A 41,249-nucleotide genomic window follows, 5' to 3' on the forward strand; every position below is an offset into this window, starting at 1 on the left:
GCCCCACCCGGAAGAATCACTCATCGCCACCCCTCCCCACTCGGTGGCTATCGGGATGCTCCAGGCCCGGATTCCAACGGAAGCTCCGTGACGGTGAGGTCGAGGTCACGAATCATCGCCACGCTCAGCTGGCGGATCTGGAACTCGGTCACCTTCGCCTTGTGGAGCGAGGCCAGCCCGGAGAACCCCGACAAATCGCTCCCGCGCAGGTCGGTGCCGGACATCTTGGTGCTCTCGATCTCCGCACCGAAGGCGCAGTCGTCGAACACCGCGCCCCGAAGGTCGCTCTGGACGATCCCCGTCTCCTTGAAGGAGCAATCGACGAACGCCACGTCACCGGTGACCTTGACTTGCTCCCAGCTCGCGTAGTCGAACTGGCACCCCTCGAAGAGCACGTCGGTCATCGTGACGTACGACAACGACACCCCCATCAGGCGCGACGCGGTGAACCGGCAACGGCTGAAGGTGACACCGGTCAGGCGGTGCGAGGTCAGGTCCACGGACGAGAAGTGGACGTTGACGATCCTCTCCTCCTCCGGTTCGGAGGGATAGGGCCAGACCCGCACGGCAGGCTCGTCGTCGCTGGGCAGGAGCACCTTCGCTCCCCGGATTTGGGTGGTCTCCACGAACTTCCCTACTTCTTCGAGCCGTCACATGAGTGATGATTCTGCTCGCAGCGCCATGTTCGGCGCCCGAATGGGCGCTGCGAGCAAGAACATCGGGGGAGAGGGCTCAGGAGACCCAGTCCTTGACCTTCTCGATGAGCTTCGCGGGGTCGTCGCCCACCGGGGTGACGTTGAGGCGGGTGACCCCGGCGGCGCGGAAGGCCTCCACGCGCTCGCGCACGTACGACTCGGGGCCGACCAGGTTGGTCAGCTCCACGAACTCGTCGGGCACCGCCGCCGCGGCCTCGTCCTTCTTCCCGGCCAGGTACAGGTCCTGGATCTTCTCGGCGGCCTCCTCATAGCCGTAGCGCTGGGCCACCGTGTTGTAGAAGTTCTTGCCCTTGGCGCCCATGCCGCCCACGTACAGGGCGATCATCGGGCGGGTGAACTCCAGGAGCTTCTTGACGTCCTCGCCCTCGCCGATGGCGAGCAGGCCACCGGCGGAGATGTCGAGCTCGCCGAGGGAGACGTCACGCTCGGCCCTGCCCTGGGCCAGTGCCTCGCCCCACACCTTGTCGGCCTTCTCCGGGATGAACAGGTGAGGCAGCCACCCATCGGCGATCTCGGCGGTCATCGCGACGTTCTTCACCCCGAGGGAGGCCACGTGGATCGGGATGTGCGAGCGCACCGGGTGGTTGATGATCTTGAGTGGCTTGCCCAGGCCGGTGCCCTGTTCGGGCGGCAGGGGCAGGGTGAACACGTCACCGTCGTGGGTGAGACGCTCCTCGCGCGCCCAGACCTTGCGGCAGATCTCGATGGTCTCGCGGGTGCGGGTCAGCGGCTTGGAGTAGGGGATTCCGTGGAAGCCCTCGATGACCTGCGGTCCGCTGGCGCCCAGGCCGATGATGGCGCGGCCGTCGGAGAGGTAGTCGAGTCCGGCGCCGGTCATCGCGACGAGGGTGGGGGTGCGACTGTACATGGGCAGGATGGCCGAGCCGATCTCCACGCGTTCGGTGCGGGCGGCCAGATAGCCCATGAGGGTAGGGCTGTCGTAACCGTAGGCCTCGGCGACCCACACGGTGTCCAGTCCGGCCTTCTCCAGTTCGACGACCTGGTCGACGGCGGCCTTGGGCTCGCCCGCGTACTGGAGCGGCATCGAGATGCGCATCTGCTGTCCTCCCGGTGGGGCCGGACCCCGGCCCATGACGATCCTGGTGTCGGCGTCACTGTACTGCCGAACGGGATTCGGATGGTGACCCGCCTCACGTATGGGTGCGTGCCCCGATCATGCCCGAGCCCGCCCGTGCCACGCCGTCTCCGGTCCGTCCTGCTACCCGCCTTCGGCAGGTCCGCCCAAGGTCTGTCCGCCCAGGTCCCGTCCGTACACGAAGGGGCGCGGCCCCCGGAGGAACCGGAGACCGTGCCAGAACGTCCCTCTCCCTGATCGGGCGGCGTAGACCCTACTCGGGCTCGTCGCCGGTGACCAGGGGCAGCGACTCGTCGGCCGCCCACGCCGTCATCGAACCGTCGTAGACGGCCACGTCCTGGCGACCGGCCAGGGCCAGAGCGTGGGCCACCCCGGTGGCCGCGATCCCGCCGCCGCAGTAGGTGACGGGTGTGACGCCGGGGTCGAGCAGTCCCTTGGAGGCGAACAGGGTCCGCAGCTCGTCCGTCGACTTGAGCGTTCCGGTGGCGGGGTCGGTGACCTCGTTGACCGGAAGGTTGATGCTGCCGGGGATGTGCCCGGCACGGGCGTAGCTCTTCTTCTCGCCGCTGTAGGTCTCGGGATCCAGGACGTTGACCAGGACGGTGTTCGGGTCGCCCAACGCCGCCCGGACCTCCTCGGTGGAACGCAGCAGTTCGGGGCGTCGGCGCGCCTCGAAGGTCCGTGCGGTGGGGGCCGGTGACGCGGCGTCGGTGACCGGGTGACCGGCCGCCTTCCAGGCGTTCAGCCCGCCGTCCAAGACCTCCACGTCGTCGAATCCCTCCAGCCGCAGGTGCCACCACAGGCGCGTGGCCCAGAAACCGTTGGACTGGTCGTAGACCACCACCCGCGCGCCCGGGCCGATCCCCAGGGCGCCCGCGCTCGCGGCGAACCGCTCCGAGGACGGGACGGTCCACGGCGCGGGGGCGTCGGGGTCGGCGAAGTCGGTCAGCAGGTCCGCGAAGTGGGCGCCGGGGATGTGCTCGGCGTCGAAGGTGGCTCGTCCCGACTCCACGGTGTAGGGGCCCTGCCCGGGCATGCTCAGGTGCGTGGTGGCGTCCAGGAGGACGAGGTCCTCGTCGTTCAGGTGTTCCGCCAGCCAGGCCACGCCGACGGTCGGCGCGCTGTTCGATGCCATGTCCGCAATTCCCCCTCGGTTCGAAACGCTTCGCAGATCATCGATCATCAACCTCGTGCGACGCACCCTTGTTCCGTTCCCGCACACGAGAACGCCGGCCGGGAGGGAACCCGGCCGGCGTTCTCCAAGCGCGATCGTCAGTTCTTGTAGGTGTGTTCCTCGGCCGGGAAGGCGCCGTTGACGACCTCGTCGGCGTAGGAGGTCGCGGCCTCGCGCAGCGTCTCGCCCAGGTTCGCGTAGGTCTTGACGAACTTGGCCACCCTCGGGCTCAGCCCGGCCATGTCCTGCCAGACCAGTACCTGCGCGTCGGTGCCCGCACCCGCGCCGATGCCGACGGTGGGGATGGACAGCTGCTCGGTGACCTGCGCGGCCAGGTCCGAGGGGACCGCCTCCAGGACGAGGGCGAACGCGCCGGCGCGTTCCATTTCCTTGGCGTCCTTGAGCAGGGCGGCGGCGGCCTCACCCCTACCCTGCACCCGGTAGCCGCCCAGGGTGTTGACCGACTGCGGGGTCAGGCCCACGTGGGCCATCACCGGGACGCCGGCGGACACCAGCATCTCCACCTGCGGGGCGACGGAGTGGCCGCCCTCCAGCTTCACGGCCTGGGCGTTGCCCTCCTTCATGAAGCGCGAGGCGGTCTCCAACGCCTGCTGGGGAGAGCCCTGGTAGGAGCCGAAGGGGAGGTCGGCCACGATCAGCGAACGCTTGGTGGAACGGGCCACCGCCGCGGTCAACGGGATGAGCTCGTCCACCGTCACCGGGACGGTGGACTCGTAGCCGTAGACGACGTTGGCGGCGGAGTCACCGACGAGGAGGACGGGGATGCCGGCCTCGTCGAAGATCCGGGAGGTGAGGGCGTCGTAGGCGGTCAGCATCGGCCAGCGCTCACCGCGCTCCTTGGCGCGGGCCAGGTCGCGGATGGTGACGCGTCGGTTGGTGACCCCGCCGTACAGGGCGTTCCCGGCGGAGGGGGTCTGGGCTGTGGTGCTCATGGTGTTCTTCCTCCGTTGTCTCGAAGCACCGCTGTGGGTGTCCCCGGACGTGTGGACGAGAAGGGTTGTCGCGCGCAACCGGTGCGCGGGTGTTCCCCGGAGGGAACGGCGTGCTCGTGCGGGATGTTCCCCATCGCCGCGTCCCCGTGCCCCCCGCCGGAACGGTGGGGTGAGAGCGGGCGTGCGAGGTCCGCACGGGAGCATCATCCCACGCCGAACCCGTCGATTTCGACCCGGGGCGGGGGGCGGATTCACACAGTCGAACAAATGGTTTCTCGCCTGTGGGTCCGTGGAACCGGGGTGCCCATCGGGTCACCGGGTGGGGCCTTCGGTGAATTCTTGTGACCCCTTTTCCGGTCATCGACCCGGTTCCCCAAGGCCTCACCGGGTGAGAGGCGGCTCACCCCCTCCGACTAGCATGACGGAGCGCCCGGCCGGCGGGCGTCGCGATGGAGAGGTGCCCCCTTGGACCAGCGGACGGCGTACCGGCGCAGGTGGGGTGGGCTCGCCGTGCTCATCATCTGCCTGTTGGTGGTCGTGGCCGACAACACGATCCTCAACGTGGCCCTGCGGACCCTGTCGGACCCGGTGGACGGGGTGGGCGCGAGCCAGGCGCAGTTGGCGTGGGCGATCAACTCCTACACGCTGGTGTTCGCCGGGCTGTTGTTCCCCTTCGGGGTCCTCGGCGACCGGTGGGGACGCAGACGGTTGCTGGCCTGGGGGCTGGCCGTGTTCGGTATGGCCTCGGCGTTGTCGGCGTACTCGCAAAGCCCCGAACAACTGATCGCCTCGCGCGCGGTGATGGGGCTCGGCGCCTCCATGGTGATGCCGCAGACCCTCTCGGTGATCACCAACGTGTTCCCCTCCCGGGAGCGTGGTCGGGCGATCGGGATCTGGGCCGGGGCGGTGGGTCTGGCGATGGCGATCGGGCCGTCGGCGGGCGGGCTGCTGTTGGAGAACTTCTGGTGGGGCTCGATCTTCCTGGTGAACGTGCCGTTCGTGCTGATCGGACTGGCCCTGATGTTCGTGTTGATCCCCGAGTCCCGGGACGAGAACGCCGGTCGCCCGGACGTGGTGGGCGTGCTGCTGTCCATCCCCGGCCTGGTGCTGCTGATCTACGGGATCATCACCGCGGGGGAGCGGGCCTCGCTGGCGGACTGGGACGTCTACGGGGCCCTGCTGCTCGGGGTCGCGGTGATCGTGCTGTTCCTGGTACACGAGTCGCGGGTGCCCAACCCGTCGCTGGACGTGCGGTTCTTCCGCGACCCGCGGTTCAGCGTGTCCATCGCCACGATCATGTTGCTGTTCTTCAGCATGGCCGGGATCATCTTCTTCCTCAGTTTCTACTGGCAGAGCGTGCGTGAGTTCTCCCCGTTCATCGCGGGGCTGCTGGTGTTGCCCGCCGCCATCGGGCAGATGGTGTTCGCGCCGCTCAGCCCCACCCTGGTCCGGTGGGTGGGTGCGCGCACCCTGGCCGCCATCGGTATCGCGACCGTGTGCTGCAGTTTCCTGTTCTACACGCGGATCGAACAGGACACCCCGCTGCCGCTCATCATCACGTTCTTCTTCCTCCAGGCGTCGGCGATGGCCGTGGTACTCACCCCGGCCACGGACGCGATCATGTCGTCGGTGCCGCCGGGCAAGGCCGGTGCGGCGTCGGCGGTGCAGAACACGGTGCGCCAGGTCGCCACGGCCATGGGCGTGGCCGTCCTGGGCGCGGTGATCTCGTTCCACTACCGGGCGGCGATGGCGCCCATCCTGCGGCGGGTGGCGGACGAGACCGACACCGACCCCGAGCGGGTCCGGGCGGCGGGAGAGTCGATCGAGGGCACCATGGCGTTCGCTCGGAGCCTGGGGGAGCCGGGCACGGTGTTGGTCACGCCCGCGAAGGAGGCCTTCCTGGAAGGGCTGCACCTGGCCGCTACGGTCTCGCTGGGCTTGGGGGCGGTGGGCCTGGTGGTGGTGTTGGTGTGGATGCCGCGCGGTGCTCCCGCCCCGCCTCGGGACGATGACGTGAAACCGGAGTCGGCGAAGGAGGGGCGTCCTCGGAGCGACCATGACAGCGGTGGGTGAGCTCGGCCCGAGCACGGGCACCGCACACGACCTACCATGGGCGACATGCGTCTGACCGCCTTCACCGACGTCTCCCTGCGCCTGGTCATGCGGCTCGCCGTCGCCCGGGAGGGTGAACTCCTGACCACACGTGACGTCGCGGGCATGTTGCACGTGCCCTACACGCACATGGCCAAGGCCGTGGCGCGCATGTCGGAGATGGGCCTGGTCGAGGCCCGACGCGGGCGCGGTGGCGGGTTGCGGCTCACCGATGCCGGCCGGCGCTCCTCGGTGGGCGCGATCGTCCGTGAACTGGAGGATCCGGGCGATCTGGCCGGTTGCGAGGACGATCCACCCTGCCCGCTGCGCGCCGCCTGTCGGCTGCGCGTGGCGTTGTGGCAGGCACGTGAGGCCTTCTACGTCTCCCTGGACGGAGTGTCCGTGGAGTCCCTGGTGAGCTCGCCCACACGACAGGCGCTCACTTTGCTGCGTGAGGACGGTTCAACGGTCTGAAAGCCGCTCTGACCTGGCTTTATTCTTAACCTGACCCCGGTGATGGGTGTCTGATTCACGCGTTTAATATGCATTTCAGATACCAATTATCGATGCTGGGACTCGGTCCCGGCTCAGGAGGAAGCGTGCTCTCCACCGAGTCCGCGGCCACGGTCCGCGCCACGATCCCCGCCGTCGCCGGAGCCCTCGACGACATCACCGCCCGGTTCTACGACACGATGCTCGGCGAACGCCCGGAGCTCCTCGACGGGCTGTTCAACCGCGGCAACCAGGCCAGCGGCGAACAGCGCAAGGCCCTGGCCGGGTCGATCGCCGCCTTCGCCACGATGCTGCTGGAGAACCCGGACGAGCGCCCCGACGCCCTCCTGTCCCGCATCGCGCACAAGCACGTCTCCCTCGGCATCACCGAGGACCAGTACGTGATCGTGCACAAGTACCTCTTCGGCGCCATCGCGCACGTCCTCGATGACGCGGCCACCCCCGAGGTCGTCGCCGCCTGGGACGAGGTGTACTGGCTCATGGCCGGCGCCCTCATCGCCATGGAGGCGGGGCTGTACCAACGGTCCGGCGGCCGCGACGTGTGGCGCCCCTGGACGGTGACCGAGCGCCGAGAGCAGACCGCCGACGCGGTCACCCTCACCCTGGAGCCCGGTGATGGCGGCCCCGCCCCCGACTTCCGCCCCGGCCAGTACGTCAGCGTGCGGGCCCAGATGCCCGACGGCGTCCACCAGGCCCGCCAGTACTCCGTCTCCGGTTGGGACGGCAGCCGCAGACTGATCACCGTCAAGCGCCTGCGCGCGGGGGAGTGGAACCCCGCCGGTGAGGTCTCCACCCTCCTGCACGGCACCGCGACCCCCGGCGACACCCTCATGGTCTCCACCCCGGCCGGTGACGTCACCCTCTCCGACGGCGACCACCCCCTGGTCCTGGTGTCGGCCGGCATCGGCTGCACCCCGATGGCGGCCATGCTCCGCCACCTGGACGAACACGGCAGCGACCGTCGGGTGATCGTCCTGCACGCCGACCGCACACCCGCCGACCACGCCCACCGCGAGGAGCTCAACGAGCTGATCGAGCGGCTGCCCGGCGCCACCGCCCACGTCTGGTACGAACAGGACCACACCGAGGCGGGCGAGCCGACGGACGTCACCGTGCGCCCCGGCACCGTGGACCTGGGCCCGATCGAGATCCCCGAGGGGGCCGAGGCCTATCTCTGCGGCCCGCTGCCGTTCATGCGCGGGGTCCGCACCGGGCTGCTGGACGGTGGACTGCCCGCGCGTCGGGTGCACTACGAGGTGTTCGGACCCGACCTCTGGCTCGGCCAGAACTGACCGGTGCGGTGGGCGCGTGTCCCCGGACGCGCGCCTTCGCCACCTCCGCCGGTAGCCGAAACGCCCGGCCCCGGGCGAAATCGGGTGCAGGGGGAGGGCCCGAGCGGACATACTCGACACCATGCGGTCACACGATTCCCCCACCGTGTTCGTCGGACGCCACGCCCAACTGCGCACTTTGGCCGAGAGCGGGCGCCGCACCCGAAGGGAGGGTGTCCGCACCGTCCTGGTCCACGGCGAGGCCGGGGTCGGCAAGACCCGCCTGTTGGAGGAACACCTGCGGGGCCTGCCGGGGGATCGCGTCGCCGTCGGCGGCTGCCTGGAGGCCGGCGCCGACGGTGTCCCCTTCGCCCCCTTCACCACCCTGCTGCGCGAACTCCTGCGTTCGGGCGGCCCCACCACCGACCCGGCCGTCGACCTCGGCCGGTTGCTCCCCGAACTGGGCGGGGCGGGCGGTCGCACGGACGAGGGCCGGGCCCGTCTGTTCGAGTCGGTCCTGACGTTCCTGGAGGAACGTGCCCGGCCCGAGGGACTCACCCTGGTCCTGGAGGACCTGCACTGGGCCGACGCCTCCACCCGTGACCTGCTGGTCTTCCTCCTGCGCAACCTCGGACCCGCCCCGTCCACCTGCTGGTGAGCGTGCGCACCGACGACCTGCACCGCACCCATCCACTGCGCCGGCTGCTGCCCGAGCTACAGCGCTTGTCCGGGGTCCGCCGCCTGGACGTGGAACCTCTCTCGCGTGATGAGGTCGACGCGCAGGCCACCGCGCTGCGCGGAGCAGGCCTCGACCCCGCCGACCTGGACCTGCTCTGGGAACGCAGCGGCGGCAACCCCCTGTTCGTCGAGTCCCTGCTGAACGGCCACGACCCGGCCGGGGCGGCGCTTCCCGACGGTCCCCGCGACCTGCTCCTGGCCTCGATCGAGTCCCTCCCCGAACCCACCCGCCGCGTCCTCGGCCTGGTCGCCACCGCCGGGAGTCGGGTCGCGCACACCCTGTTGGCCGCCGTGGCCCGTCGCGCCGGGACCACCGAAGAGGAGCTGGAGGAGGCGCTGCGCCCGGCCATCGACGCCAAGGTCCTGCGCACCACCGAGGACGGCTACGTGTTCCGGCACGCCCTGCTCGCCGAGGCCGTCCACGCCGACCTGCTGCCCGGTGAGCGCGTGCGCGCCCACCGTCGCTACGCCGAGGCGCTCCGGCGCGGCGTGCCCCGCGTGTCCGAACGCGAACGGGCGGTCCAGCTCGCCCACCACGCCCACGCCGCGCACGATCAGCCCCTGGCCCTGGAGACGGCGTGGAGCGCCGCCGACCAGGTCGCCGCCGTCGACGCCTATCCCGAACAGCTGGCCCTGCTCGAACGGGTCCTGGAACTGTGGGAGCAGGTTCCCGACGCCGGTGAGCGCACCGGGCTGCAACGCGTGGACGTCCTGGTCCGCGCCGCCCAGGTGTGCCTGGTCGCCGGATCGGTCCGTCGCGCCATCGACTACGCCGACGACGGTCTGACCGAACTCGGGGTCGGCGGTCTGTACGGGAAGAGCGCCGAGGAGGATCCGCCCGCCGAGGCCGAACGGATCGGGCTGCTGCGGCACGCACGCGCCCTCGCCCTCAAGGAGATGGGGCTGGACGGGGCACTGGAGGAACTGACGGACGCCTCCATACTGTTGCCCGACGGTAACCCCGAGAGCGCCGCGATCCTCGCCGCCATCTCCGCCACCCTCATGGTGCGCGGCCATCACCAGCACGCCGAGTTCGGTGCCCGCCGTACCCTTCCCATCGCCCGCGAGCTGGGCGATCGGCGCAGTGAGGCCGACGCGCTCATCACCCTGGGTTCCCTGTTGGAGGACAAGGAGAGCGGCAGCGGGCTGAACGTACTGGGCAACGGCATCCGCATCGCCCGCGAAGCAGGTGGCATCCAGGCCGAGATCCGAGGACTCACCAACCTCGGCGGGGTCCTCAAGAACCACGGTCGGCTGGAGGCGAGCGCCGAGGTGGCCCTGGAAGGGCTGCGCCGCTGTCGGGAGCTGGGTCTGACCCGTACCAAGGGCGGCGTCTTCACCTACGGGCTGGCCGTCACCCGTTTCAACCAGGGCCGGTTCGACGAAGCCGAAGACCTCCTGGACGGGATCGACGACACCTCGATCACCCGGGCCCGCGCCCTGGTCCTGCGCATGCACCTGGACCTGTACCGCTGGCGACCGGACGCCGTGCGCGCCGCCACCGACCACTTCCGCCGGCTGTTGCCCGAACCCGACAGCTCCCCGTTGGAACACCTGCCGGTGCACATGGTCCTGCAACAGATCGCCCTGCACGAGGGGCGTCTGGAGGACGCCGGGCGGATCTCCCTGACCATGCTCACCAAGGCCCTCGGCGAGCGCGGAGTCCTCTCCAACACCCAGGGCCTGTACCGCTCCATCCTGCCCTGGCACGCCGCCGTCGCCGCCCTGCTCAGAGACGAACCCGAAGAGGAACCCAAGCGGCTGGCCCTGCGGATCGAGGAGGCCCTGGACACCCTCCCGCCCGACGTGATCCACTCCGACGCTCCGGCCGCCGACCTGGCCGCGCGCGCCTGGCGCAGCCACGACGCCGTCGCTTCCCTTCGCCTGTTCGAACGGGCCCTGAGCGAACTCGCCCCCACCGGGCTGGTCGTCTCCACCGCCGAGTGCCACCTGGGCGCCGTCCGCGCCGCCCTGCGGGCCGAGGACCGGGCCGCAGCGATCCGGCACCTGGACGCCCTGCACACCCTCGCGGTCGAACACGGAATGGTCCTGTTCGAGCGTGAAGCGCTGCGTCTGCGCGCCCGCCACGCCCTGCCCGGACCGGGTGAACGTCCCGCGACCGGGGCGGCACCCGAACCCGCCGCCCTCACCGGGGGTCCCACCCCGGCCCGGGCGACCACCCCGATGGGGCTGACCCGGCGGGAACTGGAGGTCCTGGTCGAGGTGGCCAAGGGTTCCAGTAACCGGGAGATCGGCCGGGCGCTGTTCATCTCCGCCAAGACCGTGAGCGTGCACGTCACCAACCTGATGACCAAACTGGGGGTGCGCAACCGCACCGCCGCCGCAACCAAGGGCCGGGAACTGGGCCTGGTCTGAGGGACACCGAAGCGACCTCGCGCCGGGCATACTGGCCCCTATGTCCCCCTCAGCGCATTCGGTCCTCGTGGGCCGCGAGCCCCATCTCGATCGCCTCCTCACCGACGCCCGCCGGGCGCTGGAGGGGGAGTCCCGGGCCACCCTGCTGTGCGGGGACGCCGGTATCGGCAAGTCCCGGCTGCTGGCCGAGTACCTGGAACACACCCCCATGGGGCGGACCGCGCTCGGGGCGTGCCTGGAGTTGGGCACCGAGGGCATCGCCTACGCGCCATTCACCGCGCTACTGCGCCACCTGCTGCGCGCGGAGGACGGCGCCCCCGAGGCCGGGTCGCAGCTCACGCGTCTGCTGCCGGGGCTGGGCCAGGACATCGGCCAGGACACCGGTGACAACGGCCGGGCCCGTCTGTTCGAGGCGGTGCTGACCTTCCTGGAGGAACGCGCCCACCCCGAGGGGCTCGCTCTGGTGGTGGAGGACCTGCACTGGTCGGACGCCTCCACCCGTGATCTGCTGGTCTTCCTGCTGCGCAACCTGCGCACGGCGCCGGTGCACCTGGTGGTGTCGGTGCGCACCGACGACCTGCACCGCACCCACCCACTTCGGCCGCTCCTGCCGGAACTGGAACGGCTGCCCCGGGTGACCCGGATGGACCTGGACCCCCTCACCCGGCAGGAGGTGGCTCAGCAGGCCGCCACTCTGGCCGGGACCGCCCTCACCGAGACCGACCTGGACCTGCTGCACGAACGCAGCGGCGGCAATCCGCTGTTCGTCGAGTCCTTCGTCGGCACGGCCGACGGCGGCGGGGTCCCCGAGGGGCCGCGCGACCTCCTGATGCGCCGGGTGGAACCCCTGCCGGGCACCGCCCACAAGGTCCTGGGACTGGCGTCGGTCGCCGGGGACCGGGTCGACCACGCGCTGCTCGCCGAGGTGGCCGAACGTTCCGGGGTCGACGAGGACGCTCTGGACGAGGCGCTGCGCCACGCGGTGGACGCCCAGGTCCTACGGGTCACCGAGACCGGTTACGTGTTCCGGCACGCCCTGCTCGCCGAGGCGGTCAAGGCGGACCTGTTGCCCGGCCAGCGGGTACGCGCCCACCGCCGCTACGCGGAGGTGCTCGACACCGATGTCCCAGGGTTGCCCCGGGCGGAGACGGTCGCCCAACTCGCGCACCACGCCTACGCCGCCCACGACCACCCGCGCGCCCTGGTCGCGGCGTGGGAGGCGGCACAGCGAGCCTTGGCCGCCACTGCCCACCCCGAACACCTCGAACTCCTCGAACGGGTGCTGGAGCTGTGGGAACTGGTGCCCGACGCCGCCGATCGACTCGACCTAGACCGCAGCGCCCTGCTGCTGCGGGTGTGCCTGGCCGCACAGGTCGCCGGTGACCTGCGCCGCTCGGTCGACCACGCCACGGACGGGTTGGCCGACCTTGACTCCACAGCCGAGCCCGAAGCGGTCGCTCGGTTGCTGGTGGCCCGTGCCCGCGCCTACAAGAACCTGGGCCGTACCGTCGCGCTGGACGACATGCGGGCCGCCGCCGAACTGCTGCCCGAGGCGCACTTCGAGCAGGCGGCGATCGGTGCCGCGACCGCCTCGGTCTTGATGCTCCAGGGGTTCCACGACGAGGCGGAAAGGGTCGCCGGGGAGACCGTCGCCCTAGCGCGGAGGGTCGGAGATCGCGGTAGTGAGGCCGATGCCCTGGTCACCCGAGGGGCGCTGCTGGACGTCACCGGTTCCGACCAGGCCCTTGAACTGTTGCGCGAGGGCATCCGGATCGCCCGGGAACTGGGCGAGGTCCAGGTCGAGTTGCGCGGATTCATCAACCTCTCCAACAACCTGGCGATGCGGCTGGAGTACGAGGAGGCGCTGGACACCACACGGCGCTTCGCGGACCGTTGCGCCGAGCTGGGGATCCTGCGCAGTCAGGGTGGCGACTACGGCAACGCCGCGGCCAACTACCTGAACTGCTTGGGTCGGATGGAGCAGGCCCGTCGGGTGCTGGAGACCCATCCCGCTGGAGAGGATCTCACCGCCGCGCGTCGACACGGGGTCAGGGCCCAGTTCCACCTGATACAGGGGGATTGGGACGCCGCGGAGAGGGTCTTGGGTGAGTTCACCCGCGTCCTGCCCCGGGATCGTAGTTCGGCGATGGAGTACCTGACCTACTACTTCGGACGACTGTGGCTGCTGAAGGAGGGGCCGGGCGATCGACTGGCCGAAGCCGCCCGCCTGGCATTCGAGGGGGAAGACGACATCGGGCTGATCGATCAGGTCCGGTTCAGCCACCAAGGTCTGCCGTCCTTGTCGGAGCTGGTGGCCCGGCTACGGCGCCGTGACGAGCCCGGTGACGCCGAACTCGCCGAGGAACTCGCCGTGCTGCTTCGTGGGACGCTGGAGCGCGCGGACTGGCCGACCTCACCGGCGGGCGCGCTCAACCGGCAGATGGCGCTCGGATGGCTCGCCGAGAACCCGACCGAGGCACTCGCGCACTGGGAGCGTGCGCTGCCGCTCGCCGAGAGGGCGAGCGTGATGTCCCGGATCGACGCCTGGACCGGAGCCTTCTGGACACTGCTCGCCCTGGGAGAGCGTGAGCGGGCCACGGGGCTGCTGGGCCGCCTTGAGAAGCTGAGTGCCCAGCTGGCTCCGGCCGTGAGTTGTGGGGACGTGGAGGGGATGGGCGCGGCCCTCGCCGACGCCGCACCGACCCCCGTCGCGCTCCCCGCAAGGCTGACCCCGCGCGAGGCCGAGGTCCTGACCCAGGTCGCCAAGGGGTTGTCCAACCGGGAGGTGGGCGAGGCGCTGTTCATTTCCGCCAAGACGGTGAGCGTGCACGTCACCAACCTCATGGCCAAGTTGGGGGTGAACAACCGCACGGCCGCCGCCGCCAAGGCCCGAGAACTCGGTCTCGACTGACCTCGACCGGCCCCGGTGGGCCGCCCGTCGCGTCCTACAGGGTGGGCAGGTACCGCTGGAGTTCGTACGGGGTCACCTGGCGGCGGTAGGAGTTCCACTCCGAGGTCTTGTTGCGCAGGAAGAAGTCGAACACGTGCTCGCCCAACGCCTCGGCGACCAGTTCGCTGTTCTCCATCAACCGCAGCGCCTCGTCCAGGCTCTGCGGCAGCGGACGGATGCCCACCGCCCGACGCTCGGCGTCGGTCAGCGCCCACACGTCGTCCTCGGCGCCCGGGGGCAGCTCGTACCCCTCCTCGATGCCCTTGAGCCCGGCGGCCAGGATCACCGCGTAGGCCAGGTAGGGGTTGGTGGAGCTGTCCAGGGAACGGATCTCGATCCGGCTGGAGTTGGACTTGCCCGGCTTGTACATCGGCACCCGCACCAGCGCCGACCGGTTGTTGTGCCCCCAGCAGATGTAGGCGGGCGCCTCGCCGCCCATGCCGGCCGACGCGGCCGGGTCGTCCCACAGCCGCTTGTAGGAGTTCACCCACTGGTTGGTGACGGCGGTGATCTCGTCGGCGTGCCGCAGCAGCCCCGCTATGAACCCGCGCCCCACCTTCGACAGCTGGTACTCGGCCCCCGGCTCGTAGAAGGCGTTACGGTCGCCCTCGAACAGCGACAGATGGGTGTGCATGCCCGACCCGGGGTACTGGGTGAAGGGCTTGGGCATGAACGTGGCGTACACGCCCTGCTCCATCGCCACCTCCTTCATCACGAGCCGGAAGGTCATGATGTTGTCGGCGGTGGTCAGCGCGTCCGCGTAGCGCAGGTCGATCTCCTGTTGGCCGGGCCCGCCCTCATGGTGGCTGTACTCCACGGAGATGCCCATGGCCTCCAACATGTTGATGGCGTTACGGCGAAAGTCGTGCGCGCTGTTGTGCGGGGTGTGGTCGAAGTAGCCGCCCGAGTCGTTCGGCTCGGGGAACTCCCCGTGCTCGGGGAACTTCTTCAGCAGGTAGAACTCGATCTCGGGGTGCGTGTAGAACGTGAACCCGAGGTCGGAGGCCTTGCTGAGCTGACGCTTGAGCACGTGCCGTGGGTCGGCGGGGGAGGGCGAACCGTCGGGCATGAGGATGTCGCAGTACATGCGCGCGGTGCCGTGCGGTTCGTTGCGCCAAGGCAGGACCTGGAAGGTGGTGGGGTCGGGTTGGGCGAGCATGTCGGCCTCGTAGACCCGGGCGAAGCCCTCGATGGCAGAACCGTCGAACCCGATGCCCTCGGAGAAGGCCGCCTCCAGTTCGGCGGGCGCCACCGCCACGGACTTGAGGTACCCGAGCACGTCGGTGAACCACAGCCTCACGAACCGGATGTCGCGCTCCTCCAACGTGCGGAGCACGAATTCCTGCTGTCGATTCACGATCAACCTTCCTCGAAGCCGGTCGGTCCCCGCCCCGGTCCGTCGATCACGGAGCCGAGCCGGACACCATGTCCCGGCACCCAGTGTGCCGTGCGGATATTTCGGGGGTATTTCCGCTCGCTCTCGGCGGTACCCGGACGGTCGTCCGCACACGCATTATGACCGCTCACGGCGGGGGTTCGGGCCACCCCCGGCCACGAACATGCGGTCCGTCACCCGGCCGGCGATGGACCCGCTCGCGGTCACTTCGCGTCGGAACGTCGGCGGAACCGGGTGTAGTCGGCACCGTTGTCGAAGACGGTGCCCTCCACCCGCTCGAAGACGGCCGGGTCGAAGGCGCCGCCCTCGAAGAACGACTTGCCCGCCCCGGCCACGACTGGGTAGCGCTTGATCACGAGCTCGTCGATCTCCGGTAGCAGGAGTCCGGCGATGGAGGGCCCGCCGACCGTGCAGATTCCCAGGTCGCCGTTCTCCTTCTTGAGTTCTCGCACGTGCCGGAGCGGGTCGGTGGCCACCACGGTCACGTTCGGGTCGACGTCGGCCGCCAGGGTGCGGGAGTAGACGTACTCGCGCATGTGCCCGTAGGGGCTGGTCACCCCCTGATCCAGGGCGATCTGGTAGGAACCCCGGCCCTGGAGCATGGTGTCGAAGTGCTTGTTGGGCACGTCCAGTCCGAGATGGTTCCGTGCCACGGTGGGGAGCAGTTCCGGGTACTCGCGGGCGTGGAACTCGCCGTTCTCGTCGAGCTCCCCACCGCTGCCGTCGTCGTCGCCACCGGGGAAGAAGTCGAAGGAACCGTCGGGCGCGCAGACGTAGCCGTCCAGCGAGACCGCGACGAAGTAGGTGAGCTTTCGCATGTGTCTCCTCGTGGGGGTACTCCCGTGGCCCCATGACCACTATGCTTGAAGTACTTCAAGTAAAGTACTTCGTGTGTAGTGGTTTGCCAAGGGGTTTTTCCGAAAACCTCGGAACAAGGGAGAAAACCGTGGTCAGGAACCCGGAACGGCGCGCCGCGCTACTGGACGCCGCCATCGAGACACTCGCCGAAGAGGGCGCGCGCGGGCTCACCTTCCGCGCCGTCGACACCCGGGCGGGCGTGCCCACCGGCACCGCCTCCAACTACTTCACCGACCGCGGCGACCTGCTCGCCCAGGCCGGCACCCGTACCTACGAGCGCTTCATGCCCGAACAGGACGAGTGGGACAACGTGCTGACCGGCGCACGCGACCGGGCCAAACTCGCCGAGGTCATGCGCGCCACAGTCAGGCGCCTGGCCGCCGACCCCCACGTCTACCTGGCCACCCTGGAACTCCAACTGGAGGCCACCCGCCGCCCGGAACTGCGCGCGGACATGACCGCTCGCGTGCGCGCCGACCTGGAGGCCAATTTCGTCTTCCACGAGGAGGCCGCGATGCCCGGCGGTCGCGACACCGTCCTCGTGCTCTACCTGGCCCTGAACCGGCTGGTCACCGAGTACCTCACCCTGCCCGGGGTGCTCGCCCCCGAGGGCGACCTGGACCGGCTGGTCACCCTGGTGGTCGATGGCCTCGCCCTCGACGACGGGAACTAGGCCAGGCCCAGGTCGCGGGCGCGGGCGCCGGCGGTGGCCCGGTTGGGCACGGCCAACTTGGTGAGGATGTTGGACACGTGCACGCTGGCGGTCTTGGGCGAGATGAACAGCCGCTCGGCGATCCGGGCGTTGGTGGCGCCCGCGGCGAGCAGTCGCAGCACCTCGCTCTCACGGGCGGTCAGTCCCGCCGGTGCCGCCGGTGGGGCCGACCGACCGGTCACCCCGGTGCCGAGTCTGCGCGCCAGCCCCTCCGCGGCGCGGGACAGCGGCACGGCCCCGCACTCGATCGCGGTCTCGTACGCCTGCCGGACCCGGCGCACCGCCAGGTCGCGGTCGCCCGCGGCCACCACTTCGGCCTCACGCAGCCGGGCCCGGGCCAGGTGCAGCGGCATCGGGACCGCCTCCCACGCCACCACGGCGCTCTTCCACAGGTCGGTGGTGTCCTCTTCCCCGACCTGCGCCGTCAGCGCGGCGACGGACGCCGCGTAGGCGGGCATAGCGAGGCCGGTGATCCGGGTTCGATCCGCCACCTCGCGTACCCGGGCGACCAACTCCGGGGCCGATCCCAGGCGGGCCGTCTCGGCCATCCGTTCCAGCAACGGCCAGGTGTACCCGTGGAACCGTTCCAGGATCACCTGATCCAGGGTTCGCAGGGACAGTTCCAGGGCCTCCTCCAGTTCCCCTTCGGTCAGCGCGGTCTCCAAGGAACCCAGGACCCGCAGTTGCAGGATGTCCATCCGGTGCGCGTCCAGCATGCTCCGGTCACCCAGGGGGCCGGTCGATCGCCGGGCCACCTCCAGGTCGCCCTGCGCGGCCGCGATCCGGGCCAGCACCGATTGGATGAAGTGCAGCTTGATCTTGGTGGAGGTGGCCACCGTGCGCTCGGCCAAAGCGCGAGCCTGCGACAGTCGGCCGGTCTCGAACAGGATCTCGGTCCGGTTCTGGTGGTTGAAGCCCCGGTGCACAGAGGCCCAGCCGAGCCGTTCGTGCCGGGTCAGCGAACGTTCCAGGACCTGCATGCCCTCCTGGTGCCGGCCCAGCTCCCGCAGGTGATGGCCGAGACTTCCTGCGCCGCGCGCTTCGATCATCGGGTTGGACAGTTCGGCTCCCCGCCGAGTGCCCAGTTCCATGAGTGGGCGGCCCCGTTCGACGTCACCGTCCTCCATGTACAGACAGCCCAGGATGATCCGCGCGTCCGCCTCACCGCACAAGTCTGCGGGGTTCCCCTGGTCGGAGACCTCGATGGCGAGTTCGGCGAGTTCGCGTGGGCCGCGCCCGGCCCGGCGCAGATCGTTCAACAGCCGTTGCTCGGCGGTGCCCGCACGGTCCAGGCGCAAGAGGTTGCTCTCCCGTGCCAGGTCGGCGAGGAGTTGCGAGTACCCCGGCATGTGCGGCGGGTGCAGTTCGAGCGCCCGCACCAGATCGGGCAGGCCGCCGTCGCGCATCTTGTACGCGCGGGCTTGACCACGTCTGCGCAACAGGATGGCGCGGATCATGCGGGCCTCGTCGTCGGTGGGATCCTCGGGTAGGTCGGCCAGGGCCTCCTCCGCCAGTTCCAGCGCCCGCCGGTGCCGGCCCGTGTCCAGAGCCGCGCCGGCCGCCTTGACGAACACCTGGGCCCGGGTGTGGCCCTGGGCACGTTCGGCGGCGTCGGGCACCTGCGCCCACAGGTCCAACACCCGTTCCAGCATGGCCAGTTCCTCGTTGAAGGCGAGTGTCTCACCGGCGCGGATCGCCGCCCACCAAGCGGCCTGTAGAGCCCTGGGCAGGTCGTGCGCGGCCTGGTAGTGGTGGGCCTCCTCCGCGGCGCGTCGGTCGGCGGGGACGGTGTGGGGGTACTCGTCGATGAGCTGGGCGAAGCGCAGGTGCAGCCGGGCGTGCGGTCCGGGCAGGATCTCCCCGTGCACGGCGTCGCGCAGCAGGGCGTGCCGGAAGCGGTATCCGGTCTGCCCGGCCCGCAGCACGTTGGCGTCCACCAGGGTGCGCAGGGCGGCCTCCAACTCACGTTCGGGCAGCCCCGCCGCGTGGTACAGCATCTCGTGTTCGACGGTGACGCTCACCGCTCCCACCGCCGCCGCGCGTAGTACGGCCCACGTGGTGTCGTCGAACCGGTTCAGCGGCTCCAACAGCAGGTCGCGGAAGTGGTCGGGCAGGTCGGGATCCTCGTCACCGGGGCAGGTCTCGGCGGTGGCCAGGGCCTCCACGAACAAGGGCACCCCCTCACTGCGTCGATACAGCGAGTCCAGCTGGGTGGGGGTCAGGTCCTCGCCCCGGATCGCCCGGGTCTGGGCGGCCACCTCCTCGCGGGAGAGCGGCTCCAACTGGATTCGGCCCACCCCGGGCAGGCGTTCCAGCTCGGGCAGCAGTCGTCGCAGTGGGTGCGCGCGGTGTAGGTCGTCGCTACGGAAGGTGGCGACGACCTGGATCCCGGGCCGATCCAGGTTGCGGATCAAGAAGACCAGCAGGTCACGCGTGGCGCCGTCGGCCCAGTGCAGGTCCTCCAACACCACGGTGGCGCCCTCGTCCCCGGCCAACAGGGTGAACAGGCGTAGTAGCTGTTCGAAGAGGATGCCCCGGTTCTCCCGACGCTCCTCGGGGACGGGGCCCAGCTCCGGCAGGAGTCGGGCGAACTCTCCCAGTCCACCGGGGGCGGCCTCCTCGAACGGGGCCCGGCCGCACTCGCGCAGTGTCTGGCGGAGCACCGCGGTGAAGGGGGCGTAGGAGAGTCCGTCGACACCCAGTTGCAGGCAGGCGCCGGTGAACACCGTTCCCGCCGGCCGGGTGGCGGTGAACTCGTTCACCAGGCGGGTCTTGCCCACCCCGGCGTCCCCGCCGACCAGCAGCATCTCCGGTGTTCCGGAACGTACCCGATCGGCCTGGTCGGTGAGAATCCGGAGCTGGTCACGGCGACCGACGAAGACGGGACTGGTATCGGAAGGCAGGGGCATACCGCTCATTATGCTCTGTGCCCGGAACATTTCTCCGCCCATTATTCGCCGCGGACCCGACGCTCCTCGCGGCGTCGGGCGCGTTTCTCGGCCCGCAGCCGGCGAAGCTCTCGCATCCGCTCGGCCTGCTGGAGGCGCTCGTCCCGCATGGCGTGGGCGTTGGCGGTGCGCAGGTCGTCGTAGGTCATGTCTCCCCCTGGTGTCGTGCGGTGCCGGACGTGTTCGGCACGTCTACGACGATGTCGCTAAGACACCCGCCACCACATGGGGAGAACTCCCGCTTTCCACCGTGGGGACACGGCTCCGGCGCCCCCGCGGCTAAGACGTGCGAGACGCCGCTCGAGCCCTTCCCTCGGTGGTCTCAGGCCAGGCCCAGGTCGCGGGCGCGGGCGCCGGCGGTGGCCCGGTTGGGCACATCCAACTTGGTGAGGATGTTGGACACGTGCACGCTGGCGGTCTTGGGCGAGATGAACAGCGACTCGGCGATCCGGGCGTTGGTGGCGCCCTCGGCGAGCAGCCGCAGCACCTCCGTCTCCCGCGCCGTCAACCCCGCCGAACCGGGCATCGGCACGGCGGGGGAGAGACCGAGGCGTCGGGCCAACCCGTCGGCGGCCCGTTCCAACGCCACCGCCCCGCACGCGCGGGCACTCTCCCGTACCCGCCGGACGGGATCGGTGGCCGCGGCGCGATCACCGGCCACGGCGAGGGACTCGGCCCGCCGCAACCGGGCCCACCCCTGGTGCAGCGGCATCGGGACGGCCTCCCACGCCGACACCGCCCGCCCCCATTCCTCGACGGCCGCCGCCGGTCCCCGCGCGGCCTCGACCAGTCGGGCCCGACAATCGGCCCTCGACGCCCTCTGGACCGGGCCGTGCACCGGCATCCGCTCCACCGCGCGTGTGGTCCTCTCGACCGCTTCGAGTCCGCGTTCGCGCCGGGCCGTCTCGACCACGAGGGACAGCAGCGCCCAGCCGAACCCGGGGGAGTCGGGGAACTCCAGCCGGCGCAGCGCCTCGTCGGCCTCGGTGCGGGCGGCCGACAGGTCGCCCTCGGCCAGGTACACGTCCAGGTGTGCGGCGACCACCAACTGGGCCTGGTCCAGGCGTTCCACACTCAGCACCGACACCCGACCCAGACGCTCCAGGCTCTCCCGGGCCCTGGCCAGGTCCTCGTGTCCGAGCGCCTCGCGGGCCGCGGCGGTCTCGTCCAGCGCGACCAGGACCCGGGCCAGCAGGCTCGTCAGGAAGACCCGGTGCATCGGGGTGGACGCGCGAGGGGCCGCCCCCTCGATCACCTCCCTGGCCCGCTGTAGACGGCCGGTGTCGTAGAACACCTCCGCCCGGTTCTGCAAGGTGAAGCCGTTGTGCAGGCTCGCCGAACCCCGCTCGTGCTGGTACCGCAGGGAACGTTCCAGCAACTCCATCGCCTCGTCGGTGCGCCCCTGCTCGCGCAGGTAGTGGGCGAGGTTCCCGCTGGCGCGCGCCTCCATCGCCGGGTCGCCGATCTCACGACCCAACCTCAGGGACCGCTCCAACAGGGGTCTGCCCTGCTCGCCCAGACCGCGACTCATGTACACCGAGCCGAGCGAGACCAGTGCCGCCGCCTCCGCCGAGCGGTCCCCGTCCCCCCGGGCCACCTCCAGGGCGCGCTCGGACAACGACACCGCCGACAACCCCGGCCCGAGGGTCTCCCGTGGGCGGAACATGCTCTCGCGCGCCACGATCGAGAGGGTGCGTCCGTACCCGGGCATGTGCGGCGGATGGAGTCGCAGAGCTTCGGCCAGGTCCGCTTCCGCTCCCTCGGCCACGCACTGGGTCCGGGCCTGCCCACGACAGCGCAGCAGCAGCGAACGCAGGGCCAGGTCATCCTCGTCGGGGCCCTCGGGTACGTCGGGCAGCGCCGCGTCGCACAGTTCCCAAGCGCGTTCGGGTCGTCCGCTCTGCAACGCGGCCAGCGCGGCGTCGGCGCGCACCCGGGCCAGGGGACGGCCACCGACCGCCTCGCGTGCCTGGGGCACTCGGTCCCACAGGACGAGCACCCGCTCCAGCACGGCCAACTGCTCGCCGAAGGCCAGGACCTCCCCGGCGCGCACCGCCGCGTTCCAGGCCGCGGCCAGGGCCAAGGGTAGTTCGTTCGCGGCCTGGTAGTGGTGGGCCTGCTCGGCGGCGCGGCGTTCGCCGGGCACCGCGTCGCTGTGTTCGTCCAGGTCCCGAGCGAAGCGCAGGTGCAGTCTCGAACGCGCGCCCGGCAGCAGCGAATCGTGTACCGCCTCGCGCAGCAGGGCGTGCCGGAAGCGATAGCCGTCCCCGCTGATCCGTAGGAGTCGGGCGTCCACGAGCCCTTGGAGGGCCTCCTCCAGGCTCTCCTCGGACAGGTCGGTCACCCGCAGCAGTGGTTCATGGCCCACCTCCCCGGAGAGCGCGCCGACCGAGGCGGCGCGCAGCACCCGGGCCCAGGGGGCGGGCAGCCGGCGCACGGGCGCCAGCAGCAGGTCGCGGAAGTGTTCGGGGACCGGGGAGGACGCCTCGTCATCACCGGCCAGCGCCTCCACGTACAGGGGGATGCCGTCGCTGCGCCGGTACAACTCGTCCAGTCTCCGAGCGTCCAGGACGTCGCCGGTGAGGGCGTGCGCTTGGTGTGCGACCTCTTGCCGGGTGAGCGGGGCCAGGTCCAGGCGGGTCACCTCGGGCAGGCGTTCCAGCTCGGGCAGTAGCAGGCGCAGCGGGTGCGCGCCGTCCAGTTCGACGAACCGGTGGGTGGCGACGATCTGGACCCCGGGCCGGTCCAGCGCCCGGACCAGGAAGACCAGCAGGTCACGGGTGGCGCCGTCGGCCCAGTGCAGGTCCTCCAGGACCAGGGTCAGGCCTGCCTCCCCGGTCGGCCCCGAAGGCTCGGCCAGTGATCGGATCAGCGTCAGCACCTGGTCGAAGAGCACGCCACGGGACTCGGGACGCTCGGTGGGGATCGTCCCCAGCTCGGGCAGGATCCGGGCGAGCTCGCCCACCCCACCGTCGGTGGCGAGCTCGAAGACACCGCGGCCCCGTTCTCGCAACACCTGACGCAGCAGCGTGGTGAACGGGGCGTAGGCCAGACCGTCCACGCCCAGTTCCAGACAGCCGCCCGCGAACACGGTCCCGGCCGGCAGGGTGGCCGCGAACTCGGTGACCAGGCGGGTCTTGCCCACACCGGCGTCGCCGCCGATCATCACCGTCGCCGAGGCCCGGGTTCGGCAGTGGCCGGTGTGCGCGGACAGGGCGCGGAGTTCCTCCGCGCGGCCGGCGAGTCGTGTGGTGGTCGCGGGCAGCAGGGGCATGTCGGTCATTATGTCCCCACCACGAAGGTGGGTCAGGTGCCGGTGGAACGACGGGATCGGCGTTCGGCCCGGCGGGCCGAACGGATGCGGCGCCGCTCCCACAGGACCTCTCGGACCTGAAGGTGCTCCAACACCACCTTCGGTCCGGGGCGGTCGACGTAGCTCCGCAGGGTCTCGAACTGGAACATGGGGCTCCCCTTCTCTCTTTGGCGGTCGACTCTCGGCCGCCGTGGGTCACACGTTCGATCTGAGAGGGCGGCCCGCGCATCGGGAGAGATTCGTACCTTGTGCGTCCTCCGCCCGGTGGACGCGGAGGTCACGGAACCAAGGGGCCGTTCCCGGATCTAAGAGGGCACTTCGGGTGGTGAGGCGGTGGTGTGCGGCGACGAGGGTGTGTCACGAACCGTAATCCAACTAGTACTCGTAGTTGTCTTGAGGTGTCACACAGCGCGAAACAGTGAGACCGGGAGACATGGGATGGATCTGGCCGTTTTCGAGGGTGTTCGTGGATGTGGTCGAACGAGAGGGTCCGGGCGGGCGGTGGTCGGCGCGGTCACCGGGGTCGCCGCCGCGGCGCTGTTGACCGCCCCGGCCTCCGCCGATGGTGAGGAAGGGGTCGGGGTCGACGCGGCGCTCGTCGAGCTGGCCCTGTCCGGGGCGCCCGAGCCGCCGCCGGCGGGGGAGGAGTTCGTCTACCGGGCGACGGTCGCCAACGACGGCGGTGGGGAGGTGGAAGGAGGTCTGCTCGCCCAGCACGTGCCCGAACCCCTGGAGGTGGTCGAGGTCGGTCAGGGTGGGGTGTTGGAGGAGGGCGTCGCCAACTGGCGGGTCGATGTCCCGGAGGGTGGAGAGTCCGAGTTCACCGTGCGGGTTCGAGTGCCGGAGGAAACATCGGAGGAGGCGCGCGTGGTGAGCACGGCGTGCCTGCTGCTGGAGCGGGACGACGAACCCTCGGCCTGCGCCAGTGACACGCTCTTGGTCGCCGAACCCACGGTGCTGTCCAAGGTGGGGGCGGCCATCGACCGTGAGGCGGTGGTGCGCGCGGTGGGGGTGGGGGTCCTGATGCTGATGGTCTGGCTGCTGTGGCGCCAGTGGCGCCGATGGGGAACCCCGCAGTACGGCTGAGCGTTGGCCCCACCGGGTCGGTGGTCCGATCGTTACGTCAGGGTGTCATGAAAGTGGGGGTGAGAACTACGTCGCGTAGTAGTCTGTCGGCATGGACTTTCTCTACTCCGCGCTCGTCTTCCTGCACATGATCGGCCTGGCCGGCATCATCGCCGGTTTCCTGATGCAGCTGATGACCGACAACGTCAAGGCCACCAAGGTGCTGCTGCACAGCTCCCTGCTCCAGTTCGTCACCGGGCTGCTCCTGGTGGGGGTCGCCGAGATGGCCGATCTCGGCGACATCGACCACATGAAGATCGGCGTCAAGCTCGTCATCTCCCTCGCCGTGGTGGTGGTCGGTGTCCTCAACCTCCGCAAGCCCGCCAAGAACCTGGCGATCATCGCCGGGGTGCTCGCCATCGTCAACATCGGCGTGGCGGTCTTCTGGTAGGGCGTGGGCGTCGGGCGCCCGCGACCCCGCCCGTGAGGGGTCGTTCCGCCGGTGGCGGGTCGGAGTGCACCGACCCGCCACCGGCTTTTTCGTGTCCGCCCACGGTTCACCACGACGCTGACTTTCAGAAAACTTGCAAGAGCTTTCAGTGAGGTCAGCGGTGGGAAGCCGCTCATTGGTCGAAAAGCATCGGTTCACAAGGGCAAGACTGCGTGTTACCTTCGTCACTCCTACGCAAACTCTTGCAGAATATGCAAGAGATTGGTGGTGGGGCAGCGTGGCCCCATCGCGGAACCTCCCCCAAGGAGCGCACATGAGAACGTCCCGACTCGGCGCCCTCGCAGGCGCCGTGGTGCTGGGAGCCGGCCTGCTGGCGGCCTCCGGACCCGCGATCTCCCAGGAAGTACCCGAGGCGGCCCCCGTCTCCGACGCGACCCCCGCCGCCGAGGGCTCGGGCGACACCATCGTCCACCTGTTCCAGTGGAACTGGGACTCCGTCGCCGCCGAATGCGCCGACTTCCTCGGCCCCAACGGCTACGGCGGCGTGCAGGTGTCCCCGCCCCAGGAACACGTCGTCGTCCCCTCCTCCGAGGGCGGCGAATACCCCTGGTGGCAGGACTACCAGCCGGTGTCCTACAGCATCGAGAACACCCGGCGCGGCACCGCCGAGGAGTTCGAGGACATGGTCGACACCTGTGCCGACAGCGGCGTCCGCATCTACGTCGACGCCGTCATCAACCACATGACCGGCCCACGTGAGGCCGACCTGCCCGGCAGCGCCGGCACCGAGTGGGAACAGTACGAGTACCCCGACCTGTTCGGCGACGGCCAGGACTCCTACTCCTACGACGACTTCGGCCCCTGCTACGACACCATCGAGAACTGGAACGACAAGGACGAGGTGCAGAACTGCCAACTCCTCGACCTAGCCGACCTGGACACGGGATCGGACCACGTACGCGCCCAGATCGTTCGTTACCTCAACGGACTGGTCGACATGGGCGTCGGAGGCTTCCGCGTGGACGCCTCCAAGCACGTCCCCGAGGAGGACATGGGCGCCATCATCGGCTCCCTGAACGAGGTGCCCGGCTTCGGCGGCGCCCCGCACGTCTACCACGAGGTCATCGGCGACGCCACGGTCCCCTACACCGCCTACACGCCCTACGGGCAGGTCACCAACTTCGACTACCAGCGCGACATCGCGAGCAGTTTCGCCGACGGTGACATCGCGAACCTGACCTCGATGCCCGACCACGGCGGACTCACCTCCGACGAGGCCGTGGTCTTCATCGACAACCACGACACCCAACGGTACGAACCCGCCCTGACCCACGTGGACGGCGACCGCTACTACCTCGCGACCGCCTTCATGCTCGCCCACCCCTACGGAACCCCCGTGGTGATGTCGAGCTACGACTTCCAGGGCAACGAGGCGGCGGGACCGCCCAGCGTCGGCGAGGTCGACGGAAACCCGGCCGGTCGGGTCACCGCGGACAGCGACTGTGCCTCGGAAGAGTGGATCTGCGAGCACCGTGAGGAGACCGTCGGCGGCATGGTCGCGTTCCGCAACGCGGTGCAGGGCGCCGAACTGGCCGAACGCGCCACGGACGGTTCCGCGCGGGTGGCCTTCGACCGCGGTGACGCCGGTTTCGCCGCCTTCAACGCCACCGGTGAGAGCTGGTCGCTGACCGCCGCCACCTCCCTGCCCGACGGTGAGTACGACAACGTCGCCGGTTCCGGCGGTGCCACGGTCTCCGGCGGAGAGGTCACCGCGACCGTCCCGGCCGAGGGAGCCCTGGCGTTGCACGTGGGCGGCGAGTGCGTCGAGGACTGCGACGGTGGCGGCGACCCGGGAGACCCCGGCGAGCCCGGTGACCCGGACACCATCACCGCCACGGTCGACACCGAGTTCGGCCAAGAGGTGTACGTGGTCGGTTCCACCCCCGAGCTCGGTTCGTGGGAGCCCGCCGACGGAGTGGCGCTGAACACCGACGCCGACACCTACCCCCAGTGGACCGGCACCGTCACCATCGAGGCCGGCACCGAGTGGAAACTGGTCAAGGTCGGCCCCGACGGAAGCGTCGAGTGGGAACCCGGGGACAACCGGGTCGGTCCCTCCACCAGCGTCGACTGGGGCCGAATCTGATCCGATGACCCACTGGGAAGGGCCGCCCACCCCGGCCCGGCACCCCACGCGCACCCTCCTTCGCGCGTGGGGTGCCTTCGTCCTCGGGCCCTCGACACCTCGACGACGGTCAGGGTCAATCGTCGTAGAAGACCCGTTCCATGACCGAGCGGGCCCGACGGGTCGCGCGCAGGTACGCCTCGGTCAGCTGCTCGGCGGGGCCCACCGTCTCGGAATCCTCGTCCTCGTCCTCGGTCCGATACCCCATGGCCTCGGCCAGGGCCGCCCGTACCCGCAGGTCGGAAGGGAGCGAGTCGCCGCCCCGACCGCGCTCCAGCATCACCATGCCGCGTACTCGGGAGGCCAGCCGCCAGGCCTCCTCCAGCACCACGCCGTCGTCGGCGGCCAGCAGCCCGTGCGCCACGGCCACGCGCAGCGCCTCCAGGGTCCCGTTCACGCGCAGGTCCGGGTGTTCGTGGGCGTGCCGCATCTGGATCAGCTGGGCCACCCATTCCACGTCCGACAGCCCGCCCCGCCCCAGCTTCGTGTGCAGGGTCGGGTCGGCCCCGCGCGGCAACCGTTCGGCCTCCATCCGCGCCTTGAGCTTGCGGATCTCCAACACCGACGCGGAGTCGATCCCGCCCCGTGGGTAGCGCAACGGGTCGATCAGGGCGATGAAGGCCGAGCGCAGACCATGGTCGCCGGCGATCGGCCGGGCCCGCAGCAACGCCTGGCTCTCCCACACCTGCGACCAGCGACCGTAGTAGGCCGCGTAGGAGTCCAGGGTGCGCACCACCGGACCGCTCCGACCCTCCGGGCGCAGGTCGGTGTCCACCTTCAACGGCGGTTCCGCCTGCGGCATCTCCAACAACCGGGCCAGTTCCCGAACGATCGCCAACGCCTGCCTGGTGGCCGCACCGGTCTCCACCCCCGGCATCGGGTCGTGCACGTACATCACGTCGGCGTCGCTGGCGTAGGTCAGCTCACCGCCCCCGAACCGGCCCATCGCGATCACGCACACCCGGGTGAGCTCCTCACCGCCCGAGTCGGCCACCACCTTGGCGTAGGCGGCGCGCAGCGCGGCGTCGATGGTGACCGCGGCGATGTCGGTCAGCGCACCACCGACCTCCTCCACCGACGCCACCTCCAACAGGTCCGCCGATGCCGTTCGCAACAGCTCCCGGCGGCGCAACGCGCGCACCGCCGAGACCGCCTTCTCCGGGGTGTCGTACCGGCGCAGCGCGGCCTCCGCCTCCGCCACGAGCGTCTCGATCCGCCGACGCCGCAAGTGGGCGTCGTCGGCCAACGTCGCCACCGACTCGGGTGCGCGCAGCAGCAGTTCGGTCACGTAACGACTGGTGCCCAGCAACCACGCCATCCGCTCGGCCACCCGCACGTCGTCACGCAGCAGCCGCAGGTACCACGGGGTGGTGCCGAGCGCCTCGCTGACCTGACGGAACCCCAGCAGGCCCGCGTCCGGGTCGGGGGAGTCGGCGAACCAGCCCAACATCACCGGCAGCAACGTGCGCTGGATGGACGCCCGTCGGGACAGACCCGACGTCAACGACTCCAGGTGTCGTAGCGACCCGCGCGGATCGGCGAAGCCCAGGGCGCCCAACCGGTCGACGGCCTGCTCGGGGGACAGGCGCGCCTCCTCGTCGGGCAGCTTGGCGACCGCGTTCAGCAACGGCCGGTAGAACAGCTTCTCGTGCAGGCGCCGTACCTCCGCCGACACCCGCTTGCCCGCCCCGATCAGCTCCCGTACCGGATCCGCGAGGAACCCCAGCGCCCGACCCAACCGGCGCAGCTGCGCGGGACCGTCCTGGGTCTTCGGATCCGGCATCAGGTGGGTGCGGCGCAACCGCTCCAACTGCAGCAGGTGCTCCATCCGACGCAGGAACCGGTAGGCGTCGGTGAGTCCCGCCGCGTCCCTGCGTCCCACGTACCCGAACTCCGACAGCGCGGTGAGAGCCTGGAGGGTGTTGCCCGAACGCAGCCGGTCGTCGATACGGCCGTGCACCAGCTGCAACAACTGCACGGAGAACTCGATGTCGCGCAGACCGCCCGGGCCCAACTTCAGCTCGCGATCGGCCTCATCGGTGGGAATGTGCGCCACCACCCGGCGGCGCATCGCCTGCACGTCCTCGACGAAGTCCTTGCGGCCGGCGGCCTCCCACACCATCGGCGCGATCGCCTCGGTGTAGGCGCGGCCCAACGCCACGTCACCGGCGATGGGGCGGGCCTTGAGCAGCGCCTGGAACTCCCAGGTCTTGGCCCAGCGGTCGTAGTAGGCCACGTGGCCGGACAACGAGCGCACCAGGGGACCGTTCCGGCCCTCGGGCCGAAGCGCGGGGTCGACCTCCCACAGGGTGCCCTCGGTATCGGTCTCCGAAGGGATCCGCATCATCACCGTCGCCAGTCGGGTGGCCGCGCGCAACGCGTCCTGCTCGTCGGCGTCCCCGACGGGCTCCGCCACGAACACCACGTCCACGTCACTGACGTAGTTGAGTTCACGACCACCGCACTTGCCCATGCCGATCACGGCCAACCGGCACAGCTCGGCGTCCTCGGGCGACTCTGCCCGTGCCACCGCCAGCGCCGCGTCCAGCAGGGACGAGGCCAGGTCGGACAGCTCCGCGGCGACCTCCTCCACCGAGTTCACCTCGGTCAGGTCACGCCCGGCCAGACGCAGCAGCCGGCGACGGTAGGCCACGCGGATGGTGTGCCGCAGCGCCGTCCACGGCCCCTCGTCCGCGCCCTCGACCACCGCCGGGTCGGCGACGGGTACCGCGTCGTCGGGCCGGGCGCCCACGGTGTGCAACAGCCCCCGGCGCAGCTCCTCCGGCCGCGGGGTACGCGCGGCGTCGGCGCCCCGCAACTCCCGCCAGTCCTCGGGGTGGCGCACGAGGTGGTCGGTCAGCGCGGTGCTGGCGCCCAGGATCCGGCACAGCCGCGCTCGCAGGTCCGACTCCTGCCGCAGGGCGAGCAGCACGTCGTCGGGATCGGGGGAGACCTCCAGCACCCGGAGCAGACCCAACAGGGCCTGGTCCGGGTCGGCCGCCGCCGCGAGGGAGGTGAGGACCTCGGTGTCGGCTCCGGCGTCCAACCCGGCCTGTTCCACCAACCTCAGGGCCTTGGGGCTGTCGCTGAAACCACGCCGGGCGAGCGCGCCTGCCGTCATGTCGCTACTTCCGTCCCTTGCCACGCCTCAACCGTAGCCGTCCGCCCAGGGCGGATAGCATGCCCCGGTCACCTCTACACCCAAGGAGCGCACATGTCCGTTCTGGACGTCGAGATCGCCGCCCTCACCGGGGGCCCGGCCGGCCTGAACCGGTACCAGGGCAGGGCGGTGCTGGTCGTCAACGTCGCCTCTCGGTGCGGACTGACCCCGCAGTACGCGGTCCTGGAGAGGCTCCAGCGGAGCTACGCCGATCGGGGCCTCACCGTCCTGGGTGTGCCGTGCAACCAGTTCATGGGCCAGGAGCCCGGCACCCACGAGGAGATCGCCACCTTCTGCTCCACCACCTATGGGACGACCTTCCCCATGACGGAGAAGGTCGACGTCAACGGTGATGACCGTCATCCGCTGTACGCCGCCCTGGTGGAGACGGCCGACGCCGAGGGCCACACCGGCGACGTGCGCTGGAACTTCGAGAAGTTCCTCGTCGCCCCGGACGGCACCGTCGCGGCGCGTTTCGGCCCCCAGGTCGAACCGGACTCCGACGAGGTCACCAAGGCCATCGAGGCGGTTCTGCCGAACTGACCCTGAGCCCGAGGACGAGGGAGGCCACCGGCGACTTCGCCGGTGGCCTCCCTCGTGCCCGGAGCCCCGGACCAGGGTTCTGCTTCGTGCACCACGGGGGTACCCGTTCGAACGTCGTCAGGCCCTGTCCTCCGAAAACCCGAGGAGGTGCCGTGGGTTCCCGACTCCCAGGCGCCCGATCAAATGTCGTAGTACAGCTCGAACTCGCGCGGGTGCGGGCGCAGACGCAGGGAGTCGATCTCCTCGGTGCGCTTGAAGTCGATGTAGGTGTCGATCAGGTCCTTGGTGAAGACACCGCCCTCGAGCAGGAACTCGTGGTCGGCCTCCAAGGCCTCCAACGCCGCGTCCAGGGACGCGGGGACCGTCTCGATGCTCTCGGCCTCGGCCGGGGGCAGCTCGTACAGGTCCTTGTCGAGCGGCTCCGGCGGCTCGATCTTGTTCTTGACGCCGTCCAGACCCGCCATGAGCATGGCGGAGAAGGCCAGGTAGGGGTTGGCCGACGGGTCCGGCACCCGGAACTCGATGCGCTTGGCCTTGGGGTTGGAACCGGTGAGCGGCAGCCGGATGCAGGCCGAACGGTTGCGCTGGCTGTAGACCAGGTTGATCGGTGCCTCGTAACCCGGGACCAGGCGGTGGAAGGAGTTCACCGTCGGGTTGGTGAAGGCCAACAGCGCCGAGGCGTGCTTGAGCAGACCACCGATGTAGTGGCGCGCCGTGTCGGAGAGCTGGCCGTATCCGGACTCGTCGAAGAACAGCGGCTCGCCGTCCTTCCACAGGCTCTGGTGGCAGTGCATGCCGGAGCCGTTGTCGCCGAAGAGCGGCTTGGGCATGAAGGTCGCCGTCTTGCCCGCGGCGTTGGCGACGTTCTTCACGATGTACTTGTACAGCTGCACGTTGTCGGCGTGCTTGAGCAGGGTGCCGAACCTGATGCCGATCTCGGCCTGTCCCGCGGTGCCGACCTCGTGGTGCTGGAGCTCGACCTCGATGCCGGACCCGATGAGCGTCTTCACCATGTCGGAGCGCAGGTCGCTGTAGTGGTCGACCGGCTCGACGGGGAAGTAACCGCCCTTGAAGCGCGGACGGTAGCCACGGTTGCCGCCCTCGATCGCGGAGCCGGTGTTCCAGGCTCCCTCGATGGAGTCGATCTCGTAGTAGCCGGTGTTCGCGCTCGTCTTGAACTTGACGTCGTCGAAGATGTAGAACTCGGCCTCGGCGCCGAAGAAGGCGGTGTCCGCGACGCCGGTGCCGCGCAGGTAGGCCTCGGCCTTGCGGGCGATGTTGCGCGGGTCGCGGCTGTAGGACTCCAGCGTGAGCGGGTCGTGGACGAAGAACGTCATGTTCAGCGTCTTGTGCTTGCGGAACGGGTCCAGCACGCCGGTGCTCAGGTCCGGTAGCAACAGCATGTCGGACTCGTGGATGGCCTGGAAGCCGCGGATCGAGGAACCGTCGAACATCTGGCCGTCGGTGAAGGTGGACTCGTCCACGTTCTCGGTCGGGAGGGTCACGTGGTTCACGCCCCCGAACAGGTCCGTGAAACGGACATCGAGGAATGCGACGTCCTCGTCTCGGATGTAGGCGAGGACCTCATCGACGCTGCTGAACAAAACGGAACCTCCGTGCAGGTGGCTGAGACGGCGGATCGGTGGGGCCGCTCCATCGCGGGGCCCGTCGACCACACGCCGTCTCCCGGCTTCGCTCTCGAAGCTAGGAGTGCGTGGTTTCCACGCCATGTCTCGATTGTTTCTTGCATGTTACGGAGCGAGGCGATCGCGTTGGCGACCCCCACGGGCGGTGATTCCGCTTGTTTCAAGGGCGAATCGGTTCGTCGGCGTGGTTCGGGGGGTGACCGGTCCCACCCTGGTTCGCTGCCGGCGTCACACCGTGCGCGTCCACCCGGGTACGGACGTCCGTTACGTGCCTATACCGTGAAAACCATGAGTGACGAGAGCCGGTCCACCGCCGACCCCGACGACGACTTCCGCTACCGGGGGAACCGGCTCGGGCTGCCCGAGGAAGGCCCTCGGTCGGTGCCGGGCGTGGTCCGTCGACTCGTCGGACTGGCCCTGGACTGGGCCGTGGCGAGCCTCCTCGTTTGGGGGGCCATCAACGCGGGTCTGATCGGCAGGGAACTCGCGGCGGCCGCCGCGAGCGGTGGGGAACAGGAGGCCTTGGCCCTGACCAACTTCACCACCCTGTCCACCCTGGTGGTGTTCGCCGCTATGAGCATCCTGCTGCTGACCCTGTTCGGTACAACGATCGGGCGGCGGATCGTCGGCGTCGGGATCACGGCCACGGGAGAGCGCTCCTGGCCCTGGTTCGTGTCCATGACGGTGCGGACCCTGCTGTTGTGCCTGGTGATTCCGGCCGTGGTCTACGACCGTGACACACGTGGACTGCACGACCGGGCCGCAGGCACCATCGCGACCCGTTACTGAACCCTCACCGGACGCGTCGAACCGGCCCCGGGCGCGGTCGGGAAGCCGATCGGGCTGCTGTTAGCATCCCTGAACAGTATTTCTCCGGGGCCGCGAGCCTTCTGGCCGCCCTGACCCCGCCCCCTCCAAGGTCTTCTTCGCATCCGAAGGTTCGCATGGCTGGAAAACGTTCCGCCCCCCATTCGTCCGGTGCCGTGGGCGCCGCAAGACTGTCCGGTGGGCAGTGGGTCGCCTGTGTCGTCACGGCGTTGACCATCATCGCCAGTCTGGGCGGCTACGGCTGGTACCAGGGGTTGATCGGCAACATCACCACCACGCAGGTGGACACCGACGAATGGGATCGGCCCACCAGCGTCGAGGGGGTCATGAACCTCCTCATCATCGGGTCCGACGTGCGCTCGGGTGAGAACGCCGACTACGGCGAGGCCGAGGGCGAGCGCCCCGACACCATGCTCATCGCCAGCATCAACGTGGACAACGGCGCCGCCACCCTGGTCAACCTGCCCCGCGACCTCATGGTCGACCTGCCGGCCTGCGAAGCGGTGGAGGGCTACGAGGGCATGGGTGCCCACCAGGGCATGATCAACTCCGCGATGACCTTCGGCGGGGTGGGTTGCCAGTGGAACACCGTGGAGCAGGTGACCGGTGTGCACCTGGACCACTTCCTCATGATGGACTTCACCGGGTTCAAGGACATGGTGGACGCCCTGGGCGGGGTGCAGATGTGCATCCCCGAGCCCATCGACGACCCCAAAGCCCACCTGGAATTGGACGCCGGGCTCCAGTCGCTCGACGGTGAGGACTCCCTGGGCTTCGTGCGCTCGCGCTATGCCCAGGGCGACGGCAGCGACCTCTCCCGGATCGACCGCCAACAGGAGTTCATGGGCGCCATGCTGCGCGAGGTCCTCAGCAGCGACGTCATGACCAACCCGGTCACCATCACCAACTTCCTCGGCGCCGTGACCGACTCCATCAGCACCGACGACGACCTCACCGTCGACATCATGACCGACATGGCCATCTCCATGCGCGAGGTCGACCTGGAGCGGATCCAGTTCGTCACCGTCCCCAGCGGCGCCCATCCCGACGACGAGAACCGCATCATGATGAGCCAGCCCCAGGCCTCGGAGCTGTTCGAGGCGATCAACGCGGGTGTGGACTTGGCGGGCGAGGACGACGACACCTCCGACAACAAGGACGAGGCGGAGGGGAGGGAGACGGTCGACCCCGCCGACGTCTCGATCGAGGTCCTCAACAACACCGGCATCGACGGACTCGCTGTGGAGATCCAGGCCGTCCTGGTCCAGGAGGGCTACGTGGTCACCGGTAGGGGCAACCCCGTGCTGCGCACCCCCGAGGCCACCACGGTCTACCACGGTCCGGGCGAGGAGGCGGCGGCCGAACTGCTCGCCGGTTCGCTGGAGAACGCCGTGACCGAGGAGGCCGAGGGGCTGGAGCAGACCCTGGAGTTGGTCGCCGGGACCGACTGGAACGGTTTCTCCGGGAGTTCCTCCGCCGACACCGACCTGTCCATCACCGACGACCTGGGCGGCGTCACCGCCGAGGAGGACCAGGAGAGCGCCTGCTGAGGTGCTCGGTCCGGCCACCGAGCCCGATGACCGGAACGACGACCGGGGTCTGACACAGGGAGACCGTTCCGGTAGCATCCGGTGGGTTACGTCCGAGTACACCACCGCGGTCCCTCCCGTGGCGGTCCCCCTCCCGGACACTCCCACCTCTCTCGTGCCCCAGATCGGATCGCAGGTGCCCTCTTGGCCCCAAGAAACGTGTCCAAGGCCGCCGTCACAGGCAAGATGACCCTTGGGAAATGGGCGGCGTGCGTCGCGACCGGCGTGCTCATCGCCGCGAGTCTGGTCGTCTACACCGGTTACCAGGGGATCTTCGGCATCGACACCGAGGACGTGGATCCCGACGGCTGGGGCGACCGTCCCGCCCAGGTCGACGGACTGCACAACATCCTGCTGTTGGGCACCGACGAGCGCGCGGGGGACAACGCCGAGTACAACGAGCTCAACGGCATCCGTCCCGACGTCCTGGTCGTCGTCAGCATCGACGTGGACAAGGGCGGGGTGACGATGGTCAACCTCCCGCGTGACACGATGGTCGATATCCCCCCGTGCGAGGCGACGGAGGGGGAGGGCGCGGGCTGGGCGGGCGGCGTCGACCAGCTCAACCACGCCATGACCTACGGCGGGATGGACTGCCAGGGCAACACGGTGGAGACCATCACCGGGATCCACCTCGACCACATGGTCCTGGTGGACTTCGCCGGGTTCGAGCACATCGTCGACTCCATCGGCGGCATCGAGATGTGCGTTCCCGAGCCCGTGGACGATCCCAAGGCGCACATCGAGCTGGACGCGGGGGAGCAGAGGCTCAACGGGGAACAGGCACTCGGTCTGGCCCGTTCCCGGGACAGCGCGGCCAACGGCAGCGACCTGGGGCGCATCGAGAACCAGCAACGCATGATGGGCGCCATCCTGCGCGAGGTCACCTCCGGGGACATCCTGTCCAAACCCAACAACCTGATCGCCTTCCTGGACTCGGTCACCGACAGCCTCACCACCGACAGTGGGTTCACCGTCGACAAGATGACCGAGCTGGCCATCGCCATGCGCGAGGTCGACCTGGAGCGGATGAACATGGTCACCGCACCCGTCGAGGACTACCCGGCCGACCCCAACAAGGTGCAGTTCCAGGAGGCCGCCGCGCAGGACCTGTTCACCTCCGTGGCCGCAGGCGAGCTCACCGAGGAGGAGGGCTCCGAGGAAGCCGGGGACGACTCGGTCGGTGTGGAACCCTCCGACGTGTCCTTGCTGTTGCTCAACAACACGGGGGTCGATGGTCTGGGCGGTCAGGTCGAACCCCTGCTGGTCGAGGAGGGCTTCACGGTCACCGACACGACCAACCCCGAGCTGCGGGCCCCCGAGGCCACCACCGTCTACCACGGGCCCGACAAGGCCGAACACGCGGAGGTCCTGGCCGAGGCCGTCCAGGGCGGCGCGGAGATCGTGGAGGAACCCTCCCTGGGGGAGGACCTGGAGTTGGTCATGAGCGGCGGCTGGGAGGGCATCGCCGGTGCGGGCGCCGGCTCCGGTGGTGGTTCCAGCGTCGAGGACCTGGGTGGCACCAGCGCCGCGGAGGACAAGATCAGCTGCGATTGACCTCCTGATCCCCGGAGACGTCACGGGCCCGCGCTCATCGTGAGCGCGGGCCCGTTTCCTTCGCGCGACTTATCGTTTATCGTTAGTATCGACAAACGATAAGGAGGAGGCCATGTCCCCCCGAACCCGGACCCCGGGATTCCGTTTCCGTTGGAGCCGCACCGACTCCGTGGTCATGCAGGTCGTCCTGGGCCTCGGCCTGGCCCTGGTGGGCGCGACCACGGCGCTCTCCCTGCTGTGGGTCACCACCGGACTCTCCGTGGGCGGTGTCGGCCGGTCCGACCGGGTCACCGTGCAGCAACCGATGGAAGCCCCCGACACGGTCCCGGACGTCGAACTCTCGGTCGACGACGTCACGATCGCGGCCGAACCCACGATGACGCTCGTCTTCGAGGACCCGAGTACCGTGGAACGCCTGATGCTGGTGCTGCCCGCCCTGCTCGGTCAGGCCGCGGCCCTGGCGGTGCTCTACCTGGTCCTGCGGGTGATTCGCAGCCAGGGGAAGGGCGATCCCTTCGTCCCGGCCAACGCGCGGCGCGTCCACACGATCGCGTTCACCATCATCCTCGCGTCGATCCTGGTGCCCACCGCGCGGGGCCTGGCCGGACTCTTCCTTCAAGACGGGGTGGTCCCGGCCGAGGGCATGGTGCTCGTGGCCTTCGAACTCACCCTGGGGTCGGCCCCTCTGGTGGGGCTACTGGCCGGTCTGGTGCTGGCGGCCCTGGCCGAGGTGTTCCGTAGGGGGACGTGGATGCGCGACGACGTCGACGGACTCGTCTGATGCCACCGGAAGAGGCCACCGGCATCCGGATCCACCTGGACAAGCTCCTCGCCCAGCGCGGAATGACCCTCACCGAGCTGTCCGAACGGGTCGGCGTCACCGTGGTCAACCTGTCCGTGCTCAAGAACGAGCGGGCCAAGGCGATCCGCTTCTCCACCCTGGCCGCCCTGTGCCGGGAACTGGACTGTCAGCCCGGGGATCTGATCGGCCACGATCCGGGCCACTGAGGTCGCCCACGTGAACGGGGCCGCCGCACCGGTCGGTGCGACGGCCCCGTGGAAGGTCCGTTGACGGGGGCGGAGGCGGCCCGGGTCAGCCCATCTTGCCGCGCATGCCCTTCGGCATCTTGGCGCCCTTGGGCATGGGGCCCTTGGGCATCTGCATCGCGGCCGGAAGCGCCTTGAGGCGGTAGTTCAGCTCGGCGGTGCCGGACTTGTCCAGGTTGCGGGGCAGCTTCACCAGGGTCCGCTGGAGCTTGGAGACGGGCACCTGGTCCTCGCCGTTGCCGACCTTGAAGTCGTAGATGGGCGTGTCGTTGGCCACGCGCGACACCCGCTTCTTCTCACCGGCGATGAGACCGCGCAGACGACCCGGGTCGCCCTCGCCCACCAGGACCACGCCGGGGCGGCCCACCACGCGGTGGACGACGTCCATCTGCTTGTTCGCGGCCACACCGGGCTCGACCACCCAGTTGCCGCGCATGTTCTCCAGGATCGCCATGCCGGCGCCCAGCCGGCCGTCGAGCATCTTGTACTGCACCTTCTGGGCGGACCGGGTGAACATGATGAACCCGACCAGGAAGGCGATCGGCAGACCGGTCAGCGGCCAGATGATCCAGGAGCCGGTCCAAACGCCGATACCGATGAAGACGGCGAAGATCACGAGCGCGACGGTGATCGCGAGCGGAATCGTGCGCGGGCTCTGCTGATGGACGACCTTGGCGACCATGCCGATCTGCTTCAACCGGCCCGGCTGCTTCTCGCCACCCTTACCGGCGGACGTGGTGTCGGACTTCTTCGCCATGGTTCTTTCAGGCAGCGCACACCGAGTGACTCGGTGGGGAAGGGTCCCTCTGCTGCCTTGCCTCCTCTACACGGTCGACCTTCGGTGCGGCGCCTTGTCGGCGCCACGAACAGGGCGCCTCGGAACCACCAGGATATGCGTCCGAGCACCCACATACGGAACGGTGGCCCGCGGGCCACCGTTCCAGGTTGGTCACGACTGTGACGAAACGTTCGTTATGCGTTGTTCGTGGCCGCCGCGGCCTGGGCCTCACGCTTCTCGCGCGCCTGCTTGTACAGGGTGCCCGCGCGGTAGGACGAACGCACCAGCGGACCGGACATGACACCGGCGAAACCGATCTCCTCGGCCTCCTTGCCCAGCTCCACGAACTCCTGCGGCTTCACCCAACGGTCGATCGGGTGGTGCAACTTGGAGGGACGCAGGTACTGGGTGATGGTGAGCAGGTCACAGCCGGCCTCGTGCAGGTCGCGCATGGCCTCGCTGATCTCCTCACGGGTCTCGCCCATGCCCAGGATCAGGTTCGACTTGGTGACCAGGCCGTCCTCTCGGGCCATGGTGATGACGTCCAGGGAGCGCTGGTAGCGGAAGCCCGGACGGATGCGCTTGAAGATCCGCGGCACCGTCTCCACGTTGTGCGCCAGCACCTCCGGACGCGAACCGAACACCTCGGCCAGCTGATCGGGGTCGGCGTTGAAGTCCGGGATGAGCAGCTCGACGCCGGTGTCGGGGTTGAGCTCGTGGATCTTGCGGACCGTCTCGGCGTACAGCCAGGCGCCGCCGTCCTCCAGGTCGTCACGGGCCACACCGGTGACGGTGGCGTAGCGCAGCTCCATCTTCTGGACGGAGGTGGCGACCTTGGTCGGCTCCATCTTGTCCAGGGCGGTGGGCTTTCCGGTGGCGATCTGGCAGAAGTCGCAGCGGCGGGTGCACTGGTCACCACCGATGAGGAACGTGGCCTCCCGGTCCTCCCAGCACTCGTAGATGTTGGGGCAGCCCGCCTCCTGACAGACGGTGTGCAGGCCCTCGCCCTTGACCAGGGACTGGAGCTCGGTGTACTCCGGCCCCATGTGCGCCTTGATCTTGATCCACGGCGGCTTTCTCTCGATGGGGGTCTCGCTGTTGCGCGCCTCCACGCGCAGCAGCTTGCGGCCCTCAGGAGCGATGGTCAACGCGAACCCGTTCCCTTCTGTACCCCTGTGACGGGGACCCTCGCGCCCCTTGTGGGGGCGGTACGTCCCGGTGGGGACTGGCTCATGGTGTGGACTGTCATGCTCGGGCGGTGGCGTCGGAGAGCAGCTCGGCGCCGTCGGTGTGGCTGAATTCCGCCGCGTGGAGCACGTCGGCCAGGTGCCGTTCGAGGCGCGGTCGCACGTCGGCGACGGTGACGGCGCGCCCCAGTTCGTTGGTGAGCGAGGTGACCCCCGCGTCGGCGATCCCGCAGGGGACGATCCGGTCGAACCACGACATGTCATTGTCGCAGTTGAGGGCGAGTCCGTGCATACCGACCCCACGGGCGATCCGACAACCGATCGCGGAGATCTTGCGTTCGACGAGACCGCGCTCGGGATCGGCCTCCAACCACACTCCGCTGCGACCCTCCACGCGCCTACCGGTGAGACCGTACTCCGCGATGGTGCGGATGACGGCCTCCTCCAGCGAGCGGACGTAGGCGATCACGTCGATGGGCTGGTCCAGCTTGACGATGGGGTACACCGTGAGCTGTCCGGGGCCGTGCCAGGTGATCTTGCCGCCTCGATCGATGTCCACGACGGGTGCGCCAGGGTCGGTGATGGGACGATCCCACCTCCCGGTGCGTTTGCCCGCGGTGTACACGGGCTCGTGTTCGAGGAACAGGACGGTGTCGGGCAGCTCGTCGGCGACGCGGCTCTGGTGGAGTCGCTTCTGCAGATCCCAACCCTGGTGGTACGGGACGGGAGTGTCGCCCAGCCATGCGTAAACGAGATCACTCACACCCCCACCTTACGCCCCGACGGAAGGGGCGGGTCGGGGCAGGATGTCGGAAAGCGCACTGTCGATGTCGGGCAGGAGGAAGGAATAGCCGGCCTTCTCCAGGCGTTCGGGTCGGGCTCTCAGGTCCACGAGCGCGCTCTCCTCGGTGAAGCCGCCCAGGGCCAGGCGCACCGCGGGCTGGGGGAAGGGCACGACGGCGGGACGTCCCAGGGTCCTGGCGAGTGCCCGGGTGAAATCGGCGTTGCTCACCGGTTCGGGCGCGCACAGGTTCACCGGTCCGGTCACCTCCGGCCGCTCCAGCAGGAATCGGATGGCGCCGATCTGGTCGACCAGCGAGATCCACGTCAGGTACTGGGTGCCCGACCCCAGTCGACCGCCGAGGCCTACGCGGTACAGAGGCAACAGGGAGCGGAGTATGCCGCCCTCCCGGGCCAGGACCACCCCGCTGCGCAGGTGGGCCACCGACATTCCGGCCTCTTGCGCGGGGAGCGTGGCCTCCTCCCAACCCCGGCACAGTTCGGCGAGGAAGCCCATGCCGGCGGGGCCGTCCTCGGTGGCCACGGCGTCGCCGGTCGCACCATAGAAGTGGGTGCCCGAGGCGCTCAGCAGACGCCTGGGCGGATGCCGCATCCCGGCCAGGGCCCCGGCACAGGCCCAGGGTGCCCTCCACCCGGCTGCGACGGATGAGACGGCGCCGACGTCGAGTCCACAACCCGGGTCCGAAGGGTTCACCGGCCAGGTGGACGACGGTCTCGGTCCCGGCCAGGGCAACGGAGTCCACCCGCCCCAGCTGGGCACGCCATTCGGCCTCCTCCAGACCGGGCGTCTCGCTCCGTCGCGGAGGGCGCCGGACCAAGGCCACCACCGTGTGTCCGTCCGCCAGCAGGGAGGCGGTCAGCGCGCGACCGACCATCCCGGTCGCACCCGTGATCGCCACTCTCATGCCCAGGGGTTTACCCGCTGGTAGGAGACCACTCGAAGTTTTCTCGACCTTTTTCGGCGAAAGCCCTGCGCGGGGTCCCCGGGTCTTCTAGGTTGAGTCGTGGGACAGGGAACTCCGCGTCAGCGCGGAGATACCCTGGGCGATCCTCGGATCGTCCAGGTGGGCGCGAGCCCGCACAGACCTTTGATGATGGGGATCATCAGGGGATGGTGATTGGTGGGGTAGAAAGGCGGGGCGGTGTCGGAAACGGCACCGCCCCGCTTCTGTGTCCTTTTGCGCCTCCGCTATGGCAATCCCGTGGTCGAGGAGGGGATCGCCGGGCCAGGTGGTGCCTGGATGAGTGATCCCAAGGGGTAGGCGTGGTGGTGGGGGTGTGGGGTGTGTGGGTGGGGCGCCTGAGGT

The 41,249-nt window shown here is 69.7% G+C and carries 31 protein-coding genes and 1 pseudogene; 16 read left to right on the top strand and 16 right to left on the bottom strand.

The features are described 5' to 3' along the window. Positions 1 to 47: 47 nt before the first annotated feature. The 4 genes from NLI01S_RS19905 to panB all read right to left on the bottom strand — a co-directional run bounded on the left by NLI01S_RS19905 (position 48) and on the right by panB (position 3,939). On the bottom strand, positions 48 to 626 hold the full coding sequence (locus NLI01S_RS19905) for a pentapeptide repeat-containing protein (protein ID WP_067606839.1): 579 nt from the start codon (positions 624 to 626) through the stop codon (positions 48 to 50). A 106-nt stretch (positions 627 to 732) separates the two neighbouring features. After that, entirely contained in the window at positions 733 to 1,773 is a 1,041-nt protein-coding gene (locus NLI01S_RS19910) for an LLM class F420-dependent oxidoreductase (protein WP_067606841.1), read from the bottom strand. 292 nt (positions 1,774 to 2,065) lie between these two features. Further along, positions 2,066 to 2,947: a sulfurtransferase gene (locus NLI01S_RS19915; RefSeq protein ID WP_067606843.1), complete on the bottom strand. Its 882-nt coding sequence runs from the start codon at positions 2,945 to 2,947 to the stop codon at positions 2,066 to 2,068. 137 nt (positions 2,948 to 3,084) lie between these two features. Further along, positions 3,085 to 3,939 (bottom strand): 3-methyl-2-oxobutanoate hydroxymethyltransferase, encoded by an 855-nt coding sequence (panB, locus tag NLI01S_RS19920; RefSeq protein ID WP_067606845.1) that lies wholly within the window; start codon positions 3,937 to 3,939, stop codon positions 3,085 to 3,087. Between the two features lie 465 nt (positions 3,940 to 4,404). On the opposite strand from panB, the gene NLI01S_RS19925 reads away from it, so the two are divergent. From NLI01S_RS19925 to NLI01S_RS19950, 6 genes are all read left to right on the top strand, one after another. Beyond that, positions 4,405 to 6,012, top strand: a complete 1,608-nt coding sequence (locus tag NLI01S_RS19925) for an MFS transporter (protein WP_067606847.1) — start codon at positions 4,405 to 4,407, stop codon at positions 6,010 to 6,012. A 45-nt stretch (positions 6,013 to 6,057) separates the two neighbouring features. Further along, entirely contained in the window at positions 6,058 to 6,504 is a 447-nt protein-coding gene (locus NLI01S_RS19930) for an RrF2 family transcriptional regulator (protein ID WP_067606890.1), read from the top strand. 125 nt (positions 6,505 to 6,629) lie between these two features. Then, on the top strand, positions 6,630 to 7,835 hold the full coding sequence (locus tag NLI01S_RS19935) for a globin domain-containing protein (RefSeq protein ID WP_067606848.1): 1,206 nt from the start codon (positions 6,630 to 6,632) through the stop codon (positions 7,833 to 7,835). A gap of 121 nt (positions 7,836 to 7,956) precedes the next feature. Then, positions 7,957 to 8,472 (top strand): ATP-binding protein, encoded by a 516-nt coding sequence (locus NLI01S_RS25825; protein WP_067606849.1) that lies wholly within the window; start codon positions 7,957 to 7,959, stop codon positions 8,470 to 8,472. Positions 8,473 to 8,474: 2 nt separating this feature from the next. Next, entirely contained in the window at positions 8,475 to 10,928 is a 2,454-nt protein-coding gene (locus tag NLI01S_RS26650; RefSeq protein WP_067606850.1) for a helix-turn-helix transcriptional regulator, read from the top strand. A 40-nt stretch (positions 10,929 to 10,968) separates the two neighbouring features. Further along, on the top strand, positions 10,969 to 13,839 hold the full coding sequence (locus tag NLI01S_RS19950) for an ATP-binding protein (protein ID WP_067606852.1): 2,871 nt from the start codon (positions 10,969 to 10,971) through the stop codon (positions 13,837 to 13,839). Between the two features lie 34 nt (positions 13,840 to 13,873). Here the strand turns inward: NLI01S_RS19950 and NLI01S_RS19955 are convergent, their stop codons facing one another. Together NLI01S_RS19955 and NLI01S_RS19960 are read right to left on the bottom strand one after the other, a co-directional pair. Then, positions 13,874 to 15,235, bottom strand: coding sequence for a glutamine synthetase family protein (locus tag NLI01S_RS19955; RefSeq protein ID WP_190318533.1), 1,362 nt, complete (start codon positions 15,233 to 15,235; stop codon positions 13,874 to 13,876). Positions 15,236 to 15,477: 242 nt separating this feature from the next. Beyond that, positions 15,478 to 16,092: a dihydrofolate reductase family protein gene (locus NLI01S_RS19960; protein WP_067606854.1), complete on the bottom strand. Its 615-nt coding sequence runs from the start codon at positions 16,090 to 16,092 to the stop codon at positions 15,478 to 15,480. Between the two features lie 128 nt (positions 16,093 to 16,220). On the opposite strand from NLI01S_RS19960, the gene NLI01S_RS19965 reads away from it, so the two are divergent. After that, positions 16,221 to 16,805 (top strand): TetR/AcrR family transcriptional regulator, encoded by a 585-nt coding sequence (locus NLI01S_RS19965; RefSeq protein ID WP_067606856.1) that lies wholly within the window; start codon positions 16,221 to 16,223, stop codon positions 16,803 to 16,805. Here NLI01S_RS19965 and NLI01S_RS19970 read toward each other — a convergent pair. The 4 genes from NLI01S_RS19970 to NLI01S_RS25835 all read right to left on the bottom strand — a co-directional run bounded on the left by NLI01S_RS19970 (position 16,802) and on the right by NLI01S_RS25835 (position 23,254). Then, the gene (locus tag NLI01S_RS19970) at positions 16,802 to 19,762 is read right to left on the bottom strand and encodes a helix-turn-helix transcriptional regulator (RefSeq protein ID WP_067606857.1); all 2,961 of its coding nucleotides are present in this window, start codon (positions 19,760 to 19,762) and stop codon (positions 16,802 to 16,804) included. The genes NLI01S_RS19965 and NLI01S_RS19970 overlap by 4 nt on opposite strands. Before the next feature lie 32 nt (positions 19,763 to 19,794). Then, on the bottom strand, positions 19,795 to 19,941 hold the full coding sequence (locus NLI01S_RS26100) for a hypothetical protein (protein ID WP_190318534.1): 147 nt from the start codon (positions 19,939 to 19,941) through the stop codon (positions 19,795 to 19,797). A gap of 173 nt (positions 19,942 to 20,114) precedes the next feature. Beyond that, positions 20,115 to 23,075 carry an ATP-binding protein gene (locus tag NLI01S_RS19975; RefSeq protein WP_067606858.1) on the bottom strand — a complete coding sequence of 987 codons (2,961 nt, stop codon included), beginning with the start codon at positions 23,073 to 23,075 and terminating at the stop codon, positions 20,115 to 20,117. 23 nt (positions 23,076 to 23,098) lie between these two features. After that, on the bottom strand, positions 23,099 to 23,254 hold the full coding sequence (locus NLI01S_RS25835; protein WP_157091084.1) for a hypothetical protein: 156 nt from the start codon (positions 23,252 to 23,254) through the stop codon (positions 23,099 to 23,101). Between the two features lie 289 nt (positions 23,255 to 23,543). On the opposite strand from NLI01S_RS25835, the gene NLI01S_RS19980 reads away from it, so the two are divergent. From NLI01S_RS19980 to NLI01S_RS19990, 3 genes are all read left to right on the top strand, one after another. Next, a complete protein-coding gene (locus NLI01S_RS19980) occupies positions 23,544 to 24,191 on the top strand; it encodes a hypothetical protein (RefSeq protein WP_067606859.1) in 648 nt (215 codons plus the stop codon). A 91-nt stretch (positions 24,192 to 24,282) separates the two neighbouring features. Then, positions 24,283 to 24,621, top strand: a complete 339-nt coding sequence (locus NLI01S_RS19985) for a hypothetical protein (RefSeq protein WP_067606860.1) — start codon at positions 24,283 to 24,285, stop codon at positions 24,619 to 24,621. A 313-nt stretch (positions 24,622 to 24,934) separates the two neighbouring features. After that, positions 24,935 to 26,767: a carbohydrate-binding module family 20 domain-containing protein gene (locus NLI01S_RS19990; RefSeq protein WP_067606864.1), complete on the top strand. Its 1,833-nt coding sequence runs from the start codon at positions 24,935 to 24,937 to the stop codon at positions 26,765 to 26,767. 115 nt (positions 26,768 to 26,882) lie between these two features. Here NLI01S_RS19990 and NLI01S_RS19995 read toward each other — a convergent pair whose 3' ends face one another. After that, positions 26,883 to 29,927 carry a bifunctional [glutamine synthetase] adenylyltransferase/[glutamine synthetase]-adenylyl-L-tyrosine phosphorylase gene (locus NLI01S_RS19995; protein ID WP_067606866.1) on the bottom strand — a complete coding sequence of 1,015 codons (3,045 nt, stop codon included), beginning with the start codon at positions 29,925 to 29,927 and terminating at the stop codon, positions 26,883 to 26,885. A 93-nt stretch (positions 29,928 to 30,020) separates the two neighbouring features. Here NLI01S_RS19995 and NLI01S_RS20000 point away from each other — a divergent pair, with 93 nt between their 5' ends. Continuing rightward, the gene (locus tag NLI01S_RS20000) at positions 30,021 to 30,509 is read left to right on the top strand and encodes a glutathione peroxidase (protein ID WP_067606868.1); all 489 of its coding nucleotides are present in this window, start codon (positions 30,021 to 30,023) and stop codon (positions 30,507 to 30,509) included. Between the two features lie 179 nt (positions 30,510 to 30,688). Here the strand turns inward: NLI01S_RS20000 and glnA are convergent, their stop codons facing one another. Further along, positions 30,689 to 32,113, bottom strand: coding sequence for a type I glutamate--ammonia ligase (gene glnA / locus NLI01S_RS20005; protein WP_067606873.1), 1,425 nt, complete (start codon positions 32,111 to 32,113; stop codon positions 30,689 to 30,691). A 330-nt stretch (positions 32,114 to 32,443) separates the two neighbouring features. On the opposite strand from glnA, the gene NLI01S_RS20010 reads away from it, so the two are divergent. The 5 genes from NLI01S_RS20010 (at position 32,444) to NLI01S_RS20030 (ending at position 37,137) form a co-directional block, all read left to right on the top strand. Continuing rightward, positions 32,444 to 32,944: an RDD family protein gene (locus tag NLI01S_RS20010; RefSeq protein WP_067606875.1), complete on the top strand. Its 501-nt coding sequence runs from the start codon at positions 32,444 to 32,446 to the stop codon at positions 32,942 to 32,944. A gap of 155 nt (positions 32,945 to 33,099) precedes the next feature. Further along, positions 33,100 to 34,533, top strand: a complete 1,434-nt coding sequence (locus NLI01S_RS20015) for an LCP family protein (RefSeq protein ID WP_067606877.1) — start codon at positions 33,100 to 33,102, stop codon at positions 34,531 to 34,533. Between the two features lie 225 nt (positions 34,534 to 34,758). Next, positions 34,759 to 36,129, top strand: coding sequence for an LCP family protein (locus NLI01S_RS20020; RefSeq protein WP_190318535.1), 1,371 nt, complete (start codon positions 34,759 to 34,761; stop codon positions 36,127 to 36,129). A 112-nt stretch (positions 36,130 to 36,241) separates the two neighbouring features. Continuing rightward, positions 36,242 to 36,910 (top strand): DUF2975 domain-containing protein, encoded by a 669-nt coding sequence (locus tag NLI01S_RS20025; protein WP_067606881.1) that lies wholly within the window; start codon positions 36,242 to 36,244, stop codon positions 36,908 to 36,910. After that, the gene (locus NLI01S_RS20030; RefSeq protein ID WP_067606883.1) at positions 36,910 to 37,137 is read left to right on the top strand and encodes a helix-turn-helix domain-containing protein; all 228 of its coding nucleotides are present in this window, start codon (positions 36,910 to 36,912) and stop codon (positions 37,135 to 37,137) included. Before NLI01S_RS20025 ends, NLI01S_RS20030 begins: the two co-directional genes overlap by 1 nt. A gap of 85 nt (positions 37,138 to 37,222) precedes the next feature. On the opposite strand, the gene NLI01S_RS20035 is transcribed toward NLI01S_RS20030, so the two are convergent. From NLI01S_RS20035 to NLI01S_RS20050, 4 genes and pseudogenes are all read right to left on the bottom strand, one after another. After that, positions 37,223 to 37,933, bottom strand: a complete 711-nt coding sequence (locus NLI01S_RS20035) for a DUF4191 domain-containing protein (RefSeq protein WP_067606885.1) — start codon at positions 37,931 to 37,933, stop codon at positions 37,223 to 37,225. Positions 37,934 to 38,148: 215 nt separating this feature from the next. After that, positions 38,149 to 39,102, bottom strand: a complete 954-nt coding sequence (gene lipA, locus NLI01S_RS20040; RefSeq protein ID WP_067606887.1) for a lipoyl synthase — start codon at positions 39,100 to 39,102, stop codon at positions 38,149 to 38,151. A 97-nt stretch (positions 39,103 to 39,199) separates the two neighbouring features. Further along, positions 39,200 to 39,904, bottom strand: a complete 705-nt coding sequence (gene lipB / locus NLI01S_RS20045; protein ID WP_067606889.1) for a lipoyl(octanoyl) transferase LipB — start codon at positions 39,902 to 39,904, stop codon at positions 39,200 to 39,202. A 9-nt stretch (positions 39,905 to 39,913) separates the two neighbouring features. After that, positions 39,914 to 40,847 (bottom strand): annotated as a pseudogene (locus tag NLI01S_RS20050) (TIGR01777 family oxidoreductase). Between the last annotated feature and the right edge of the window lie 402 nt (positions 40,848 to 41,249).

Origin of the sequence: Nocardiopsis listeri NBRC 13360 (assembly GCF_001570765.1) — a bacterium.
Lineage (GTDB): Bacteria > Actinomycetota > Actinomycetes > Streptosporangiales > Streptosporangiaceae > Nocardiopsis > Nocardiopsis listeri.

Bases quoted from the DNA above. Each gene is read 5' to 3' on its own strand.
- NLI01S_RS19950 (WP_067606852.1), top strand. From the start codon at position 10,969: ATGTCCCCCTCAGCGCATTCGGTCCTCGTGGGCCGCGAGCCCCATCTC.
- NLI01S_RS19930 (WP_067606890.1), top strand. From the start codon at position 6,058: ATGCGTCTGACCGCCTTCACCGACGTCTCCCTGCGCCTGGTCATGCGG.
- NLI01S_RS20030 (WP_067606883.1), top strand. From the start codon at position 36,910: ATGCCACCGGAAGAGGCCACCGGCATCCGGATCCACCTGGACAAGCTC.
- NLI01S_RS25835 (WP_157091084.1), bottom strand. From the start codon at position 23,254: ATGTTCCAGTTCGAGACCCTGCGGAGCTACGTCGACCGCCCCGGACCG.
- NLI01S_RS20000 (WP_067606868.1), top strand. From the start codon at position 30,021: ATGTCCGTTCTGGACGTCGAGATCGCCGCCCTCACCGGGGGCCCGGCC.
- NLI01S_RS19995 (WP_067606866.1), bottom strand. From the start codon at position 29,927: ATGACGGCAGGCGCGCTCGCCCGGCGTGGTTTCAGCGACAGCCCCAAG.
- NLI01S_RS25825 (WP_067606849.1), top strand. From the start codon at position 7,957: ATGCGGTCACACGATTCCCCCACCGTGTTCGTCGGACGCCACGCCCAA.
- NLI01S_RS19960 (WP_067606854.1), bottom strand. From the start codon at position 16,092: ATGCGAAAGCTCACCTACTTCGTCGCGGTCTCGCTGGACGGCTACGTC.
- NLI01S_RS20035 (WP_067606885.1), bottom strand. From the start codon at position 37,933: ATGGCGAAGAAGTCCGACACCACGTCCGCCGGTAAGGGTGGCGAGAAG.
- NLI01S_RS20015 (WP_067606877.1), top strand. From the start codon at position 33,100: ATGGCTGGAAAACGTTCCGCCCCCCATTCGTCCGGTGCCGTGGGCGCC.
- NLI01S_RS19915 (WP_067606843.1), bottom strand. From the start codon at position 2,947: ATGGCATCGAACAGCGCGCCGACCGTCGGCGTGGCCTGGCTGGCGGAA.
- NLI01S_RS19980 (WP_067606859.1), top strand. From the start codon at position 23,544: ATGGATCTGGCCGTTTTCGAGGGTGTTCGTGGATGTGGTCGAACGAGA.
- NLI01S_RS20020 (WP_190318535.1), top strand. From the start codon at position 34,759: ATGACCCTTGGGAAATGGGCGGCGTGCGTCGCGACCGGCGTGCTCATC.
- panB (WP_067606845.1), bottom strand. From the start codon at position 3,939: ATGAGCACCACAGCCCAGACCCCCTCCGCCGGGAACGCCCTGTACGGC.
- NLI01S_RS19970 (WP_067606857.1), bottom strand. From the start codon at position 19,762: ATGAGCGGTATGCCCCTGCCTTCCGATACCAGTCCCGTCTTCGTCGGT.
- NLI01S_RS20025 (WP_067606881.1), top strand. From the start codon at position 36,242: ATGTCCCCCCGAACCCGGACCCCGGGATTCCGTTTCCGTTGGAGCCGC.
- NLI01S_RS26100 (WP_190318534.1), bottom strand. From the start codon at position 19,941: ATGACCTACGACGACCTGCGCACCGCCAACGCCCACGCCATGCGGGAC.
- NLI01S_RS19975 (WP_067606858.1), bottom strand. From the start codon at position 23,075: ATGACCGACATGCCCCTGCTGCCCGCGACCACCACACGACTCGCCGGC.
- NLI01S_RS19985 (WP_067606860.1), top strand. From the start codon at position 24,283: ATGGACTTTCTCTACTCCGCGCTCGTCTTCCTGCACATGATCGGCCTG.
- NLI01S_RS19910 (WP_067606841.1), bottom strand. From the start codon at position 1,773: ATGCGCATCTCGATGCCGCTCCAGTACGCGGGCGAGCCCAAGGCCGCC.
- NLI01S_RS19990 (WP_067606864.1), top strand. From the start codon at position 24,935: ATGAGAACGTCCCGACTCGGCGCCCTCGCAGGCGCCGTGGTGCTGGGA.
- NLI01S_RS20010 (WP_067606875.1), top strand. From the start codon at position 32,444: ATGAGTGACGAGAGCCGGTCCACCGCCGACCCCGACGACGACTTCCGC.